Below are 57,671 nucleotides of genomic sequence, written 5' to 3'. Positions count from 1 at the left end.
TGCAAAACATCATCATCACTCGCATATTGATCTTTTTTCTTTATCAAAAGCCAAGCATTTTTCTGTTTGATTTTAAGTTTCACCAATGCGAATTCGCCTTTGAGTTTTTTTCCATTTAAAATAAAACCAAGATGTCCTTCTTGTAAATCGGATTTTAATTTATTCTCGATATCTTCTACATCATCTGTAGCAGCTAAGGCATAGGTTCCATTATCCCAAACGATAACATTCCCTGCACCATAATTTCCTTCGGGAATAGTACCTTCAAAATCTTTGTAATCGTAAGGATGATCTTCTACCATGATCGCCAGTCTTTTATCAGCCGGATTCATCGATGGCCCTTTGGGTATGGCCCAACTTTTTAATACTCCGTCCAATTCCAATCGAAAATCATAATGTAAATGGGATGCGGCATGTTTTTGCACTACGAAAATCAATTCGGTTGATGATTTTTTAATTTCACCTTCGGGCTCGGCGGTGGAATTAAAATTACGCTTTTGATTGTATTTATTCAAAGACATAGTAAATTAGGATTAGCGTTGAAATTAATATAAAAGTTACGATTTTAAATTTGTTTCCAGCCTATAAATCTGATTTAATAGCTTTTAAGTCCGCTTCGTAACACAACTACATAAGAAAATCCTCAAATTAAATTTAACGGTCATCAAGCTATACATTGATACTGTTAGAGACAGATGAAGCCTTGTTATGCATCCAATTTAATAGTTAATTAAAGGCTAAATATCCTCCTAACAATTAAAAACAGGCTAAAATTTCAATAGATTTACAATCTCGAATTGATTCCTATTTATACCCATGTCAAAAGAAAAGTTACGAAAAGATAAAACCTGCCTCAACTGTAATCATGAAGTGGAACAACGTTATTGCCCTAACTGTGGACAAGAGAATACTAAAACCAGTAAATCCTTTCATCACCTGTTTATTCATTTCTTTGAAGACTTAACTCATTATGATAATGCATTCTGGAGGACTATTTTTTATTTGTTTTTCAAACCCGCTGCTTTAACAAAAGCCTATGTATCAGGAAAGCGATTGTTTTTTTTGCCACCTATACGACTCTATATTTTTATCAGTTTTATAACTTTCTTATTGATATCAATATTCCCCAATAAAACTGTTAAAATAAAGGATATCCCTAAAGTAAAAATAGGGAACGAGGTTATTGTCCCTACAATAGATTCATTACATATTGAAGAGAAAAGCGTAGACGGCTTAACAAAAGTGGGGATATTATCCCAAAAAAATAACGACACAATAAAAAAAATCTTACAGCAAACAGAAGAAATTGATAAAAAAGAGGTTGCCGATTTTGGATATAAATCCATTAACGAATTAGACTCAATACAAAAAAATGGTACCGAAAAAGTAAAAGTTAGTTCAACCGAATATTGGTTCCTTAAAAAGTGGCTTTCCGTAAAAGAAGAGAATACAAATGAAGAAATTATTGAAAAGTTCAGTGAATCTTTTACCAATAATCTATCAAAGGTATTATTTATGTATATGCCGGTTTTTGCCTTTATTTTATGGCTTTTTCATGATAAAAAAAGATGGCTCTATTTTGATAATGGTATTTTTACCCTACACTATTTTTCTTTCTTGCTTTTACTGATTTTAACTCTATTTTTTATAGACAAACTTTTCCCTGTATTTGGTAGCAACCCGGTTTTGGGTTGGATACATTTTGGTATAAAATCAATTGGTATTTTTTGGATGATTTATTATTTTTTCCCGGCACACCGCCGCTTTTATGGCGAAAATTTTATGCTCTCTTTTTTTAAAAGCAGTGCAATAATTATTATTAATCTAGTAATTATCACTATGTTGATAATTCTATTTGCATTATATACTTACATAAATATTCATTAAAGAATAACTAGAATATATAGTAATCTCATATTAATAAAGGGTTTATTTTAACTCTTATCTCCTGTATTCTCGTCTAAATTGCTGTGATCATCACCGCCTATACTATAATGATTATTTTCTTCATCTTCATTCCCTGAATTTTCCTCTTCGTCATCTAATTCTGATCCGGGAACGTCTAAATCACCTCCGGAGACATCTTCGTTAAAATCTTTTTGATTCAATTCTCTGACGTTATTTATTTCAACTGGTGCCTTATTTTTAGAAATATCTTCCGGATCAATTTCCATTTCTTTATGGAACTGGCTATACATATCTTCGTTTGGAGGATACAAAAGGGAATCCGGCAATTTATCTTTATCTTTCTTATCCGGTTTTTGTTTATCCGGATTCGATTTGTCGTCTTTATTTTTCATTTTTAAACTTTATTTAATTGATTTTAAGAATACTAAGTTAATCATTTTTAAACAAAACACATCTGGTATCTTCTGAAAAAATCATACGATTCTTGCCATTAGCCATTTATCATTCATCCAATCCTGATTCACAATCTTTGTCCACCCTATTCTATAAACGGCTATTCATTCTAAATCCTAAAAAAAGATGCTTTGTCCAATATATTTTTAAAAATAATAGCATCATTTTTTATGTTCTTCCAACATAAATGATTAATTTTAAGCAACTTAATCGGCACTTCAATTATGTATAAACCGTATTGCCAATCTTTAAAAAATAAAAAACATGAGCGTACTAACTGACAATGTAATTCCAGGAAATCACGGTAAAATTTTTGGAACAAATGCTATGGAAGATTCCGATTTAATGGAAATTAAAGCCAGCTTATTGGAATTAGACGGAATAAAAGATGTGTTGCTGAATACCGAAATATTTCCCCGAGAATTCACAGTACACACATCCAAAATGGTATCCATAAGTGATATTGAAAACAAAGTAAAATCAGTGGGCTTTCACGCTATTCCAAAAGATTTATTTGAGCTTTAATATTTTGGAATAAATTTTCCCCAATTCTTTGCCTTTTGCAATTTCTACTAAAATAAAAAACAACTCAGATTCAATTAATCTCAAATTATTTAAAAAAGACGAAAAATGGAAACTAAAAAAACAATTTATCAATTACACGAAGAACACAAAACGTGGTTAAACAAACTTTTGTTTTATAAAGATGAACTTAAAATTATGGATAATCGAATTTTGGAAGTGGCAAAAAAAAACACTTCTAAAGAAGTACGCTCCTTAGCTGATCATTTTAATAATCAGCTGATTATTCAAAAGGAACAGATTGACATCTTAAATCATGATATTAAAAGTCACGAATTGTATCTTGAAGCAGCAGCGCTTGATAATCCTAATGGTATTGATAATGAAAAATTTTCAGACCATAAAAGGCACCGAGAAAGTATCGCTATTTTTGAGAAACTATTTAAAGATTTGAGAGAAGATTTGATTGATTTTCTATCGAAATGGATGTGAATTGGATGATTTGCAAAAATTAGAAGCGTATTTTTTGAAAAAAAATGTAAAAAACTATTCCTTCGGCTACCGTCTGGACACAAATTTTTTATACATTAGAATAGAACACAGATTTGACAGATTAGACGGATTGTCACAGATTTTTTGATTATAACATGAAAAATCCAACATGATTATGACACTTCGGGACACTACTTTTTTAATTAGAAAAGAACAAATTTAAATCTGTGTTAATTTGTTCGATCCGTGTTATCTGTGTTCTATTTTTAGATGTGTCCAGACGGTAGATTCCTTCGGAGTTTTTTTATTGTCGAATAAATTTTAAATTTTATTTGGAAACCATATCCTTTGCAAGCATCAACTTCAAAATGCTTGCCATACTATTGGCTATAGTAAACCAGACAGCCAATTAAAAATTTAAACAAAAATTATTATTCTAAATTTGGTTTTTATATATCTATATTGTAATATTGCAATATAAATATATAACAATGGGAATTACTAAATCAGAACATTTCACAGACGAGCAAAACGAATTAGCAACATTGGCAAAAGCCATTGGCCATCCTGCCCGAATTGCCATAATAGAACACCTTATAAAAGTGAACAGTTGCGTATGCGGTGATATCGTAAACGAACTGCCTCTGGCGCAACCTACCGTTTCGCAACACTTGAAGGAACTAAAAAACGCCGGACTTATAAAAGGCAATTTTGAAGGAAATGCCATTTGTTATTGCCTCAACGAAGAAGGTTTTAATAAAATAAAAGGCTTTTTTCAGCACATAAACACCTATTTAGAAAACAAGAAAAATCAATGTTGTTAATTTTTAAATTATAAAAAAATGAAATCGCCATGACTCAAAAAAAACAATATAATGTAGGAATGGCGATACCATATTCCGTTGAAAAAACAAATATTATCTTCATATGAAACTATCAGAAATTAAAAAACAGTTGAGCACGCTAGAAAACGTTGCTTTTGTATTGCCAAACGGAACTTATGTTCCAGAACATTTTCACGTAACTGAAGTAGGTTTAATCACCAAAAACTTTATTGACTGCGGCGGAAAAGTACGAAAAGAAACCGTTGTTAACTTCCAATTATGGGATGCCAATGACTTCGAACACCGTTTAAAACCACAAAAACTTTTGGACATCATCGCTCTTTCAGAAAAAGTATTGGGTATTGAAGATTATGAAGTTGAAGTAGAATTCCAAGCAGAAACTATTGGTAAATATGATATTGGTTTCAACGGGGAAGAGTTTACCTTACTAAACAAACAAACAGCTTGTTTGGCTCAAGATCAATGTGGCATTCCAGCAGAAAAACAAAAAGTAAAATTATCCGAAATTTCAACGCAATCAAACTGCTGTACTCCTGGAGGAAGCTGTTGCTAATTTTTTAAAACCGTCAAATGACTTTAACCAAAACAATCGTATTTCCAGAAATCGAAAAAGTAATCCGTGCTTTTGATTTTGAAAGCATTTCAGCAGAGCGCAAAATTATTTTGCAACCGCTTATTGATTTTATCCAAGACAAAGTTACCAACCAACAAGAAGTAAGGCTGAACTTGATTTGTACACACAATTCCAGAAGAAGCCATTTGTCCCAAGTATGGGCACAAACGGCAGCGGCACATTATACTATAAAAAATGTATTTTGTTATTCTGGTGGTACGGAAGCAACGGCTTTATTTCCTATGGCTGCTAAAACATTAGAACAATCAGGTTTTAAAATTAAAACCATTGCAGAAGGGAATAATCCAATTTATACCATAAAATATTCGGAAAACGAACATCCTATTATTGGTTTTTCTAAAACCTATGATGACGATTTTAATCCACAAAGTGAATTTGCAGCGATTATGACTTGTTCACAAGCAGACGGAGGTTGCCCGTTTATTGCAGGTGCCGAAAAACGTATTCCGATTACTTTTGAAGATCCAAAAGCATTTGATAATACGCCACAACAAGCAGAAAAATATCAGGAACGCAGTTTACAAATTGCAACCGAAATGTTTTATGTATTCTCCCAAATCAAATAATAATTATGTCTGCAAATAATTGTGCTCCAGTAGTAGAACGAAAAAAATTAGGTTTCCTCGATAGCTACCTCACTCTTTGGATATTTCTTTCCATGGCCGTTGGTGTAGCCATTGGAAACTTTATCCCTTCCAGTGGAAATTTCATCAACTCCTTTTCAAGCGGAACCACTAATATTCCGCTAGCCATTGGACTTATCCTGATGATGTATCCGCCATTGGCAAAAGTAAAATACGAACAAATGGGGGAAGTGTTCCAAAATACAAAAGTATTGGGTGTTTCCCTATTCCTGAATTGGATTATAGGACCAATTTTAATGTTTTCATTGGCATTGCTTTTCTTAAAAGGTTACCCAGAATATATGATTGGCGTAATCCTAATTGGACTGGCTCGTTGTATCGCTATGGTAGTTGTTTGGAATGATCTGGCCGATGGAAATAGAGAATATGCCGCGGGACTTATTGCCTTAAACAGTATTTTTCAGGTATTACTTTACAGTGTATATGCCTATATTTTCATTACCATTCTCCCTCCCTATTTTGGTTATAATGGATTTGAAGTCAACATTAGCATTGGACAAATTGCAGAAAGTGTTGGAATATACTTAGGAATTCCTTTTGCATTGGGCATTATCAGTCGGTATGCACTAATAAATCTGAAAGGAGAAGAATGGTTTCAAACCAAATACATACCTTTTATTTCTCCAATAACACTAATTGCGTTACTATTTACCATAGTAGTTATGTTCAGCTTAAAAGGAGAATTAATTGTTCAAATTCCAATGGATGTAATTCGTATTGCGATTCCGTTAGTGATCTATTTTACTGTGATGTTTGTCATTAGTTTTTTCATTGGGAAATATTTTGGTGCCGATTATTCAAAATCTACCGCTATAGCTTTTACAGCAACCGGAAATAATTTTGAGTTGGCTATTGCAGTCGCAATCGGAGTTTTTGGAATCAATAGTGGACAAGCTTTTGCAGGCGTCATAGGCCCATTGGTTGAAGTTCCAGCATTAGTTTCATTGGTAAATGTGGCTTTTTGGTTCAGAAAAAGATACTATCAATCTAAGTAATTTCAAAAAGAAAAATTTTAAAATATAAGTACACCATTTTAAATTAATACAAAGCTCCCAGACACCGTTTGGAAGCTTTTTTTTGTTCGGTGCCATTTGATTAAAAAATACGATTGTGCAATAAATTACAGCTTGAATTAAGGAAATACAAAATATTTATTTCAGAAAAAGAGACCTTTAATTATAAATATCATATTTAAAATACCTTTTTTTAAATAATTACCAATTAATTCTAAAAATACAAAATTAAATATCTAAATTAAGTATTAATACTTATATTTGCTTAATAATACTTAATTAATGAGATTATGATTAAAGTAATAGTAGTCGGAAACGGCATGGTAGGTTACAAATTTTGTGAAAAATTCATTGCAAAATCAGGACAGGAAGAATATCAAATCACCGTATTTGGAGAGGAACCAAGACGCGCCTATGATAGAGTTCATTTGAGTGAATACTTTGCAGGTAAAAGCGCTGACGACTTATCATTATCAACCTCAAATTGGTATAAAGAAAATAATATTACTCTAAATACTTCTGAGTTAATTACTGATATTAATAGAGAACAAAAAACGATACATACCCATTTAGAAAAAACGCATACTTACGACTACTTAGTTCTAGCAACAGGTTCGTCTGCTTTTGTGCCACCTATAGAAGGAGTTGATAAAGAAGGTGTTTTTGTATACAGAACTATTGAGGATCTGGATGCGATTATGGCTTATGCTAAAAAAATAAAGCAAAACGGCGCTACTGAAGCTGCTGTTTTAGGTGGAGGATTACTAGGACTTGAAGCTGCTAAAGCGGTACGGGATTTAGGCTTGAATCCTCATGTAGTGGAATTTGCCCCTCGATTGATGCCAAGACAGCTTGACAAAGGAGCGAGTGATATGTTGCAATCAAAAATTGAGGAACTTAATATTAGCATTCACCTTAACAAATCAACACAATATATTGCAGGAGAAGATGCTATAACAGGAATGATGTTCGAAGAGAATGAACTCCTAAAAGTAGATATGCTGGTGATTTCTGCGGGAATAAAACCTCGTGACGAATTAGGAAGGGTTTCAGGACTTGAAGTAGGTGTTAGAGGCGGAATTGTAGTAAATAATAAAATGCAATCTTCAGATCCTAATATCTTTGCTATAGGTGAAGTGGCATTGTACAATCACATGATATATGGTCTTGTAGCGCCAGGATATGAAATGGCCGATGTTGCGGCTGAACAAATCCTGCAACGAGATAAAACGATGAGGGAAACCATCGATATGTCTACACAATTAAAATTAATTGGTGTTGAAGTTGCGAGTTTTGGTGATCCTTTTATAGAAAATGAGGATGTGACCGCGATTGTTTACGAAAACAAATTAAGTGGAATTTATAAAAGAATCAATGTCACCAAAGATTCCAAAACCCTGTTGGGTGGAATTCTAGTAGGTGATTCAAGTGATTATAATGCCTTGTTCCAAATTTACAGCAATGCCATGCCATTGCCTAAAAATCCGGAAGATTTGATTTTGGGTTCAAGAGGCGGAGGAAGCTCCACTATGGGAAGCGCCATGGATTTACCGGACTCTGCTGTAATTTGTTCTTGTGAAAATGTAACCAAAGGAGCTATTTGTTGTTCAATTATCGACGAAACATCTTCTAATCTTTCAGACGTCATTAAATTGACCAAAGCCACTACAGGTTGTGGTGGATGCAAGCCAATGGTTGCAGATTTAGTGAAAGAAACTCAAAAATCATTAGGAAAAGAAGTCAAAGATGTGGTTTGTGAGCATTTTGCTTATAGCAGACAAGAACTATATGATATCGTAAAAATCAACAAATTTACCAATCACAATGAAGTATTGGGAACTGTTGGAAAAGGAGATGGATGTGAAATCTGTAAACCTGTTTTATCTTCTATATTCTCCAGTATATATAATGATACTGCAAACAAACATATTCCTGAACAAGATTCAAACGACAGATTCTTAGCTAACATTCAACGTAATGGAACGTATTCTGTTGTACCTAGAGTTACAGGAGGGGAAATTTCAGCTGATAAACTAATCATACTCGGCGAAGTAGCAAAAAAATATAATCTATATACCAAAATTACCGGAGGACAACGTATTGACTTATTTGGTGCCGAATTAAATGACTTACCTGCAATTTGGAAAATATTAATAGACAATGGGTTTGAAAGTGGTCATGCTTATGGTAAATCACTTCGTACAGTAAAAAGCTGTGTAGGTAATACTTGGTGTCGTTACGGAATGGACGACAGTACCACTTTTGCTATTGAGCTGGAAAACAGATACAAAGGATTGCGCTCACCTCATAAAATAAAAGGAGGGGTTTCAGGTTGTATTAGAGAATGTGCAGAAGCCAGAGGAAAAGATTTTGGAATTATTGCTGTAGATGGAGGTTGGAATTTATACATCTGTGGTAATGGAGGAGTAAATCCAAAACACGCTGTTCTATTTGCAGAACAAGTTGACAAAGAAACTTGTTTCAAATATTTAGACCGTTTCTTGATGTATTATATCCGTACAGCTGGACCATTAGTACGTACTTCTACTTGGTTAGAAAAACTGGAAGGTGGATTAGATTACTTAAAACAAGTGGTAATCGAAGACCGCTTAGGAATTGCAGGAGCTTTAGATAAAGAAATGCAAGGTTTAGTAGATACTTACGCATGTGAATGGACTCAAGTTATTGAAAATCCTGAATTGCAAAAACGTTTTACCCATTTTACCAATTCTGAAGAAAGAGATGATACTATTGAATTTGTACCTATAAGAGATCAAAAAATGCCAAGACCTTGGTAATCCTCACCCCAGCCCTCTCCAAAGGAGAGGAAGCAAAATAAAAAAATAGAATTCATAATTCTTAATAATAAATTACCATAAAAATTAACTCTTTCCACTCTCGACTCCCTCTCCTTTGGAGAGGACTGGGGTGAGGAAAAATTAAAATACTATTCAAATGGAAGATATTCTAAATCAATACAAAACCGTAAACCTAAACGAAGTAAAAGTATGGTTCAAAGCAGGAAAAACATCCGATTTTCCTAGTGATGGTGGTGGTTGTATCAAATACAAAAACAAGCAGATCGCTATTATAAAATTTGACCGAAGAAACGAATGGTACGCCTGTCAAAATTTATGCCCTCATAAAATGGAAATGGTGCTTTCAAGAGGGATGATTGGCTCTGCGGGTGATATTCCTAAAATTGCTTGCCCATTACACAAAAATACATTTTCTCTAATAGATGGTTCTAATCTCAATGGTGAAAATCCAAAAATAGCCATCTATCCGGTAAAAATTGTAGATGATGAGGTATTCGTTGGCTTTTTGGAATAATTATGTATCTTTGATTTTAAACATTTCAAATGACGACAACTCCATTCCAGAACGCCAGTACTTGGATTGATGCAGAAAATGCTCAAGACCCAAACCACGAAACATACCAATCCAAAACGGATCCAAAAGAATTATTATATTCTAATAGAATGTATGAAAGGCTGATGGATTTTCATCCAAATGCATCCGAAGCCGTTCAGATTGCCTCCAAAGCACAACACATTTGCCGTTGGAAAATAGCCCGGGAATCCTACCCTATGGATCGCGTGGGTTATTTAAAATGGCGCGAAGATTTGAAAAAATTTCATGCCAAAACAACGGCTGTTATTTTAGAAAAAGCAGGTTACAATGAGGAATTTATTGCCAGAGTTTCTTTTCTAATCGAAAAAAAACTACTTAAAAAAGACGAAGAAACACAACTCTTGGAAGATGTAATATGCTTAGTGTTTCTTGAGTATTATTTAGACCCTTTTGTTCACAAACACGATAGGGAAAAAATGAAAAATATCATTCTGAAAACTTGGAATAAAATGTCTGAAAAAGGACATCAAGAGGCACTAAAAATAAACTTTAGCCCTGAAAATCTTGAATTGATAAAAGAGGCCCTTGGATTGTAATTCGATTTCTTTATGAAAAGCCCTAAAGAATCCATCGATACCATTTCATTCAAAAATTTACGGCGATTGTATCTTTTCGCCTTATTAACTATTGCCATTACGGTACTGTTGAGCCAATTGCTGATACAATACAATCTCAACAGTCAGTTGAGTGATTCGCGAATCATCAACATTTCAGGAAAACAAAGAATGTTGAGTCAGAAATTGACAAAAGAAGTTTTGATTTTGAATTTCGTAACGGATACTGCCAAAAGCAAACAAGAAATCATTCGAATCAATGAAACCATTTCGCTTTGGAAGTTTAACCATTATGCTTTGGAAAACGGTAATGACAGCCTTGGTTTCCCAAAAGAAAAAAGCGTAGCCCTTTCCAAATTATTTAAGGCAATCAAACCTAATTTTGACAGCATCGTAAACGCCACAACTCTTTTTTTAGAAAACAAAAAAGCTTATAAAAACGAACCCGAAAATCAAAAACTAGTACAAACCATTCTTGAAAATGAAGGCATCTTCCTTTCCAAAATGAACCAAATTGTGGGCGAGTACGACAAAGAAGCACTCGAGAAAGTAACACTGCAAAGCAAAACGGAATATGCAATTTTACTATTTACCCTATTGGTTTTGTTATTGGAATTCCTGTTTATTTTCAAACCCACAAACCAAAAAGTAGAAAAACTTATTTCTAAACTTTTATCCTCCGAAAAAACGGCATTAAAACTCGCTTACAACACTGAAATAATTAGTGAGATAAAAGAAAATTCAGTCAAAGAATTGAAATCACTCAATTACGCCATGGAGAATACCCTGCTCTATTGCCGTGTTGCCCCTGATGGTTCCCTAATACATATTGGTGAGAAATTCTCAAAACTGCTTCAGTACAACCCATTCATTTCAGATAAAACCTTTTCTCAGGTTTTGACTCCAATAGAAAAAGAGCAACTCGTAATCGACCGGATTATTTCCGAGAAACAACGCAGTGGCTGGCAAGGTGAACTCAATATCACCAATAGAAATGGAGAATCTATTTGGTTGGACTTATCAATGGTTCCCGTAACCATAAAAAAAGAGGAGTCCGAATTATTGATTATCTGTTTTGATATTACCGAACGTAAAAAAGCGGAACAGGAAGTCGAGCGATTGAATACCGAAAATGTAACCGATAAAATAAACCAACAGAAAATTATTTCGAGTAAAATTGTCGAAAATCAGGAAAACGAACAAAACAGGATTGCCAGAGAAATTCATGATGGAATCGGGCAAATGCTTACCGGATTAAAATTTAGTTTGGAAAGCATCAATCTGGATGATAAAGAAAAAGCAGCTCAAAAAATAGAGTACTTAAAAAAATTATCACTTGATATCATAAAAGGGGTTCGTACCGCTACCTTCAACTTAATGCCCCCGGAATTGAGCGATCATGGTATTGTTTCCTCCATTGCAAAATTGGCTCAGGAATTATCAAAATTGACAGGAAAGAATATTCTTTTTTACAATAAAACCAATTTTGACAAACGACTCGATTCTTTGATTGAAATCAACATCTATCGACTGACTCAGGAAGCCATTAACAACGCTTTAAAATATGCCGATTCCACACATATTATTGTACAATTATCTCATAGTAATTCTATTTTGAGCATTACAATTGACGATAACGGAAAAGGATTTGATATTAATGGGGCTGAAAAGAAGAGAAACAGCGAGTCCGGAATGGGGTTGGTTTTTATGAAAGAAAGAATCCAATATATTAATGGTCGGGTTTTCATTAACTCTATTCCAGGAGAAGGGACTCGTATTACTTTTAATATTCCCATTTAAAGAGGAATGACAAAAAGTAATTCTCAGATCCCAAATAAATTTCAATCCCGAAGCTTCGGGACAGAAAACTTAAAATTTCAAACCTTAGCAAGCTCAAATGAATTATTTATTTACGGTACGTGTACGTGAGGTTTCAAAAATTGAAAAATTGGAATTAATTTGAAATTTGTCTTTTGTTTTTGCCTTTTGTTTAAATTACGTATCTTAGCCATTATTTTAAGTTAATATACGTAATAATTAAGATTTAAAAATTAAGTAAGTTATGAGTAATACTATTCGAGTTGTTCTTGCGGATGATCATGTATTTGTAAGAGATGGTATCAAATCATTATTAGAAAACGAAGTAAACATAGAAGTTGTAGGCGAAGCTACGGATGGTTTAGAAGCACTTAAAATACTGGGAATCAGCAAACCTGACTTACTGATTTTAGACATTCGTATGCCCAATTTAACCGGTATTGAAGTGGTTGAAAAATTGAGAAGCCAAAACAATACAGTAAAAATTGTTATGCTTTCCATGCATGAATCGGAAGAATACGTATTAAAATCAATTAAAGCAGGAGCCGATGGTTATTTACTAAAAGGTTCCAGTAAAGAAGAATTTCTTAAAGCACTTCATACCGTTGCTAATGGTGGAAAATATTTTAGTGGCGACATCTCTTCTATATTAATAGGCCAACTTAGTAATCCGGCTGCATCTATGGAAACTAAGCAAATATTGGACGAAGAAATGCTGATAACCAAAAGAGAAAAAGAAATCCTTAAACTTTTATTATCCGGAAAAGGCAATAAAGAAATTGCGGAAGCTTTAGACATCAGCAAACGTACTGCAGAGGTTCACCGTTTTAATTTGATGAAAAAATTAAAAGTAAAAAACCTGATGGAACTTTCTAATAAAGCAACTGAATATTCTTTATTGTAATCTTTCTTTTTGCAGAAAAATCTTTCCAATTCCTTAAAGACTACGTATATTTAGATAAATTAAGTATAAATACTTAATTATTTACATAAACTGCGAAAACGCAGGTTTTTACCAAGTTCTTGTACTTACATTTGTAAAAAAAATATAAGTATTATGAAAAATTCAAATTCTTTATCCCAATCCCATAAAATTTTGGTTTTAAATACACTTGCATTTACTGTATGTTTTGCTTGTTGGACTTTAAATGGTGTTTTAGTAACATTCCTAATAGACAATGGAATTTTTAAATGGAGTGTTGTCCAAGTGGGCTGGCTTCTTGGAATTCCAATTCTAACGGGTTCCATTATGCGTTTACCAATCGGTATTTTAACTGATAAATTTGGTGGAAAATATGTATTCTCAATATTACTGCTCCTCTGCTCTATTCCTTTGTTTCTGCTTCCTTTAGCTGATAGTTTTTTCATGTTTGCCCTTCTAAGCTTTTTGTTTGGTATGGTAGGAACCAGTTTTGCCGTTGGTATTGGTTATACTTCTATTTGGTATCCAAAAGAATGGCAAGGTAGAGCATTGGGGATTTTCGGAATGGGAAATGCTGGAGCTGCGATAACTACATTTCTTGCGCCTTCTCTATTGAATCATTTTTCAATTGAAGACCCTCAAAATGGTTGGAAATTATTACCGATCATATATGGAGCTGCTCTGGTAGTTATTGGCGTTGTCTTCTTGGTTTTTGCAAAAAACAAAAAAATAGAAAACCAAACAAAAACAGTTTCTCAAATGCTTCAATCCTTAAAAAGCGTACGAGTTTGGAGATTTGGCGCCTACTATTTCTTAGTTTTTGGATGCTTCGTAGCCTATTCACAATGGTTGTTACCAAACTTTATGAACGTATATCAAACCAGTCTTGTCATGGGAGGGTTATTTGCTACCATGTTCAGCTTACCTTCTGGAGTGATTCGTGCTTTTGGTGGTTATTTATCCGATAAATTCGGAGCTCGAAAAGTGATGTATTGGGTATTAGGATCTTCAGTAGTACTAAGCTCTTTATTGATGATTCCAAAAATGGACATTACCACAACAGGTCCTGGTGTAATGGCTACAAAAAAAGGAACTATTACAGCCGTTTCTGATACCAATGTAAAAATCGGAGATAAAGATTTCCCTATCGCTAAAAAGGTGGAAAAACCTATGGAAAACTCTATTTTTCCAACTCGTAATTCTTGGCAACAAGTTGTTGTGACCCAAAATCAAGAGGTAAAGAAAAAAGAATTGGTTGCTAAAGGAATTACTCAAATCCATTTTGATGCGAATATGTGGGTGTACTTAGTTTTAGTAATCCTAATTGGTATTTCTTGGGGAATCGGGAAAGCAGCCGTTTACAAACACATTCCTGAATATTTCCCGACAGAAGTGGGTGTAGTAGGTGGAATGGTAGGTATGATAGGTGGTCTTGGTGGTTTCTTTGGACCAATTATCTTCAGTTATTTATTGACTGCAACCGGAATTTGGTCAAGCTCTTGGATATTTATCCTGCTGTTTTCAGCAATCTGTTTGGTTTGGATGCACATTACAGTAACCAAAATCATGAACGAAAAACAACCTACGCTATCCAGAGAAATGGAACGTAAATAATAAAAAATTATACTTTTTTGAATGGGTTTTATTTGGGTTAAAAAAATTGTTAATAAACACACAAGTAAACTTCATTTAAAAAAGAGCAGCAAAACTTTCAATTCCTCTAGAAAGTTTTTACTTCATGCACAGACGTAACGCTTTCTATTACGGTTTTACGTCTTGTGTAGAAGCTAAAAAATAACCGCAGATTCGCAGATTTTAAAGCTGTGAGTTTGCGGTTTTGTTTTTAATTATTTGAGAAATAATGAAATTTAATTTAGTGTATATTTGAGTTTGATAATAAATACTTGTGATTTATAAGTTGCGTGTATAAATGAGTTACCTGCCATTCTAGAACTACTAACAACGACAGAAAATGAACAGAATTTTGATTCTTTTAATAATTGCACTATTAATCTCTCTTGTAAAAACAACAAGACACAAAATTATGCGATAACTTCAAAAATACCATTATCTGCAAAACCAACTGAGGAGATAGCCACTGAACCAACTATCGAAGATAAACTCAAAAGACACTTCGAACTTTACAGAATTAAACCTTCGATTATAATTAATAGAAGACAATAAAACAGAAATTCAACTCTCAAATCACAAAATAAAATGGTTCAACACCGACAATGAAACCAAAATCAGAATTGATAATGACCTTTTTACGTTAAAGGACAAATTAACTTTAAACAAAGTTAGAGACGACAAAGACAGCGTAGATTTTGCAAACAATTGGGACGAAATTAAACTCTACAAACATAATGATAGAGAATATATAGGAATACGAATGTCTTTCGACCCTTGCACAGGAATAGGTTGTAGTGTCAACTATTACCTGATTTATGACGTAAAAACAAAAATGAAAAACTTCTTCGGCACTTTTCGTACCGAAAACAAATTAGAGCTTTTTGATTTCAATAATAACGACAAAATTGACTATGTATTTAAAACATATATTGATGATGTAGCGGAAGAAATTGTGAACTTGTATGAACTATATTCAATGGGAATTAACGGAAAATTCAATTTTCAAGTTGACAACCAAAACAAACCTTATTTTATTAAGAGAACTTTTAACTCAGAAACTGATAAAGAAATTAAAGAAAAGTTTGAACAATATTGGATAACGAAAATAAAATAACCCCAGCTCCGCAAAGCAAAGTTTCCTACTTTACGGAAGTGAAAAACGGTCTAAAATCGAAAAATAAAACGTCAAAGTCCGATAATTTTCTGGGTTGAACAGGAAACATTAACTATTGAACAATCGCCTGATGTAGAGACGCACTGCAGTGCGTCTCTGCCGCGTCTCTAAGACGGTACGCAAATATATTTTATAGACACATAATAAAAAATCCCTGCAAATGGTTTCATTACAGGGATTTATTCAATAACACAAGCTAAACCAAAAACTAACTAACTTTTATTCACCATTCCCATATCTTCAATAGAGAATTTATCGGTTAATAAGTGTAATAATTTATCTCTTAACGCTATGATTAGCGTTTACATTCTTACCAATCTAATATCAATTTCCCTGTCCACATAACTCCATTCTTCTGTTTTTCGAAGTGCATTTAAAAGTTCTTCAAAAGCAGCTGCATCAGCTGGAGCGTATTCAAACCAGGTCAAAAAATCAAAAGGTTCACCAATATCCCGAGAATGGAATAGCTTCCGAGCAATTGCTGGCAAATATTTCATTCCTGTTTGGGTATGCTGGGATTTATTTTCCATTATTTTTCTACGTTCATCTTGCGCTAAATTCCACCATGCTTCCGATTTCCGGATGGGAATAAATGCAGCTAAAGTAGCTTCTGAGCGGCCTAAATCTTCTTGAATAGCAACCAAGTTGTCTTTATCCTCTTTCTCCGTATACCGAAGGTTACTCACAATTCCTTTTAGGGTCCAAAGTCCTTTATTAGACGGAACTAAAAAACTTGAAATCTTTTTTATGTGAGAAACCGGCTCTATTGGTTCTCCCTTCAAAGTAACCATTGAAATTACTTTCCATTCCCCAACATTATCGCCTACGAAATCAAAAATTGTATTATTCATATTGATTTATTTTTATAATTATTTAGGGTTTATATAAAAAAACCCCATAATGCCAAACCATTACAGGGAATCTCAACTAAACTAAACCAAAATTATTTTTCATAGACCATACCCATATCTTCAATGGAGAACTTATCCGTTAACAGATGTAATAATTTATCTCTTAGCTCAATATATTCAGGCATTTTTACGATTTCTATTTTGTTTCGAGGTCTTGGTAAATGGACTTCTACAATCTCCCTAATGGTTGAAGCGGGACCATTATTTAATACCACAATTCTATCTGACAAAAACAATGCTTCTTCAATATCATGTGTAATCATAACAATAGTTTTATCTCTATGGTTTAAGTTCCATAATTTCAAAACTTCTAATTGCATCGTACCTTTTGTAAGTGCATCCAATGCTCCAAAAGGTTCATCCAATAATAAGACTCCCGGATTGATAGCAAATGCTCTCGCGATTGCCACTCTTTGCTTCATTCCGCCTGACAATTGTCCTGGTAATTTATCTTTATGTTCAAATAAATTAACCATTTTAAGGTTTTTCTCTACAATTTCATGCTTTTCTTTTTTGGAACAATCCATTACGGCATCTACTGCCTGAAAAATATTTTGTTCTACTGTCATCCAAGGTAATAAGGAATAATTTTGAAAAACAATACCTCTATCCGGTCCTGGGCCTTTTATTTTTTTATTATCTAATTCTACTGATCCTCCTGTTGGAGTTAACATCCCTCCTATTGCATTCATAATGGTCGATTTACCACAACCTGAATGACCGATAATTGAGATAATCTCGCCTTTTTTGATGGATAGATTAATATCTCTTACTGCAATGTATTTTCCTTTTGGAGTTGGAAACGAAATTTCCAAATCTTTTATTTCTAAATAACTCATAGTCGTAAATTTTTAATTTGTTAAGTTTAATAAGCCACTTTGTTTTCGATGAAAGTAAATATTCTGTCAAAAAGCAATCCTACTATACCAATAATGATAATGGCTGATATTACTTTTTCAAGACTTAATGCATTCCAGCTGTCCCAAACAAAGAACCCAATCCCTGCTCCGCCAGACAACATTTCACCGGCAACAATTACCAACCAAGCGACACTGATACTCAAACGTAATCCTGTAATGATGTGGGGCAAACTGTACGGAATTAAAATTTTAGTCAGGTATCTCATTTTGGAAAATCCAAATGCCTTAGCCACATTTTTATGATCTTGCGGAATCGATGCTACTCCAAAAGAAGTGTTTATTAACGTGGACCATAATGACGTTATAAAAACAATAAATATGGTTGCCATTCCTGTATCTTTAAATACAACCAAACCTATTGGAAACCAAGCCAGAGGCGAAACCGGTTTAAGCAATTGAACGATCGGATAAAAAATTTGTTTACAAATAGTACTGGCTCCCATTAAAATTCCAATTGGAATAGCAATTAAAGAACCTAACAAAAATCCTAACAATACCGTTTTTATAGAACTGAATAATTGCAATCCAATTCCTTTATCATTTGGTCCATAATCATAGAACGGATCGCTTAACATTTCTTTCAAAACCGTTAGCGTAGCCGTTGGACCAGGAAGTGCATCTGCAGTATAATAACTCAATAAACTCCAAAATCCGCCAAAAACCAACAAACCTACACCTGCCAAAAGCAATGATTTCGATTTTACAAGTAAAGTATTTAATGCTAATTTGAGTTTATAATTTTCTTTTACGACACTTTTTTTTGTCTCTGTTGAAACATTGATTTCTGAATCTAGTGTATCAATGGTTAGTGTGTTTTTATCAGACATGGTAATAAAATTTAGTTTAATTAAGGTATTTCTAATGTCTCATCCCTCCCGAAGTCTCGGGACTCTCTGTAAAGAGAAGGGGTAGAGACAATGTAATTTATTTTGGATTTATCTTTTTACAACTTTTAAGTAAGCTTCAGGGTTTGATGGGTCAAAAACAGTTTTATCCATAGTAAGAGCAAACGGTTTCATATCATCATTTGGAACTTTCACTTTCATGCTCTTAGCTACTTCTTCGTACAAATCTTGCAAGATTAATTTATCAGCAATTGCAGCATAATTTGGAGCTTCTTTCAAATATCCGAATCTTACATACTGTGCCATCGCCCAAATCGCATATGATTTACGAGGATAATTAACCATTCCGCCTTTGTGAAATAACATATAATCTTTAGAATAAACTTGTGTTCCCTGGTTACAACCTAAATTGTAATCTCCCATCAATCTAGCTTCAATTACATCAGCTGGTGCATTCACATAAGGTGTTCTACCAATAATAGCAGCCGCTTTTTTACGATTAGATGGATTGTCTAACCAGATACAAGCTTCCATTACGGCTTTCATTACTTTTACTAAATCTGCTTTACGTTTTGCACTGAAATCTTTGTTCACAACCAAAGCTTTTTCAGGATGATCTTTCCAAATGTCTTGAGAAGCTACCTGTGTAAATCCAATTCCTTGTTTTACGGCAACACCTCCCCAAGGCTCTCCTACGCAATAACCATCCATGTTTCCAACCTTCATGTTAGCTACCATTTGTGGAGGAGGAATAGTAATAATTTTCACTGATTTTTGATTCAAACCAGCGATAGACATCCAGTTACGCAACCACAAATCATGTGTTCCACCAGGAAAAGTCATGGCAAATGTCACTTCTTTTTCGGCTTTTAATTTGGCAGCAACTACTGGAGTTACTTTATTCATTTGTTTAAAACCCACTTTTCCACAAAAATCATTAGAAAGTGTAATGGCCTGACCGTTTACATTAAGCATCATGGCAATTTTCATTTCAGATCCAGCTTTACCACCAACTCCTGTGTATACGGAGAACGGCATAGAATACAAACAATGTGCTCCGTCTAATTCACCTGTTAAAATTTTGTCACGAACATTCGCCCAAGAAGATTCTTTGGTTACAATAACTTCAACTCCGTATTTTTTAAATAACCCTAGTTCTTTTGCCATAACAATTGGAGAACAATCCGTAAGTGGAATGAAACCTAATCGTACTGGATCACTCTGAGCGCTTATTGTTGTAAAAGCCGAACTCAGTACTATTAACAAAGTCAAAACAGCTGTTTTAAAACCCCTTGTTATTTGTTTATTTGAATTTTTCATTTTTTTTCTGTTTAAGAATTGAACACTTTAATTTATTTTTTAGCTAAAAAATTAGGTTTAATATTTACCATCAGATAAGCAAATTGTGGGCTAAGATCTGGTGTCGCAACATTTTTAACAGCTGCTGAAGCCATAGAATTGGTTGCTTTCATAAAAGAATATCCAGCTTCTAAATTGATCATTTTAGTTAAATTGTATCTTACTAATAAGTCAACCTCGGTACCTAAATAAGAATCTAATTCTCCTCCGGCTCCGTTTGACAAAGTGTTAGCAGATTCAAAACCATGAATGTCTAAAAAGAAAGTAAGGTTATCTTTCGCATTGTATTTCATTTTAAAGAAATAGTTCAATAATCCTTGTTTTCCAAAACCATTCGCTGCATAGAAATAATCCATACTTCCCCAGAATTTGTGTGGTGTTCCGTATAATGGATCAAAAAGATTGCTTTCTGAAGTCGCTGTTACTGCTTTTGTACCGTCATTTCCTGATAAATAATCAATTCCAGGACCTACAAATAATTTTCTTCCCACTTGCAAAGTTGATGTTACGGAAGCCAAATTAGCGCTTATAGATCTACCATCTTTGTCCTTACCCCCTTGATGGTACAAGCTTCCTGTAAGATTGAATTTTCTGGTAACATTAGTGTTGAAGTAAAATCCTGTAGTATTGCGACTCCAAACTCCTTGTCCATTTACTTTGGTAGTTACTGCAGGCGTTCCTGAAGTTACATTAGTGTATCTGTTAAAATCATCTTTAAAGAATAAAAACGAGATATCACCAAAGGAAAGTTTCTTTCCTATATAAGCATACTGAAATGATTTGTACATGGTGCCAATTCCGTTTGTACCGGCACCATAAACAGTAGGAACTCCGTTATAAACTGTTCCTGTGTTAAGTTCCTTGTTTTGGTTAAATGCAGCTCCAACATCAGCAATCCATCCTTTGTTTGCAAATTTGAAAACAATCGCATCATGCCTTCTTCCTTGTTGCAACCAATCTAAACCTCCTAACACTTTTTGGTCATCATAAGAGATTTCTTGACGTCCCACTTTTAAAGATAAATTTTGAATTTTGCTTATCGTGTCATTTAACATAATCTCTCCCCAAGCTTCATGCAATAGGATACCATTATTTGCTTCTGTTGTTGTTCTGTTTATGGTAGAAGCATCCTGTCCCCAAACGCGCACATCTTGTAACGCCATAAACACTTTGAATCTATACCCTGTGAACCCTATATTTAATCGTGCTCTTTGAGAATTGAACAATCCTGCTTTATCCCCTTCTTTTTGCAACGTTCCTTGACCTGCTCTAAGTTCAGTTCTTTCTCTAATTTGTCCCGTTGCGGTTAATTGAGCTTTTGCTTCATTGTGGCTTACAAATGTTAGGGCGATGCCTAAAAAAATAGATTTTGAAAGATTTGCACTTGAAATGCTTACTTTTCTTAAACCTTGAATACTTAGTAATGTGGTTTTAATCTTTTGCATAATCATATGTTTTAATTAGTATGAAGCAAATTTACGTAAGTACTTATACTTACGTACAATGTAAAATACAGACTAAAACAACTTTTTAATACTCAAAACACCGTAATTAAGACAGTTTTATTCCTGCTTTTTTACAGATAATAAAAACAAAACCAACTATAGCACGGCTTAAGCACTATCAAACACGTAGTGAAATAAATACGTACAGGTAAAATTTGTCTTGTGCAAGTCATGTTAATCAGCTTTTAAAAACATAAAAAGCGATTATTTATTCGAATAAAAAGAGTTGGGAGAATATATGTTCTCCAAAAGGAGACTACATATTGGAAGAAAAAAGGAGGAAGAGAAAATGGGAATTTATTGTTGCAACTATTTATGTTCTTTAATTTCTGATTTTAATTTATCGGTATTAATTAATCCGATTTTCTTACCAACAGTTTTAATAAGCAATTCTTTTTTTAAACTAGAAATTACCCGTATCACTTGCTCATCGGTGGTTCCGGCAAAATCTGCAATTTCTTTTCTGGACAAATCAAGCTCAATTACGCCATTCACTTGTCCAAATTTTCTATGAATATATAATAAGGTATCAATTACCCTTTCTCTCACATTCATTTGCGCAATTTTGCGAATATTATTCTCACTTTTATTCAACTCTTCCGCATAAAACAACATTAAATCAAAGGTAAATTCGGGAACATTATGAAGTATTTCCAGCATATCTTCATTACTGAAATTACATAATACCGTATCTTCCAGCGCATAAGCACCAATAAGATAGCGCTTACTGGTACCAAAACCTCTAAACCCGATTGTATCTCCATCCTTAGTTAATCGTACGATTTGTTCTCTTCCGTTAATACCTGTTTTTACCGTCTTTACCTTTCCTTTGTAAATAAAATACAAACCCTGAATTGGTGCGCCTTCAATTATAAATTGCTGTGATTTTTTACAAATAAAACTGCGCTTTCTATCAATATAACTTTTCATTTGTTCTAAATGAATATGCTTTTTAATAAAACAATTTTCATTTATGCAGCTGGTACAAGTGGCTAATTCTTCTTTCATGGATAAAATTTTAAATTGTTCACAAAATGATTTGGCGTTCAAAATTTATTTTAACCAAAATTATAAAATAAAATTCATTTAATACGTATTAATACGTAAAAATACTTATTTTTACACTTTCGTAAGATAGAAACAGATCAATATATTAAGCTTTCATTATTAATAAAGAAATTCAATAATGCAAAATTCAGAAATCAAAACTACGTGTTCCTATTGTGGAGTAGGATGCGGAATTATAGTAACCAATGATTCTAAAAATGGAGTAACCGTTACGGGCGATAAAGACCATCCGGTGAGTAAAGGGATGCTTTGCTCGAAAGGTATGAACCTGCATTATGTAGTCAATGATACCTCCGACAGAATCTTGTATCCAGAAATGCGATGGAGTAAATCGCATCCTATGGAACGTGTAAGTTGGGATACCGCTTTGGATCGTGCTGCAGCAGTATTTACATCCATAATAAAAAAACATGGTCCTGATAGTGTTGGGTTCTACATTTCCGGACAATGCCTCACTGAAGAATACTACCTAGTAAACAAACTGGTAAAAGGATTCCTGAAAACTAATAATATTGACACTAACTCTCGCTTATGCATGAGTTCGGCAGTGGCAGGTTACAAAAAAACATTTGGAGAGGATTCCGTTCCAATTGCATACGATGATATTGAATTAGCAGATACTTTTTTGATAACCGGAGCCAATCCTTCTTGGTGCCATCCTATTCTTTTTCGTCGAATAGAACAACACAAAGAAAAAAATCCAAAAGTAAAAATCATTGTAATCGATCCTCGAAAAACAGATTCGGCTTTAGCTGCGGATTTGCATTTACAAATCATTCCGGGTACTGATATTATTTTATATCATGCTTTAGCCAAAAGATTAATCGAAAAAGGATATGCCGACAATGATTTCATTAAAAACCACACTGAAAATTTCAAATTATATAAAGACCTTGTACTGTCTAGCTCATTAGAAAAAGCATCCAAACTTTGTGGTATTCCTTTAAATGACATCAAATTGGCCGCTGATATCATTGGTAAAGCCAAAGGATTTCTTTCGCTTTGGGCAATGGGATTAAATCAAAGTGCTATTGGCGTAGATAAAAACACAGCCTTACTCAACCTTTCTTTGCTAACCGGACAAGTAGGAAAACCAGGTTCAGGACCTTTTTCATTGACTGGACAGCCTAATGCTATGGGTGGCCGTGAAGTAGGCGGAATGGCAAATTTACTGGCAGTACATAAAGAACTAAATAATCCGGTACATCGTAAAGAGGTAGCTGATTTTTGGGGAGTTGAAGACCTATCTGAAAAACCGGGATTGACGGCTACTGAAATGTTTGATGCCTTGGAATCTGGAAAAATGAAGGCGATTTGGGTTATTTGTACCAATCCAATGGTAAGTTTACCAGACTCTCGAAGAGTGGAAAAAGCGCTGGCTAATGCCAAGTTTGTCATCGTCCAAGATATTTCCCATAATGCCGATACTTCAAAATTTGCCGATTTATTATTGCCGGCAGCAGGATGGTTAGAGAAAGAAGGAACCATGACCAATTCCGAAAGACGAATTTCTTATTTGCCGAAAGGTATCAATGCACCGGGAGAAGCACTTTCGGATGTGGAAATTCTGACTCGTTTTGCTAAAAAAATGAATTTCAACGGATTCAATTTCAACAATACAGAAGATATTTATAAGGAACATTGTCTAATGACAAAAAATACCAATATTGACATTTCCTTTTTAAATTATAATCGTCTTAAAAACGAAGGAACTTTTCAATGGCCCGTTCCTGATTACGGACATCCCGGAACACCGCGTTTATTTACCGATAAAAAATTCTATACGCCTTCACAAAAAGCTATTTTTAATATTCCAACAGCTATTGAAAATACTTCGGAACAACCTAATGATACCTTTCCGTACATTCTTACCACGGGTCGAATAAGAGACCAATGGCATACGATGACCAGAACGGGTAAAGTGTCCCGATTGATGACACATATCCCGAGTCCAGTGCTTGAAATAAATCCTATTGACGCCTACAAAGCCTCGATAAATAATGGAGATATTGTTGTGGTGACCAGCAAAAACGGAACCGTTCGTATAAAAGCAAAAGTTTCCGACACCATTCGAGAAGGTGTTGTTTTCTTGCCAATGCACTGGGGAAAACAATTGGAAAATGATTTGAATCGAACCAATAATTTAACCAACACACTTGTAGATCCTGTATCGAAAGAGCCCGATTTTAAATTCACAACTGTAGCGGTTGCCAAATACGTGAAACCTTTCGAAAAAATCGCTGTTGTGGGCGCTGGAGCGGCTGCTTTCCGATTCATTCAAAACTACAGGGAAATCAATACCACTGACGAAATTATTGTTTTTTCAAATGAGGAAAATCCTTTTTACAACAGGGTTTTATTACCTGAATACGTAACTGCGGAGCTTTCGTGGGAACAGCTTTTAAAAATAAAAGACGAGGCATTAAGCAAGCTAAATATCACGATGAAATCGGGTGTTTCAATTGACAACATCAACACCAAAGAAAATATAATTCTTGATAGCGATGGTACAATACATACTTTTGATTCTTTGATATTAGCTACAGGAAGCAGGCCTTTTATTCCTGAAAATGCGCAACTGCATTTACCGGGACGATTTACCATTAGAAAAAAAGAAGATGCAGACCGATTAAAAAACTATTTGGACGATACTAATTTAGTTCCCGAAGAACAACATGTAGTTATCGTAGGTGGTGGATTATTAGGATTGGAATTGGCTGCTGCTTTAAAACATAAAAAAGTAAAAATCACGATAGTTCAAAGGGCTTCCCGATTAATGGAACGTCAATTAGACCGAATTTCGAGTAAATTATTGGCCGAAGAAGTACAACTTCGTGATATTCAAATTTATTTTGATAATGAGGTAAGTACGGTTTTTGATACCGATAATGCCAATGAAATTGAAATTGCCCTGAAAAGTGGTCGAATTATTACTGCCAATGCCATCGTTTATACCATTGGTACGATTCCAAATATAGAATTAGCCAAAGAATCAGGAATCTCCTGCGGACGTGGCGTAAAAGTAAACCAGTATTTACAATCATCAAATCCAAATATATTCGCCATAGGAGAAATAGCCGAATTCAACAACCAATTATTCGGAATTACTTCAGCTGCCGAAGAACAAGCTGATGTTTTGGCTAATTTTATGGCTGGTGATATCAGTAGTTTTTATAAAGGCTCGGTTTTGATGAATATCCTGAAACTCGAAGACATCAATTTATGTAGTATTGGCGAAATAGAAATCCCAGACAATGACGATTCTTATGAAGAAATTGTGTTTGCTGATTTAGGAAAAAGATATTATAAGAAATGTATCGTCAAAAACGACTTATTGATTGGCGCTATTTTGATGGGCGATAAAAGTGAGTTTGCCGAATTCAAAACCATGATTGAGAGCAAAATCGAATTGTCTGATAAAAGAAATACTTTATTAAGAGGCAGTTCGAATGCAAAACCAGTTTTAGGAAAACTTGTTTGTTCCTGCAGCCAAGTGGGACAAGGTAATATTGAAGAAGCCATCAAAGGTGGTGTGACTAACTTTACCGAATTATGCAAAACCACAGGTGCTGGATTAGGTTGTGGAAGTTGCAAAACCGAAGTGAAAGAAATCTTATCAAAATGTAAATAATAGTTGGCAGTATTCTGTAATCAGTTAGCAGTCAGCAACTGAATACTGAACACTGAGAACTGAACACTAAAAAAATATGGAATTGACAAGACTAATAGTAAAAGGAGGCGTGATTTCACCAGGTGAATTACGAGAAATTGTAAATATGGCTTTAGAACAAGGATTGGATGCAATCTCCTTTGGTTCTCGACAAGACATTATATTTCCTAAAGGTTTTACCCCTATAGAAAAGGAAAAAACAGGTAAGAATTATTTTGTTTATCCCAATGAAAAAAGTGGAAACAACATTGTTTCTTCCTATGTATCTACAGATATTTTTAGAAATACTCCTTGGCTGACGGGAAATAAATTTTTATATATTTTAGAGCAATTTAAAGAACAACCCAAGCTAAAAGTAAATATTACAGATCCAAAACAACAGTTAGTTCCTTTGTTTACAGGACACATCAACTTTATTGCTTCAGATCATGAAGATTATTGGTTTTTATACATTCGTTTGCCAAAATGGGATAAAATGGAAATGTATCCCGTACTGATTTACAGTTGGAATACCGCCGAAGTATATTATGCCATTGAAAAAATACTCGAAGAAGAACCTGATTCTGTCGAAATGATTTTTCAATTGATCAGCGATGCTTTGGACACAAACAATCGAACAATTGATAAACCCTTAAACATTCCTTTTTACCCTTTTCCTTACTATGAAGGAATGAATAAATTAGGCATCGATCAATATTGGCTAGGTTTGTATTGGAGAAATAATCTATACGATTTAGACTTTTTAAAAGAAATGTGCGATTTATGTTTTGATTGCAAAATAGGCAAAATATGCATCACGCCATGGAAGTCCTTTATCGTAAAAGGAATTCCAAAGGAACGAAAATTAGATTGGGAAAAATTCTTGGGTAAAAAAGGAATTAACGTTCGTCACTCCTTATTGGAACTTAACTGGCATTTACCTGTTGCCATGGAATGGGCTTTAAATCTCAAAACTTTCCTGGTTCGAACATTGGACCAATTTGATATCAGTACCTACGGACTTACCTTTGGTATATCAGAATACAATCGTGAGGGACATTATTTCACTTCGATTGTAGTCGAAAAAAATGAATTGCCAAAAGATTTAGAATCCATCAAAATTAGGGATACGTATAATGTTTTGTATGCTAAAAATTTTGATCCAAATACCAAAGAATATATTGTTCACACGCAAGATGTCGACAAATTGGAATTACCAACCATTTTGATTGAATTGAGTAGAAAATATTTTGAAGAATTAGGGAATTTAGTTCTTGAAGTAAGCACAACAGCAACCAAAAAAGAGAAAAAAGAACAAGATATCCATCAATGCCCAGAATGTTTGACCTTATATAATTCAGAATACGGAGATATTGTTCAAGGAATTCAAAAAGGAGTTTTGTTTAAAGATTTGCCCGATGACTACTGTTGTTCTTTATGTGGATCTCCAAAAATAAATTTTATAGCATTGACAGGAGAAAAAATGGACACTTTGTGATAATAGAAAAAAAAACGACACGAATTATTCTCACTTGATTTTGACACGAATTTTATTCAATGCAAATCTAAAGGTTAAGGATTCGTCAGTTCGAGTTGAGTAATAATTTGCGATAGAAAATTTTTACGAAGTATCGAGAACCCTTACTTTTTTAAAGGCTTCTCGATACAATTTTAAACATTAAAGCTATCGCATTAATGTATAAAATCACTCGAAGTGACGCTTGGAACTGCTTTACCTTAATAACATTTAACATCCTGAGTAGCAAAAAAAACTCTCATTTGCACCAAAAAAACCATTACAATATGAATACTACTTTCAAAACGGTAAGTTCTTCTTACATTACAATTTCCGAATTAATGCTGCCTTCACACACTAATTTTAGTGGCAAAATACATGGAGGTTATATTTTATCATTACTCGATCAAATTGCGTTTGCCTGTGCTTCAAAATTTTCTGGGAATTATTGCGTAACTGCTTCTGTGGATACCGTTAACTTTTTAAAACCTATTGAAGTGGGCGAACTGGTAACGATGAAAGCCAGCGTAAATTACGTGGGAACAAGCTCTATGATTGTTGGTATTCGTGTGGAATCAGAAAATATTCAAACAGGAACCGTTAATCATTGTAATTCGTCCTATTTTACGATGGTTTCCAAAGACAAAGAAGGAAAAAATGCAGCCGTTCCCGGATTAATACTTACCAATCTAAAAGAAGTGAGTCGTTTCCAAAACGGTGTAAAACAAATTGCTTTGAAAAAAGAAAGAGAATATCAAAAGAGCATTGCCACTTTTGGATCTATAGAAAGTATTTTGAGTTTAAATCAGTATAATGTGAAGGTGGAGTTGCAGTAATAATTAAGATTACTTAAAATTAAAATAGCAATATCCTACGGCTTTAGGCAGGTGGGTATTTTAGAATTCAGTCTGCCTAAATTTAGTACAAAAGTTTAATAGAATTACTCCTTTTCAATTTATTCCTTCTGCCCCCATTTTGGTAAACCCTAGACTTGCTATAAATAGGATTTACAGATTAATCAACCATTTAACTAATTCTCGAGTTTGTGGGCTTAATGCTGGCTGGGTAATATCCAAATACTCTGATTCCCTTTTAATTAACCATTTCCCATAAGTTGATTGCATAACTTATTTTAACAACAACTATAATTTTTATCTATTGTAAAAATAATTTAGATAAGAAAAAATAGGTAAATTAGCATTGAAAGTTGTATAAAACAAAAAAACAATCGCATTATGGAAAATAATAAAAATGGGAGCACATCAGATAATGTTAACGTTGAAAGCAAGTGCCCGTTTTCAGGAGGAGCTCAAAAGCAAAGCGCTGGCGCTGGAACGAGAAACAATGACTGGTGGCCTAATCAGTTGAAATTGAATATCCTCCGCCAACATTCTTCACTGTCCAATCCGATGGGCGAAGAGTTCAACTATGCAGAGGAGTTCAAAAGTCTCGATCTGGATGCAGTGAAGAAAGACATCTTCGATCTGATGACTACTTCTCAAGACTGGTGGCCAGCAGATTACGGTCACTATGGGCCGTTATTCATTCGTATGGCGTGGCATAGCGCAGGTACGTATCGTATCGCGGACGGTCGTGGTGGTGCGGGTTTCGGTACCCAGCGATTTGCACCACTCAACAGTTGGCCTGACAATGCGAATCTAGACAAGGCTCGTTTGCTGCTATGGCCAATCAAACAGAAATATGGCAAGAAAATTTCATGGGCTGACCTGATGATTCTTGCCGGAAACTGTGCCCTTGAGTCGATGGGCTTCAAGACCTTCGGTTTCGGTGGTGGACGTGCCGATGTTTGGGAACCTGCGGAAGACATCTATTGGGGTTCTGAGGGAAAGTGGTTGGATGACAAACGCTATACGGGTGACCGCGAACTGGAAAATCCTCTTGCTGCCGTTCAGATGGGGCTTATCTACGTGAATCCTGAGGGTCCTAACGGAAATCCTGATCCACTCGCAGCAGCCCGTGACATTCGTGAGACTTTTGGCCGCATGGCTATGAATGATGAAGAAACTGTTGCGCTTATTGCCGGTGGGCACACCTTTGGGAAAACCCATGGTGCTGCTGATCCAAACAAATACGTGGGCCGAGAACCAGCTGCAGCGAGCATTGAGGAGCAAAGTCTCGGCTGGAAAAATACATTTGGTAGCGGTCATGGAGAAAATACTATTACCAGCGGGCTAGAGGGTGCTTGGAGTACTACGCCTACAAAGTGGAGCAACAACTATTTCGAGAACCTGTTCGGCTTCGAATGGGAGCTAGACAAGAGCCCGGCTGGTGCGCATCAGTGGAAACCAAAGGGCGGCGCAGGTACCGGTACAGTGCCAGATGCGCATAATCCGTCAAAGAGTCACGCACCAACAATGCTTACGACTGACCTTTCCTTAAGATTGGACCCTATTTACGAACCCATTTCAAGACGTTTCTTCGAGAATCCGGATGCGTTAGCAGATGCGTTCGCTCGTGCATGGTTCAAGTTGACGCACCGCGATATGGGTCCAATAGCGCGTTATCTTGGCCCAGAAGTGCCTAAGGAACAACTAATCTGGCAAGACCCGATCCCAGCCGTTACGCATCAACTAATTGACGATAATGATATTGCTGCGCTGAAGGCTAAAATACTTGATTCAGGATTATCTGTGTCCCAACTGGTAGCGACAGCCTGGGCTTCAGCATCAACGTTCCGTGGCTCCGATAAGCGTGGTGGCGCAAACGGTGCTCGTATTAGATTGGCACCTCAAAAGGATTGGGAAGTCAACAATCCTAGTCAACTGGCAAAAGTGCTAGAAACGCTTGGTGGCATCCAAGCAGCCTTCAACAGTGCTCAATCTGGCGGAAAGCAAGTATCACTAGCTGACTTGATCGTTTTGGCGGGATGTGCAGGAATTGAGAAAGCAGCTGCAACTGCGGGTCAAGATGTGAAAGTTCCTTTTACACCGGGAAGAGCCGATGCTTCACAAGAACAAACTGATGTTGAATCATTTGCTGTCCTGGAGCCTGAAGCAGACGGTTTCCGTAACTACATGAAGGCCCGATACACTATATCGGCAGAAGAAATGCTGGTTGACAAAGCGCAACTAATGACACTCACTGCACCTGAGATGACTGCACTCGTTGGAGGTATGCGTGTCCTTAACGCGAACTTCGATCAGTCTCAAAACGGTGTTTTCACGAAGCGTCCAGAGGTACTTACCAACGATTTCTTCCTGAACTTATTGGATTTGGGTACGACTTGGAAGGCCGCTTCGGAGTCTCAAGATGTATTTGAGGGTCGTGACCGTACAACAGGCGAATTGAAGTGGACAGCTACCCGTGTCGATCTCATCTTCGGTTCGAACTCAGAACTTAGAGCAATCGCTGAAGTCTATGGATGTGCCGATTCTCAAGAGAAGTTTGTAAAGGACTTTGTGAAAGTTTGGAACAAGGTAATGAATCTGGATCGTTTCGACCTGGTCTAATTACAGCCCTGTATTATATAGTATTAAAAGGTGGTCTGGTAGCGGATCACCTTTTTTATTTCCTAAATTGAACTGCTTTTTCCATTTTATCACAGCTGGTCGAAGCGACATCCCATTTTGCTTCGGTTTTTTATTATTAACCTGAGTTCGATTATTAAAGTATTGATTTTCATCACCGTTTATAATCCTGCAAGGTTTCCAAAACCTTGTAGGTATCATTTTTTAGATTTACAACCTACAAGGTCAAAAAAAAGACCTTGCAGGAAAACCATTTAACCACAAATTAATGATATACAATTTATTAGTGGTAAAATAATAATCGAATTCAGGTTATCCAAAATAATTGATAATTCGCTCTCTGTCCTCATTCTCCTTATCGTTTTTATGGTATATTTCAATAAAAACAATCCTATTATCGTCCTTGAAATAAGCATAAACTAAACGCAATCCGGAATTAACTCCTTTACCTTTTAAAGATTTACAAGCTATTTTTTTTACTTTAATCACACAACTTTCAATTCCTAAATTATCAATTCTAAAACTGAAAGGAGGTCTCGCATCAGGTAAAATTTCCAAAACTTTTTTTACAACTTCTATATCGTCATTTAAAGTCTTATACTTTTTCAACAGCGTTTTTAAATCTTTCTTAAATGGCTCTGCTTCTTCAAATAAAATCATAATTCGATATCTTCTTCATAATTTCTTACTGAAAAAGGAGGTTCCCTATAAAAAGCTAATTCATAATTAATATCTTCTCCATCTTTTGAAGCCATCCAAGGAATGTCTTTATGTGAATAATTACTGACCGCAGAAGCTGACCAATCACTCATCTGTTCGATTACTCTATCAATTATTTCTTTCTCACTAGCTTTTAATGCTGTTAAATCAGCTTTCTCTAATGGCAAATAGCGTGTTTGAGGAAAACCGTGATATACTGATTTTATACGTTGTATTTGATTAAAATCAATCATTTGATTAATAATGGTATCCAAGTTTTGTGGTACTGGCCCAAAAGGTAATTTGCTGTAATTTGCTCCGGTAAGATGTTCCTCATATAATTCATAATAATTAAAATCAGAAAAATACAATAGCTTGTATAAAACAGTTTCTCCAACGTTTGGTTTACCGGCACATCTTTCCAAGATATACAATAGCACATTTTTAAACTTACTTATTTGTAAAGAAGGAACTGATACTCTGTCAGTGACCGTTTTTGGCTTTTCAGCTTCTTCTGAAATAATAACTCCATCTGTTGTAAAGCCTTCAGACATAAAGTCGTCCAACGAAAAACCAAGCACTTGAGCAAACTTTTGCAACTCTATAATATTTATGCTTCTTTTTCCTAACTCTATTTGTGTTAAAGAAGGTCTGGATATTCCAACATTTTTTGCCAAGTCTTCCTGAGAAAGTTGTTTTTTCTTTCTTAACTCAATAATACGCTGACCAATTTGAATTTGTGAAATTTGAAAAAACATAATTTTTGAGAGGTTCGTTTGTGGCTACAAAAATACAAAATGTTTTAATAGCAAACATTTTTTTGTTTTAATTTAAAACAATAATTAAATACTAAACTGAAATAAAATTTTAGAAACTAGCGCAAGTGCAATGTCATTAAGGTTAAGAAAAAATGAATTGCATTTACTAGGATTGTCGAGCTACTTGTGTGATCTCTCCTTCGTCGAGATGACAAACTTTCTTGATAAAAAATATAAACCATGCGCGTTTTGTCATTGCTTCGCCAGTTCGCTATCGTTCGTGTCCGACAAAGGAGGAATCTCAAACCAAATGCGATATCGCTATTTTTTTAAAAATTTAGTTTCAAGGCACAAGCAGAAAGTTCCTGTAAACTGGGCGGTTATCTTTAGGAGCAGAATGATTGGCATTTTCAAGAACAAATCCTCCTGCTGTCCGCTGTATCTCTTCGCTACGCTACGAGGATGCCGCTACCATCAGGGCTAGGAATCACGAACTTTTTTCATAATAACATTTCCACAATCTGGTCCTTGCGAGGAACTACCTGTTCGCCGGGGCGAAAGCAATCACACATAAATAGGCCTCTCAAAAGTAAGAACTAACTACAAAATACTCTTTATGAAAAAAGCTTATAATTGGTTCATGAACCGCGCTACAATCGCTACGTTTTGTATTATAATTAAAGTAGGTACCCGTTGAAAACGAGCACCAGAGATAGTGGACAAACGAGCGCCAGTAGAGTTACCAAACGGCGGTTATCGGCTGTTCTTCTGTCCGTATGAAATTTTCCGATCATTTATTTTATTGGTGTATAATGATTTTCGTCTAATAAATTTACTATTCCACAATCACACCGAACATAGTTTGTATTACTGATATTCTCATAATGAACAAATGATTTACACGAAGTACAAAATATGATTTGTTCAATTTCAATCCACTTTTTAAAAATAGCATCTATCTCTTCAGTCGTAAACTGAGTAGCTTCATTCTTCCAATGCACACAATAGTTTCTGAATATTGTCCCAGTTTCAAACTCGTCAAGTAATCCAAAAAGTTTGTGTTGAGTGTTTGGAAGTTTGATTTTATCTCTAAATCTTTTTGCAAGCGGATTGTAGTAATCTGAAAGTGTGTAAATATTTTCTACTCTATAAGGAATTGGAGTTTCTATATTCTGACAAAGAATTCCAAATATCCATTCTAAATACTTACCTAAAGTTTGTCCCGCTGTTATTGGGTTATCGTCATCAATGTATGATTGAATTTCCTCCAAATAATTTTTTGATGGTTTAAATTTAGGTCCTGTTGAATAATCCCAAGATGTAAATTTATATCGTTGCCATTCAGGAAAATTTCTTTGCACAGTGTCAAAGAAAATTTGGTCATGGGTAAACATTAGAACTTGGAAGTCGCTGAACTTTGAGGCAATTAATTTTGCAACTCTTGGTCTTTTAAAACTGTCAAAACTATTTACAACATCGTCTAAAATAAAAAACTTGAAATCTTTGTTGAATCGTTTTACTGCTGCAAGAAAAAACGCAAGCCCAAAACTGTTTACTTGGCTTTCACTTAGAAATTTAAAAGCAGGAGTAATTTTTTCCGAAGCAAATTCAATCTCTAATTCAACTGCTTTATCTTTTCCCGTAATAAGTTTTAATGCAGGATTTTTAATGTCAGGATTTGAGTTTTCTAAAACATTGAAGTAATCTACTACATCAGCGGAAATACTTGTGAAAGTGTTTTGAATTTCTGTCTGAATGTAAGCAGTAAGACAATTAAAGAAGGTCTGAAGATTGTCTGTGATACTTTTTAGATAAGCCACTTTCTCCTTGTTGATTGAATGACTTTTGAAATTATCAATGATATTTGAAATGTTGGTGTAATCTTGTGCTAAAGTTTTTGTTGTTTCATCTTTTGACAATGCTGCTATTTTATCAGCAACAAGTTTTTTACTTGCCAATTCATTGGAAATGATTATGTCAATTTTTGCAATTGCACTTTCATTGCTGATTGATAGCGTTGTTAAATCTTTAAGTTGTTTTTTCAGAGTAATGATTAAAGTTGGAAGAGATGAATTGACTGTTGTCAAATCATCAAAGAAAGTTTGATATGCTACCAACACAACTGAACTACTCTCGGCTTCAATAGCTGCTATCTTTCTTGAAATTCCTTCAAACTGTTTTTCCAGCAAAGATTTTTTTGTATCAAACTCAGTTTTCTTCTTGTTAAGTGCAGACAAAGAATTGTGTTTCGCTGAAATGTGCTGCAACAAATCACCATTAAAAGTTTCATCGCAGACTGGGCACTTTGATTTGTCTTCCAACTTGGAAATTACTTCAATGCTTTGTTCGTAAAGAGAAGAAAGTATAAGTTGCTTTATGCTTTCCTCATTCTGCTTCAAGTCAGTAAATAATAGTTCAAGTGCTATACAATTTGCCTTTACAGTTGTGATTGGATAAAACTGGTTTTGCCTTATTTGAAACGCTTTCCACTCTGTAAGTTCTTTAGTTACTGGATTTTTCTGAACGATTTTTTGTAAAGCAGTCTTTACTGTTTCTGCTTCTTTGAAAGTTGTGATTGCTGTTATTTTATGTTTTGCAGCAATTGTATTGATGAATTTGACAACAATTGCTTCGTCAACTGTTGTCAATCCAGTTATTGCATTTATCGTATTGCTACTTGTTGCAAAAGCTGCTTCCAGATTTTGTAAATTAATTATCTGCTTGTTAAGAGTTGCTTGCAATGTGTCTTGCAGCGATGAAAATTTTTCAAGTCCAAAATATTTTGCGATGTATTCGTACCTAGCTGCTTTCCGCTTGTTACAAATAAAATCATTCAGATCCGTGTAACGTAGGTAATTTGGATAAGTGCTTAATGCTTTAAACTCATTGTATTCTCCTGTTGTGGTTGGTGTAGTTATTTTCTTCGGGTTAAATATAGCAGTGGCATTATTTATCAAAGGATGTTGAAAGTCAACTGAAATATAACTGTTAATTCCTCCCGATGCTTTGTGTGGCAAATCAGTTAGCAAAACTCCTTCTCGGCTTAGATTTTCAATATGAAATTTGTGAAGCCATTCCCAGGCATCAACCATCGAACTTTTGCCTGTTCCGTTTCTGCCATAAATTAAAGCAGAAGTTGTCTTGCTACCTTTTACCAATTCAATAGAAACAGGCAACCGAAGTCCTCTGAAATTTTCAACAGTTATTTTCTTAATCTTCAGCATCGGCTATAAATGTTTTTCTTACTTCTTCTTCTTTCTTTTGCAAACCTATTGCAACAGCGTTCTCGAACTTTGAAGCACTAAAACCTGTATCAGAAATAAATCCCTCAAGTTTCGTTACAAAGTCCTTTAATTCTGGTTTTTCAGTTTTTAGTCCAGTAATCCATTCTTTAAGTTCTACCATATTCAAAATTTATTAATGTCGATTTCTTGTATTTTGAGTGTCGAACATAGAATAGCCGATAATGTTCGGCCGCTTGGCGATGTGGCGGATTAAAGAAGCCTAGACTTTCGGTTAATGACTAATTTTTCAAGTACAAAACCATCTTTAAATTAAGCCTAAACCCGCCATATTGCCAAACGGCGGTTATCTGCTGCCCCTTTTTTGCTTTGGTCTGTGTGTTGGTGTCAGTGGTGTATTGGCTTGGCAGGTTGTTTTATGCCTTGCCTCTGTTTAGTCTCCTTGCCGACAATTTTTTCCAAATGTTATGGGCTAAATCAATTTCCTTCTGTGTTAAGCCGTAATGTTGCTTTAAAATTATTTGATTAGTGATTTTGAGTACCTCTTCGATGTCAGTTTTATCCCGAATTAATTTATCTATTTGCGACAATAGCTCTGCGTTGTCCTTGTGGTATGGAAGCAAAATTTTCTCTGCTTCGTTTGGCATCAATTCTAAAACTCCGCCACCGTGGCTTCGTCCTGAAACTTCAGCAAATGCAAGCGAAAGCGAATTATAGTAGCTTGCTGTTAATGCTTTAATATCTGTGTTAGGATTTACAAAAACACGGTGCATTGTGTCAGTCGTATATGCTTCTGCTTCATTAATTATTAACCTTGGATAAAGGTTATTTCGTCTAATAAATAAAGCGTCAGAAATTTTCAAAGACGGAACAACAAACCAATCATTTCTTATTCCTGTTTTGTACCCTTTATGAATATCTAAACTTTCTCCGTGAGCAATATATTTTACAGCTCCGTTGTTTTGGTTTAATTTTTTTTTGTCAGGAAAGGCAAGTAAATGTGCTTTCGCATTAGAAAACTTGTTTTTCTCCCAATCTTCTTTTGTAAAAATAACACTGTTTACTTGCACACTTCTTCCAACCATTGGTTTAGCATAATCGTAAAGGTCGTATTCTTCAACTGTTGTAAGCGGGACAGTGAAAAAACTGTTTGCTCCTGTTGTAATGCCAACTTCAACTTTTGCGTATTTTCCAAGGGTGGGAATATTTTTTTTCTTTGCTATGTTTTCCAAAAAATCAATTTCTTCTTGCTCCAAAAAATAGAAAGTCCATTTGTTGGATTTAAAATCAATTTTCTTTTGTGGACTTTTTAATCTTGCCGTGTCAAGTGTTTTTAGTTCACTTGCATCTCTTAATTCAATATGTTCAATGTTATGTTCTTTAGTTCCGTTCTTTTCGCAAAGCAACAAGACAACCTCTTGCTGAATGTCAGGAAATACCAATTTTTCAAATGAAATGATATTTATTTTATTATAAAATTGTGCAATAAATTTTCGTAATTGTAACGCAAACGATACTTGCAAAATTTCTGCTGGTAAAACAAAACCAATTTTCCCCCCTTTATCTTTCAGCAAGAGTGAAGAGCCAACAACAAAAGAAACCCAAGCATTTGTGAGTTTAGAATACGTCAGACCTGCTTTTATAAAAATATCTCCTGCTTCGGCTTGTTGATTTCTGTCGAAAAACTGAAAGCGGATGTATGGCGGATTGCCGACAACTAAATCAAACCGTTTCTCTGTGTTATTGCAGTAAGTATGAAAATCATCGTTGATTAATTGCTTATTTTTGAGTTCAATTTTATCGGCTTTTTGGGCTTCTACTTCGTCAAACTCAATGGCTGTAATTGAGTTATACTTTGATTTTAAGCTCTTTAATTGCTCAAGAAATACACCATCCCCACAACTTGGTTCAAGTATATCAAAATCAGTACTACCATTAATTCCCCAACGCAAAATAAATTCTGCAATAGGTTCAGGTGTATAAAATCCACCCCTTAATTTTTCTGCTGTTGCATTCTCAATTAGCTTCATACAATTCTTTGATTAAAGGGATTAATAAATCGTCATTGCCTAAATCGTATAATTTGGCTAACAGCTTTTCCAAATTTGCTTTTTCTCTTATGAATTGTCCTTGTAGTGGCGTCAATGTTCTTTTATTTCCTATGTTTTTGTCTATTTGATCGTGTATGTTGATTAATTCTTTTTGTGTTTCAACAATTTTATCGTGTAGGGCTTTCTCTTTTGCGTTAGCAAAATCAATCTTACGGATAGGTAAATTATTAAGTACTTTAGTTCCTCTTGCAAAATAACTTCCTCTAAATATTTCGCCCGTTAAGATTACAAACCACTCAACGTATTTTGAGTTTAGTATTGCTTGAATATAATAAGTTGAATAATCGAATTTGTCGGGCATTGTGATGGCACAATAACCTGCCGTACCGCCTGATGTGAAAAGCGTTCCATAATTGTCAATTGCATACTTGTCGCCACTCGATAAAACACCAAGTATTATCTTTTCCTTTTTGTCCAAAATATTTAATCCTTGTTGTCTGCCAAACCTATGCCATTCGTTTGCTGTTGCAGGCTCTGGTTTTATATCTCTTTTTGGATTGTTCAGAATTGCTTTGTGTTTTTGTAGATAGTCAAAGGCTAATGGATACTTTTTCTGAATCTCATTAAGCATAATTATTTCAACACCTTTTTTAGAATTTTGATAAGGATAAATAACCCTTGCATTTGGTTTAAAAGTTCTGTAGGTATTAAGGTTATCTTCCTTCGATGATGTTTGAAAGTAAGGTTTAGTGATTGCCTTTTCAATCTTGTAATCAATTTTCTTTTTTGAAAAATAATAATACTTCGCATCTTCTTTCGTTGGAATGAAGATGTAAATATCATTGGCACTTGTTTGAATGCCATTGAAAATATTATTACTTCCAACTAAGTTAATAAGTGTAGAGCTTTGAGCAACAATTTTCTTGTAAGCGTTTATTAATTCAGGTGGAACTAAAACCCACACATCATTATCTAATTCAATGGTGTTTTTTGAAGCATATTTTACGGCTTCTGGTTCTCTAACTTTCCAACTTTTCAAGCTTTTAACTTCTGCGTATTGAAAAGTTTTTTGTGGCGTTTTGTTTAAGATGAGCAAACAAGTATAAGTTGTTTTGTCTGAAAAAACTTGATTTGCACCAAACGAAACTATAGAATGTAAATAGCCTTTTGTTGAGAGTTCTTCTCTTAATTTTTTACCTGCACCAACTTTTGTAAACTTGCTTGGAACTATATACCCTAGAACTCCATCAGTATTTAATAAGTTTATTCCTTGTTCAAGGAACAAAAAGTATTTATCAAACTGTTTGTAAGCAGAATTGTAATTTGCCTTGTAAAGAGGCAATTCAAGTGGTGTAATATTTTTCATATCCTCCGACTTCATATAAGGCGGATTACCAATAATTACATCAAATTTTAGTTTTGAAAAATCGAAAGGATTGATAATAACTTGGTCTTTCTTGTTACTGACCTGTGTTGGGTTCAGCAAACTGTTACCAAAGAAAATGTTATTTGACAAGTCAGGCAAAACAGGTTTGCTGGAGTTGGTTGATGATGTATTTTCGTCTTCCAAAAGCTTGAGTAATAAACCAAACTTTGCAGCCTCAACCGCATTATAATCTTTATCGACTCCGTAAACGCAGTTCAATAAAAGTTCCCTTTTTATTTTAAAAGGAAGCTTGTAAGTATTGATGTTGGTTTGAATTAGTTCAGTCTTGTCTGCTTTTAAATAGTAGTCAATCAAAATATCATTGAGTAGCTGAAAAAGTTCCAATAAAAAGGCACCTGAACCGCACGCAATATCTGCGAATTTCAGTTTCAAAATTTCTTTAGCAGTTTTACCTTGGCATTTCGTCAATACTGTTTTTCGCAAAATATCGTTGATGATAAATGTTGGCGTTGTTACAATATCCCTGTCGATATTTTCAGGCTTCTTTACTAATTCAATTGTGTTGTTATCGATTGTCAATTTTTCTGAAAGAAAAATTTCATAAATGCTGCCTAAAATATCAGAAGAAAATACACTAAAAGAGTAGGGACTTTCAGGATAGTAAAGTTGTTTTATTATTGTCCAAAAAGCAGAACTTATGTTTTCTACAATTTTATCTTTCAGCAATTGGTCAAACAAACCTGAATTATAACGTTTGTCAGCTTGTTCAAATTTTTTAATTAATGCTTTGAAATCATTTGCGTTTGCAAACGCAAAAAGAGTTTGATAATCTTCTAAATTTCTGTCTTCACAAACACGCAAAAACAAAATCCTGTTCAAATAGCTTTGAACAATATCATTTAATTCTTGCTCTTTTATTTTAGGGTCGTGTTTGTAAATTTCACTTCCTAATAATTTTCTCCATTCATTGAATTGTTGCAGAAATAAATTGTCGATTGAATACTGATTTAGTTTCGTTTCAATCGCTTGCCATTCCGTATCAAACGCACCTGAATAAACTCCGTCTTTGCCCAAGAGTTTTTTAATTTCTTCAAACTTGCTTTCGTATTCGGTGTAGTGATATTTTTTTATTAATGCCTTGTTGTAATTATCGCTTTCATCTACTTTAACAGATGTGTCGTAAATAACTAAATACTCAAAGTTAGAAAGAACCGAAATTTTAAGCTTTGCGGTAAATCCATAACGTCTTACTTGTTTGGCTGTATCATTGTTTAATTCAATTGCTATGCAAGGTTTTTTAGCTTCTAAAAAGAATTTTCTTTCAGAAAACAGTCGAAATGTATAATCGGGCTTTTTTGAATGTTCAGAAGCATTTGCTTTTAATGCTTCTTCTAATATTACTTCTCTTTCGTTAGTTGATTTTCCTGCATTGTTTTTTATATCCCAACCGAGCAATTCAAAAAACGGGTCTAAGAAATCACTGCGAAGCAGTGTTTCGTTATACTTGTTTGTCAAGTAATATTTTCTGTCAGAGGTATATTTTTCTATGAGTTGTTTAATCGTCATTTTTTCTTGTTGGCTTTTAAATATTCAACTTTATCTTCCGCTACTTTCAAGGTGTCAATATCGGCTTCTTCCTCCATTATTTTATAAGCGAATTGGTCGCTAAGTAATTCTTTAATTAATATTTTTTCATCTATTTTGAAGAATATAGCAATGTGTTTTATTTGTTCTTTTGTTGGTTGTCGTTCGTTGCGTTCAATTTTACCAAGCAAAGAAGTGTCAATGCCAATATGGCTTGCCACTTCTCTCAAAGAAAGATGTAAATCTTCTCTTAATGTTCTTAATCGTTCGCCTATTGTTGCGATGTTTTTTTTATTTGTCGGCATTTAGGACGTATTTTGTCCAAAGGTAAGGAAATGAAAATCAAAGGACAAGTTTTGTCCACGAAAAGTTGCTAACAAGATGGGGTTTGTAAATGTGCTACAATAGCGGTGGGCTTTTTGAGTTTTTTGTAATGTCAGTCTATAGTTGTACGGTCGCTCGGAGGGGTTGCAGATAACTAGTATATAGGTCTGACGTTATCAGACTTAGCATCCCTAAATTGGTTAGATAGTACTGATAATTCTCAGACATTACTTATTTCAAATGTAGTATTTAATTACCGAAAAAACTGATAAATCAGCTTTGATAATTAACTCATTTACAAAAATAATTCCTTCTTAAGAATAAATTTTACGGAAAACCTCATTCACATTCTTTTTTGCGCAAAATCCCTAGCCCCGGTAGCAGTGAAAACCAGATGCAGGTGGAGAACCACTTTTTCTGGTGTTGGCAGAGCGAATCCCGACACTTCGGGAGAAGCTCCTGCCAGCGACTAGAAAAAGGGTTTGAGACCAAATGGGTTGTAACGAATAACGGACCCGAGTGAAACGAACAGACGAAGTAAATAGCTCCTAAAAAAAAGCGGGGTTTTAACCCCCAATAGCAATCATGCTGCGGTTATCTTGATTCAAAGCGGGATTGTTCACGTCCTCGATAGTAGTCATTCCTGCTCTAACTTTCTTTTTGTTTTTAATGGCAAAAGCAATCAAATCTTCTATTGCTTCGCCATTTCTGAAAGGTGTCAGTAAATCTGTTTCGGAGTTGGAGAACAGACAGTTTTTTATTTTTCCGTTTGCTGTAAGGCGAATTCTATTGCAACCGTCACAAAAAGGATTGGTTATCGAACTGATAATCCCAAAGCTTCCCAAATAGTTTTTTATTTTGAATTCCCTTGCGGTGAAGTTTTTTTCATCTTCTAATTTCTCTAAATGGGATTCCGGGAAATGATGTTGCACCTGATCCAGAATTTCATTTTGAGAAACCATTTTGCTTCTGTCCCACTCATTTCCCGCAAAAGGCATGAATTCTATAAACCGAATCGAAATCGGCAAAAACTCGGTGAGTTTAATAAAATCAATGATTTCATCGTCATTGAATCCTTTAATCAAAACCACATTTACTTTGATTTTGAAATCATTATTCAGTAATAAATGCAGATTATCAATTACGCTCTGAAACTGGTTTCTAAGCGTAATCGAATGAAATTTTGAGGCAACCAAAGTATCTAAACTCAAGTTGATTTTTTTGACGTTAAATTGCTTTAAAACGTCTATATGTTTGTTAATCAGAATTCCGTTTGTAGTAATGGAAATCTCGGTTTGAAGTGAAGCCAGTTTGGCTATTATTTCAGGAAAATCTTTTCTTAACAACGGTTCGCCGCCGGTAAGCCTTATTTTATCAACACCATTATTGACGAATGTTTGGGCGATGGCGTGAATTTCGTCAGCCGTCATCAAGCTCGCTTTTGGACTTAATACAATTCCATCGGCTGGCATGCAATAGGTACAACGCAAATTGCACTTCTCAATTAAGGAAATACGCAAATAGTTGTGTTTACGTCCAAAATCATCCGTTAAAACAGCATTATTTGGTGTCATGATTTTTGCCTTTTAAAATATGAAAAACATGCAGCACATGAGGAAATATGGCATCCATGGATTCCTTTGCGCCATTGGTTGAACCCGGCAAAGCCAATACCAACGAATTCCCTAAAGTTCCTGCAACTGTTCTGGAGAGCATAGAATACGGCATGCGCTGTTGCCCATAACTCCGTATTGCTTCCTCAATTCCCGGGATTCTGCTTTCTAATAACGGTTCCAATGCTTGCGGCGTAACATCTCTTGGCGAAAGCCCGGTTCCTCCGGTAAAAATGATCAATTGATTTTCTTTTGCGAAAGCTTTAGTACGCTCTTGAATCACATCCATTTCATCAGGAATAATTTCGTAATGCGTAGTTTCGACTCCGCAAATTTCCAGTTTTTCGACAATTATTTTTCCGGATCGATCTTGCTTGTCTCCTGCAAAAATGGAATCGGAACAAACAAAAACCGCCGCTTTAATGGCTGATGGGAATCTATTTTTGAAAGACGATTTTCCACCTTCTTTACTGATTAATTTAATCGTGGAAATCGCTATATTTTTGTCAATTGGTTTGAGCATGTCATACATCGTAAGCGCCACAATCGAAGCGCCGTGCATTGCCTCAACCTCAACTCCAGTTTTGTAAACCGTTTTTACCTTGAAAATAATAGCAATGCTTAATTCGTTGATTTCATATTCCACCGATGTAAATTCAATTGGAATAGGATGGCAATCAGGAATGGATAAATGGGTATTTTTCACTGCAAATAGACCTGCCGTTTTTGCCATTTCCAGTACGTTTCCTTTTGGAACCAGATTATTTACAACGGCATCAATTGTGGCCTGAAGACTCACAATTACTGTTGCCTTTGCTGTTGCTGTTCGGAGCGTACTTATTTTATGTGTGATATCAACCATTTATAACGTGTTTTTCTTCCAGGTAAAAGTACTGTTTTCAAATATTTCTTTACCAAAAATAGGCACATCTGTTTTAATCCAATTCACAATCGCTTCCGTGGCTTCATACACTTGCTTTCTTCTGGTTGCCGAAACAAAGACAAACAAACAGATTTCTCCTGCTTTAACGACACCCAAACTGTGATAAATGTGCATGCAAATCAAATCGAATTGCGCGAAAGCTTTCTCTCTTATCAACGCCATAGCTTCGTCTGCCATTTCTTCGTAAGCGGTGTAATCAATTGCAGCTACGGTTTTACCATCAATTTCATCGGCTCTGACTTGACCCAAAAAAATATTGTGCGCACCAATAGTCTTTTTTGATTGGTGTTTCGCAATCGACTGCCCTATAAATTCCGAAGAAATGGGTCCCTGAATGAAAACAGTTTTCTTACTCATGATAGTTATTTTTATGAATGTCCGCTAAGCGGACTATAGTTTTTTTTTAGCCACGAATTCCACAAATTTGTCACGAATTTTCATATTGAAATAAAAAATCAAACACTAATTCGTGTCAAATTTGTGGAATTCGTGGCGAAATTTTTCTTTAGTATTATTTAACGGATAGTCATATTATTTTATATTTTAGGAAACAGAAACAGTTCCTTTTTGCATTGCTTTCTCCAATGCTTTCGCGCCACCGGCAATACTTTTGGCATTCTTAAAACTATTCTTTATAAGGATTTCAACTGCCTTTTTACTTCTAATTCCTGACTGACAAAAAACAAATAACGCCGCATTAGCATCCAATTGATGCAATGCCGCTTCTAAACGGTCTAACGGAATTTGAAGCCCATTTTTGATTGCTATTTTTGGATATTCATCTGAATTTCGAACATCCAGAAAAACGACTGCTGAATTATTTATTTGTTCCAATGCTAGAGCAGCAAGGATTTCAATAGCTCCGCTTTCAACTGAGGTATATTTATTTTCGAAAGCTACTGTATTGATAGTATTTGTGTCTGTTTTTGAAAACTCAAACTTCTGTTGTTCGTTATTCAACATATTATAAACCAATAATTTTCCAGACAACAACTCCCCTATTCCCAAAACCATTTTTAATACTTCATTAGCCTGAAACATACCGATGATTCCAACCGATATTCCCATAACCCCCACATCATTACAGTTCCTAACGTCATTGGCTTCCTCAGGAAATAAACAGCGGTACGTAGGTCCATTTTCATAATTAAAAATAGAAACCTGCCCTTCAAATTTATAAATGGAACCGTAAACAAACGGTTTGTTGGTTACGCAACAAGCATCATTAATCAAATATTTAGTATTCAGATTATCCGTGGCATCAACCATAATATCATACTGTTCGAATAACGAAATTGCATTTTTAGCGTCCAATTTTTCAGTGATTGCATTTATTTTTATAGAAGGATTTAATGCCAAAGCCATTGCTGCCGCCTCAAGAACTTTACTTTTCCCCACCGAACTGCTTTTGTAAATCACTTGGCGTTGCAAATTGGTCACTTCGATTCTATCATCGTCAATAATACCAATTTCCCCTATTCCGGCTGCAGCCAAATAAGGTAAAACAGCCGCACCCAATCCGCCGGCACCAATGATCAAGACTTTGGCTTGTTGCAGTTTTTGTTGCCCATTAATACCTACTTCAGGAAGTATAATTTGTCGGTTGTATCGTGCTGTTTCCATAATTCAGTAGAAAATTTATAATTTATCCTCCAGCAAATGGTGGTAATAAAGCAACAATATCATTGCTTTTCAGAATATAATTTGCTGTATCCTGTACTATCTTTTGATTAATTGCAACACTAAAAGAAAGTTGACTCAATTGGTACTTTTGTTCTAATGATGCTAATAATTGATGTAAAGGTAAATCAGAAAAAGAAATTTCTTCTCCTTGACTTTTAGTTTTTTCAGCTATGGCGCCAAAATATTTTACTGCGATCATGCCGTTAAATTTAAGTTTTGAAAAATGAACTCATCTTCTGAAAATTCCTCTTGAAAATAAGTCGTTAATTTTGAAGCATTTCTCACCACTTCGCCAATGACAATAATTGCAGGAGAGGAGAGTTGTTGCTCTTCGACTAATTTAGCGATAGAACTTATGGTTCCCACCACTTTTTTCTGCGTGTCTTTTGTTCCATTTTGAATGATCGCGATAGGCAAATCATCAGTTCTGTTGTTTTGATAAATCGAAATAATTTCGTCCAATTTATTCATTCCCATCAAAATAACCACCGTTGCTGATGATTGAGAAGCCAAAGCCACGTCTTTAGATAATTTATGATCCGAAGTAGTTCCGGTAATTACCCAGAAACTTTCAGCTACTCTTCTTTGTGTCAGACTTATTCCATTAGACGCCGGCACACCTAAAGCAGATGAAATTCCAGGAACAATAGCGGTTTCTAAATCAAATTTTTGAGCATATTCGATCTCTTCGCTTCCTCTTCCAAAAACAAATGGATCCCCGCCTTTCAATCGAACGACATGACCAAAACGCTTTGCCATTGATACAATCAATTCATTAATTTGATCTTGACTGTAAGCATGACAACCAAAACGCTTTCCAACAAAAATGATTTCTGCATGCGTCGCGTACTGCAACAACTCTTCATTTACAAGCGCATCATACAAAACAACATCAGCACTTTCCAATGCTTTGATTGCTTTTAAAGTAATCAACTCTACATCTCCGGGACCTGCCCCTACGATTGTCAATTTTGGTGTATTTGAATTTTTCATTTTAACTAGGATAAATTGATATTCAATTCGTTTAACTCGGCAACAGAATTTATATTTTTAAACTGATAACGTTTCTCATCAGTAATTCGAATCAATTTATGTGCCACTTTTGACAGCAAACGCATCATTTTCAAATCATTATCATCAATTGCCTTTTTTAAAACAGGCAGTATAGTTGTAGAATAAATTCCTATCAAAGGATGAATCCGGTCTGTGTCTTCAAAAACAGAAACATCAAAATTTGAGTTATGTTTTTCTATCAATTCCAATAGTATTTCGGTAGAAATTAATGGAATGTCGCAACTCAATATCAAATTCATTTCAGTTTCTGAATGAACCAGCGCCGTATATATTCCGCCCAAAGGTCCTTTATCAACTACTATATCTTTTATTTTCTTGTATGCTAAATAATCGTAATTGTTTGTATTGGTAATCAATTGAATGTTACTCGATATTGGCAAAACCGCTTCAATGATATGCTCGATAAAAGGTTTGTTTTGATATAACACCAAGCCTTTTTCCGATTGCATTCGGCTACTTTTTCCTCCACAAAGAATCGATACTTGCATAAAAAATAATTTAATTATTTTAAGATTTAAAGATTATTTGTAACCATCAAAATCTTCTAATTTTTAATATTCTTTTCAATCTTTCAATCTTTCAATCTTTCAATCTTTCAATCTTTCAATCTTTTAATCTTTTAATCTTTTAATCTTTTAATCTTTTAATAAAAAATCAAATTCACACTCACCATCAAGATTTTTGACATCTGAATATATTAATTAAGTGGTACAACCATTACTTCCTGATCTTTTTCAATATTTACCACATCATAAGGCAAATAAATTAAGGCATTTGCTACCGCAAAAGTGTTCAACATGGCTGAACTTTGACTTTCTAATATGGTAACTTTTTTATCATCATACAACCCTTTCAAAAATAAGGTTTTTCCTGATGTATTTTCAAATTGAGTGTTGATTTTTCTTTTAATTTTTGGTAAATGAATTACTTCAAAACCCATATTTATTTTTAGTGCCGGATAAACATAAATATAAAAACTAGTCAAAGTAGAAGCTGGATTTCCAGGTAAGGCAAAAACAATCGTTTTGTCTTTTTTCCCAAAAAATAATGGTTTCCCAGGTTTTTGATTAATTTTATAAAACAACTCCTCCACTCCATTTGATAAAAGCGCTTCTTTTACAAAATCATAATCCCCAACTGAAATTCCGCCGGAAACAAGTACAACATCAAAAGTAGAAAGACAGCTTTTTAAAACTCTTTTTGTGGCTTTTAAATTATCTTTTACCCTAAATATTTCTGTTTTCTTAATCCCAATACCCTGTAAAGCTGATTCGAGCATAATCGAGTTACTTTCGTAAATCTTTCCTTCTGGTAATTTTTTTCCAACTTTTACCAATTCGTTCCCGGTAACAACAATCGCTACTTTCGGCTTGGCATAAACTGTTATTTCCGTTATTCCCAAACAAGCTAAAAAACCGATAGCTGCAGGAGTAATCACCGTATTATTTTCAAGTACAAGTTCGTTTTCTTTTATTTGCTCGCCTTTGTTTCTCACATTAGCAAAACGGGCGGGCATTTTAGTAATTTCAACCGTTTTATTTTTAACCGTAGTATGTTCCTGCATGACAACCGTATCCAAATTATCAGGGACATATGCTCCCGTGAATATTCGAATCGCTTGATCTTGCTTTATTTTTTTATTCGAAAAATCACCAGCCTGTGAAGTGCTTACCATGTTAAACTGTTGTAATTCACTATGCGTAAAAGCATACCCATCCATTGCTGATTGGCGGAAAGGCGGCATATCCATTGGAGAATAAATCGCTTCCGCCAAAATAAAACCAAGTGATTTGGTCACTTTAATTTTTCTAATAGGCATCTTGCAACTATTTTCTGCAATAATCGATAAGGCTTGGTCCACTTGTATCATACAATTTTGAATAAAACTAAGTAAAAATACTTATTGCAAATATACGTAAATATGTCAAGTTGAACCAACAATTAACTATAATTGCATGCAAAATGAATATAGAAAGATTTAAGCCGTTTTATTTATTAAAAAACGAACAAAGCAATGCCAAATCTGTAAAATCCGTAAAAGAGAAATCCCAAAATCTAGATAGATTTTGGGATTTCTTATACTAATTCTATGTTTAAATGTTATTCAATAGGCAAAATAAGTGTTGAAGTAACAGCCTCCAAAACCTCAAAAGCAGTTTCAGCCATCTTGTTTCCTTTAGTGTCTAAAAGCGGATTTACTTCCACAACTTCGAGACAAACCACCTTTTTACTTTCGATAATCCGGTTAATAATCGCAATTACTTCGTATTGATCAAATCCTTTAGGAACCGGCGTTCCCGTCCCATAAGAAATCATATCACAATCCATGGAATCCACATCAAAAGAAATATAAATCGCATCACAATGTGATAGTTTAGTCAAAGCTTCAGCTACACAGGTTTGAAGTCCTCTATAACGCACTTCGTGAACTTTATAATTCCGGATATGCAACTTTTCAATCTGCTTGTCTTCGGCTTCTTCAGTATCGCGAACGCCAAAATAAATAATATCTTCGGCCAGCACTTTAGCACCTTCACAGCCTATATTTTTCATATCCTCCCAATGCTGTTGCGTTTCGGGAGGCACTTCATTATTCTGACAACTTAAATTATCATCAGCAATAGCCGCCGACAATGGCATGCCGTGAATATTTCCCGAAGGAGACGTATAAGGCGAATGCAAATCAGCATGGGCATCAATCCAAATCACTCCTAATGTCTGTTCCGGATAAGCTGCTTTTATACCGCTTATGGTTCCTAATGCTGAGGAATGATCTCCTGATAAAACAATCGGAAAATAATTCCGTTCCAGATTTTTCTTTACAGCATGACAAACTCTGGTACACTGCTCGACAACGTGTTCTATTCTTTTGGCAGAAGTGCTTCGGTTTTTATCATAAATGGATTCGTTATGCGTTTTCACATCTTCAAACTCAAATTGATTAAAATAGTCGCTGTCTCTATTAATAGCCGCTATTTCGATAGCATCAATCCCTAAATCTGACCCTCTGGTTCCGGCACCAATATCAGAGCGATTTTTGATTAATTTTATTGCTTTTTCCATGACAATTAAATTATCTGAAATCATTTAGCGCTCTTTCGATAATAGCAAGACACTCGTGAATTTGAGTTTGGGTAATCACTAATGGTGGAGCCAAACGTATTTTATTGCCATGTGTAGGTTTCGCCAATAAACCGTATTCGCTGAATTTCATACAAATATCCCACGCCAAATCGGAATTTTCATCACAATCGATAACAATCGCATTCAGCAATCCTTTACCACGAACCAATGTAATTAGAGAATTTCTGGACGCAATTTCGTTAAGTCCAGTTCTTAAAACAACTCCTAAATGAGCCGCATTTTCTGCTAAATTTTCATCACGAACCACTTCAAGTGCTGCAATGGCAACTGCCCCTGCAACTGGATTTCCCCCAAAAGTAGAACCGTGCTGACCTGGTTTGATGACATTCATAATCGCATCATTGGCCAAAACTGCCGAAACCGGATAAACGCCACCCGAAATAGCTTTTCCTAAAATTAAAATGTCTGGCTGAACATTTTCATGATGTACGGCTAATAATTTTCCGGTACGTGCAATTCCTGTTTGTACTTCATCAGCAATGAATAAGGCATTGTATTGTTCGCAAAGTGATTTGGCTTTCGCCAAATAGCCATCGGCTGGAACATAAACTCCGGCTTCTCCCTGAATAGGTTCTACTAAGAAACCAGCGATGTTTTTAGATGATTTTAAAGCGTTTTCCAATGCTTCAATATCATCATAAGGTATTTTGATGAATCCTGCTGTGAAAGGACCAAAACTTTTACGTGCATTTTCATCATTCGAAAACGAAATAATCGTAGTCGTTCTTCCGTGAAAATTATTTTCACAAACAATGATTTGCGCTTGGTTTTCTGGAATTCCTTTTACTTCATACGCCCATTTTCTACACAGTTTCAAAGCTGTTTCTACTGCTTCGGCACCGGTATTCATTGGTAAAACTTTATCGAAACCAAAATATTTGGTTACAAATTCTTCATAAGGTCCTAATTGATCGTTATAAAAAGCACGGGAAGTCAACGTCAATGTTTGTGCTTGTTTTACCATAGCATCTACAATTTTTGGATGACAATGCCCTTGATTTACTGCCGAATAAGCCGACAAGAAATCAAAATATTTTTTTCCGTTTACGTCCCAAACATACACGCCTTCCCCTTTTTCTAAAACTACCGGTAAAGGATGATAATTATGAGCGCCATACTTATTTTCTTTTTCTATAAATGCTTCAGATTTTGAAGAAAGTGCTTGATGTGATTGTTCCATAACTTATTATTTTTTAAAACTTTGAAACAAAAATAACGAATATTTTTTATTTTACAACAAAAAATGATATTTTTGACTTAATTTTTTATTTAAAAAATAAATAATCACTTTTATTTATACTAAATTAAGTCATTTTACAATACAAAACACTTTGTTTTTTCTTTCAACCAGATGGGAAATAATAATTACTTTTATAGCTATTAAAAACACCTTTTTAATTTAAAATAAATTTCATGGATGTATTAGATGAATTCGATATCAATATTATTAAAGAATTAGAAAAAGATGGTCGTATGGCATTTTCAGCTATTGCTACTACTCTAAAAATATCCAACACCATGGTTCACCAGCGGGTAAATCGATTGACGGAACAAGGTATTCTGGTAGGAATAAAACCCATTATAAACGAAAAAAAAATTGGGTACGACTGGGCTTCTTTTACGGGCATTACCTTAAACAAAGATCAGGATTCAAACAGAATTATTGAGGAATTAAAAAACATTCCTGAAATCACGGAATGCTATTATGTTACCGGTTCTTTTACGCTTTATATCAAAATAGTAGCCCAGAACCACGAGCACATGAGAAAAATTCTTTATGAAAAAATTGATAATATTCCAGGTATTTCAAAAACGGATTCTATCATAGAATTGGGTTGTGCCTTTAAACGAAACATTACTTTATAATTCAAATAATTAACTAACTCCTATTAATGTTGTAAAAAAGTCAAAAAGAGCTTATTTTTACAGAAAAATCACAATTTATTTAGATATTTGTGTAAAAAATAAAACTTTATGAAAAATATAGCCTTATTTATTTTAGGAATCGTATTGTTTTCAAATGGCACTTTTGCACAGCTGAAACCAGTAAAATATAGTGATGGGACTCAGGTTTTGAATGGTTTTCAAATCCAACCTATTAAAAAAAGTCTACAAAAACCAGGAATCCTTATACTTCCCGCTTGGAAAGGTATTGATAACCATTCTAAAAATACCGCAGAAAATTTAGCAAAGCTCGGGTATTACGTTTTTGTAGCTGATATTTATGGTGCAGGAAATTACCCGAAAGACAATGCGGAAGCCGGCCAAAAAGCAGGATTTTACAAAACAAACTTCGCAGCATATCAAAAACGAATTGCCTTGGCATTAGAACAATTAATTAAATCTGGAGCAAATAAGGATAATATTGTGGTGATTGGTTTTTGTTTTGGTGGAACTGGAGCACTTGAAGCAGCCCGCGGAAACCTAAATATAAAAGGAGTAGTTTCCTTCCATGGGGGTTTAGGCAAAGAAGTTTCCAGAACAGCCCAGCCTATTACTGCTAAAGTTTTAGCGTGTCACGGTGCAGATGATCCTTTTGTACCAAAAGAAGAAGTAACTGCTTTCCAACAGGAAATGAGAGATTCAAAAGCCGATTGGCAAATGGTTTATTATGCTAATGCGGTACACTCTTTCACAGATCCCGAATCTGGAAATGATAATTCTAAAGGAGCCGCCTACAATGAAAAAGCCGCTAAACGCTCTTTCGAACATTTAAAAATTTTCTTAAATGAAGTCTTGAAAAAATAATTCAGATTCGATTATAATTTAAAAAACGTTTTTATGGGGAAAACCGTTTTAAGAAAAGACAAGACCTGTCTAAATTGCAGATATGTTGTAGAAAACAGATTCTGTCCTAATTGTGGGCAGGAAAATACCGATATCCGAAAAACATTTCATCATTTATTCATTCATTTTTTTGAAGACTTAACGCATTATGAAAATGCTTTTTGGAAAACCATAAAAAATCTTTTATTTAAACCTGCGACTTTAACAAAGGAATACCTTTCCGGAAAGCGATTGTCCTATTTGGCTCCCGTTCGGCTTTATATTTTTATCAGTTTTGTAACATTTTTTCTTATAACCGTTTTCCCAAATGAAGAATCCAGTCTGGTAAACATTAATGAAAAGGAACCAATAACAAACCCTATAAATGATAGTTTAAAAAACCAGAATAAAACTTCCGACAACATTTTGAATGCCGAAGTTTCAACAAAAGAAAAAGATTCTATTAAAAACAATATTGCGAAGACTGGCAAAAAAGAGGAGTTTTTAAATTTTGGCTACAAATCCGTTCAGGAATTAGATTCGATACAACAGCATGCGCCAGAATCTGAAAAGTTGTCTGATTTCAGTTATTTGATCAATAGAAAATTTCAAGAGGTAAAAGACAAAAACAAAGAGGAACTATTTGAAAAATTCACAGAATCGTTCATCAATAATTTCTCAAAAGTGTTGTTCATTTACATGCCGCTTTTCGCCTTTTTCTTATGGGTTTTTCATAACAAAAAACGTTGGTATTACTTTGATCATGGCATCTTTACACTGCATTATTTTTCGTTCTTATTGTTAGTATTTTTAATACTGTTTCTATTCACTAAAATACTTCCTTTATTTGGAGATTCGAATGGTATTGATTTCATTATCGGAGTCTTAAATTTCGTAGGAATCTCCTGGATGCTATATTACTTTTTCCCCGCTCATCATCGATTTTATGGTGAAACACGAACTGTTTCCTTTATAAAAAGCATCCTCCTGTTTTTCATCAATTTCATTATGCTTATTATAATTCTTACTTTATTTGCCATTTATACCTTTATTAATTTACATTAAAAAACATGAAAAAAATAACCTTATTAAGTTCCTTATTCATTTTAAACATAAGCTGCACTACCCAAAAGATGAGTGTTGCTGATGTTGAACCTACAAAATACATGAATACTATCACGGCCAGTGATTTAAAAACACATCTTTACATCGTTGCTGCTGATTCAATGGAAGGGCGCGAAACAGGATCTGCAGGCCAGAAAAAAGCAGGTGTTTATCTTATCAATCAATACAAGAAAAACAACATTCCGTTTCCTAAAGGAGCTTCGGATTATTATCAAAAAATCCCCGCAGCTTTCTTGAATGCCTTACGCAACGAAAACTTATCTGATTCCGAGAATGTCTGGGCCTACATCGAAGGTTCCGAAAAGCCAAACGAAATCCTGGTTATTTCGGCGCATTACGACCACGTAGGTATAAAAGATGGTGAAGTGTACAACGGTGCCGACGATGACGGTTCCGGAACAGTTGCTTTATTAGAAATTGCACAAGCTTTCGAAATTGCAAAAAGAGAGGGCCATGGACCAAAACGTTCTATTATGTTTTTTCACGCAACTGGTGAAGAGCATGGCTTACACGGTTCCCGATTCTACTCGGAAAACCCTTTGTTCCCTTTGGCTAACACCATTACTGACATCAACATTGATATGATTGGCCGTCGTGACGAAGCTCATGCGAATACCAACAATTATCTGTATTTAATTGGCTCGGATCGTTTATCAACTGATTTAGATAACATTTGTAAGATAGCAAACGCTAAGTATACCAAAATGGATTTAGATTATAAATACAACGACCCTAAAGACCCAAATCATTTTTATGAGCGTTCTGATCATTATAATTTTGCCAAACATGGTATTCCGGCAGTATTCCTTTTCAATGGCGTTCACGCTGATTACCATCAAAAAACGGATGAAGTCGAGAAAATAGAATTTGATGCTTTGACAAAAAGAACCCAACTTGCTTTTGTAATCGCTTGGGAATTGGCAAACAGAGAAAATCGCCCTGTAGTCGATAAAAAATAGTTTTAGCATTAGGGCACATCCCGCCGAAAAAAGCGGGTCGGGCTATACGTTGCAATCTTTTTTTGTCTCGTTAAAAAAACGAAACAAAAAAAGGATTTCCACTGCTATCCCTTGTGCAAACCCGATACAACAAGAGCTTTGAAGGAATCCAAAGCTCTTCTTTTGTTTATGTATTCCAAAAAAAGTCCCGAATTTCTTCAAGACAATTATATATCAAGACAATAACCGCTACTTTTTCTTCGAAGTTGCTATCGGCCGATTGTTTCTGGACCACTCGCTCCAAGATCCAACATACAATTTTGGGATTTCAAGACCTGCATAAGCAATTGCCAAAAGAGTATGACAGGCTGTTACACCGGAACCACAATGCACAATAACATTTCCAGCTTCTCTATCCTCAAATTCTTTTAAATACTTACCCTTAAGTTCCTCAGGCGATAAGAAAAGCCCATTAGAATCTAAATTAGTGGTAAAAGGAATGTTTATGGCTCCCGGAATATGACCGGCAACTAAATCGATAGGTTCTTTTTCTCCATTGTAGCGTTCCTCATCACGAACATCTACAACAAGAAAATCAGCATCTTGTGACACTTTATCAATTTCGTAAATATCAGCTAACGGCAACAACCATTTTTCAATTTTATACGGTTCCTTTTTCAAGGGGATTTCTGTTTTTGAGCTTGTTGGAAATCCAGCTTTAATAGCCGCTTGCAATCCGCCATCTAGCACTTGAACTTTGTTATGTCCAACAGATTTTAACATCCACCAGAAACGTGCTGCTGCATTGGAGCCATTTTTGTCATCGTAAACTACTACATGACTCGTTGGAGTTATACCAAGATTTGTTAAAGTTTCAGAAAATTGTTCAAGGGTTGGTAAAGGATGTCTGCCTCCTATGGATACATCAGCGTTTATATTGGCTAACTGCGTATTTAAATCAACATACAAAGCGCCTTCTAAATGTTCGGCACCATAATTTTCTTTAGCACCACTACCGTTACTGGCATCAATAAGAATTAATTCACTTGTCTGATTCAGTGCTATTAGTTCATCAGGCTCTATAATTGGTGAAATGTCTTGAGGCATATTTCTTAATTTTATAATTAGTGTCCCTTTTATTTTTTACCCATAAACAACTGAATTTATATCAGATACAAATTACCAACAGCTTTTAAGTACTGCTAATTTATGCTATTATTTACAATCCTCAAAATAGCAATTAAACCCAAAAACACTCAAGAGATAATTGTTCTCACGAGAATTTACTCCACAAAAAAAGCCCACTTATGTGGACTTTAAAGTTATCTTTTCTTTAATTTTACTAGCTGTTGCATACTTTATGTTTCAACTTTAGAATCATTATTTAAGCGGTTTCATCAAACTCAATTTTATCTGCGCTATCTATTTTGTATAATGGTTTCTCCATTGGCAATGTAAAATAAAAAGAAGAACCTTCGCCTTCTATACTTTCTACCCATATTTCACCACCATTTTTTTCTAAAAACCCTTTTACTAACAATAATCCAATCCCGGCACCCTTATTTTCTATTCTAGCTTTTGAAAGAATATTCATTTGTGGCGTAAAAAGTTTGTCTTGAATTTCTTTTGACATACCAACACCGGAATCTTTTATCTGAACTATTATTTTATCATCTTTAGTTTTTGCTGAAACCATAATTTCCCCTCCAGGTCGTGAATGTTTAATAGCATTCGAAACTATATTCTGAATAACGGAAAGTAACATTTTTCCATCAGCAAAGACTTTAGTATTCTCATCAATTTCATGATGAAGATTTATTGTATTTAAAGAAGCTGTATCATTTAAAGTGTCGAAAACTTTTTGGACATACTGGACCAGTTCAATTTTTCTTGGAGAAAATACTTCTGCTGCGTATTTTATTCTTGCCCATTCCACTAGGTAGTCTAACATATTCAATTCATCAATTGATGCTTTGTAAAGGAGCTCAAGCATTTCTTTAACTGTATTTGGCTCCATCCTTTCAAAATTTGATTTCAAATATCCTGCAGTAGCTATAATACTGGATAATGGGCTTCTCAAATCATGCGAAAGTATAGCAAGAACGCTTTCCTTATGAGTGTTCAGATCTTCCAGTTCTTTTACATAATTTTTTATCGCATCTTCTGATTTTTTTCTTTCCGTTAAGTCGCGTAGAATTTTAACATATCCTAACAGCTCTCCATCAATTCCTGTAAGTGGAAAAACTAAACCATAGGCATAAAATTCACTTTTGTCTTTGCAAATATGCCATCTATTATCCGTTGCTCTTCCCTCTTTTAACGCAGTTTCAATTTCATTTTTAGGAATACCATTTTTTATATCTTCTGCTGTAAAAATTATATCAAAATGTTTTCCAATAATTTCATCCGGTTCATAACCAAAAATTTTTGTTGCCCCTGAACTCCAGCTGTTGATTACAAATTCATTATCAATAGTAAAAATGGAGTAATCTTGCAAACTGTCTATGATCTGGCTATAAAACTCAGCAGTTGGAATGTAATTACTTTTAAGAATTTTAGAATTAATTTGCTCGTTTTCCATTTGGAGAGTTAAATGATATTTAAAAATTTTGAATGTAAAAATAGTATTTGAAAATCAGGCGTGAATGTGTTCAAAGATATACAAAAGGATATATGAATAATGAAAAATGAAAAATAATCCCCCAAACGTAAATATCTTACTACGAAACAGTCAATTCCTAAAATTAATTTTCAATTTATATTTCTCACTAATTGCCTTGTGCCCACTTAAAAACCCTTCGCACAAGTATTCGCTATTTAATTTCTCAAAAACATTTCTTCGATTATAAAAACCTAAACGACTTCTTCAATCACGCTAATTTATACTATACGCTTTCTCTTTTACAATATTCAAGCCAATAACTAAACCACTATGGACTGAAAGTCCATAGATTTGGTTGTCAGACTTAAAGTCTGCACGCTTGCTAGTCTTCAATTATGAAGTTATCATTATTATTTTCATTCGGATTTCTATGATGTTCCAAATATTGATTT

At 34.6% G+C, this 57,671-nt stretch carries 49 protein-coding genes (1 of these 49 running past the window's edge); 22 read left to right on the top strand and 27 right to left on the bottom strand.

Features of this window, described 5'->3' with window-relative positions; translation table 11 throughout:
• Positions 1 to 521: the 5' portion of a DNA polymerase ligase N-terminal domain-containing protein gene (locus ACNO7W_RS07410; protein ID WP_417937613.1), read on the bottom strand. Its footprint begins 52 nt before the window's first position; the window shows 521 of its 573 coding nt (coding positions 1-521); it begins with the start codon at positions 519 to 521; the stop codon falls past the left edge of the window.
• Between the two features lie 295 nt (positions 522 to 816).
• On the opposite strand from ACNO7W_RS07410, the gene ACNO7W_RS07405 reads away from it, so the two are divergent.
• Complete coding sequence (locus tag ACNO7W_RS07405; RefSeq protein ID WP_417937612.1) at positions 817 to 1,887, top strand: DUF3667 domain-containing protein; 1,071 nt, start codon at positions 817 to 819, stop codon at positions 1,885 to 1,887.
• Positions 1,888 to 1,934: 47 nt separating this feature from the next.
• Here the strand turns inward: ACNO7W_RS07405 and ACNO7W_RS07400 are convergent, their stop codons facing one another.
• On the bottom strand, positions 1,935 to 2,300 hold the full coding sequence (locus ACNO7W_RS07400) for a hypothetical protein (protein WP_143388117.1): 366 nt from the start codon (positions 2,298 to 2,300) through the stop codon (positions 1,935 to 1,937).
• 325 nt (positions 2,301 to 2,625) lie between these two features.
• Here ACNO7W_RS07400 and ACNO7W_RS07395 point away from each other — a divergent pair, with 325 nt between their 5' ends.
• The 13 genes from ACNO7W_RS07395 to ACNO7W_RS07335 all read left to right on the top strand — a co-directional run bounded on the left by ACNO7W_RS07395 (position 2,626) and on the right by ACNO7W_RS07335 (position 15,965).
• A complete protein-coding gene (locus tag ACNO7W_RS07395) occupies positions 2,626 to 2,886 on the top strand; it encodes a heavy-metal-associated domain-containing protein (RefSeq protein WP_143388118.1) in 261 nt (86 codons plus the stop codon).
• A 105-nt stretch (positions 2,887 to 2,991) separates the two neighbouring features.
• Positions 2,992 to 3,375, top strand: coding sequence for a hypothetical protein (locus tag ACNO7W_RS07390; protein WP_143388119.1), 384 nt, complete (start codon positions 2,992 to 2,994; stop codon positions 3,373 to 3,375).
• 491 nt (positions 3,376 to 3,866) lie between these two features.
• Positions 3,867 to 4,199 carry an ArsR/SmtB family transcription factor gene (locus ACNO7W_RS07385; protein WP_143388120.1) on the top strand — a complete coding sequence of 111 codons (333 nt, stop codon included), beginning with the start codon at positions 3,867 to 3,869 and terminating at the stop codon, positions 4,197 to 4,199.
• Between the two features lie 103 nt (positions 4,200 to 4,302).
• Entirely contained in the window at positions 4,303 to 4,773 is a 471-nt protein-coding gene (locus ACNO7W_RS07380) for a DUF6428 family protein (protein ID WP_143388121.1), read from the top strand.
• 17 nt (positions 4,774 to 4,790) lie between these two features.
• Positions 4,791 to 5,420 carry a low molecular weight phosphatase family protein gene (locus ACNO7W_RS07375; RefSeq protein ID WP_417937611.1) on the top strand — a complete coding sequence of 210 codons (630 nt, stop codon included), beginning with the start codon at positions 4,791 to 4,793 and terminating at the stop codon, positions 5,418 to 5,420.
• Between the two features lie 5 nt (positions 5,421 to 5,425).
• Positions 5,426 to 6,493: an ACR3 family arsenite efflux transporter gene (arsB, locus tag ACNO7W_RS07370; protein WP_417937610.1), complete on the top strand. Its 1,068-nt coding sequence runs from the start codon at positions 5,426 to 5,428 to the stop codon at positions 6,491 to 6,493.
• A gap of 308 nt (positions 6,494 to 6,801) precedes the next feature.
• Positions 6,802 to 9,309 carry a nitrite reductase large subunit NirB gene (gene nirB / locus ACNO7W_RS07365; protein WP_417937609.1) on the top strand — a complete coding sequence of 836 codons (2,508 nt, stop codon included), beginning with the start codon at positions 6,802 to 6,804 and terminating at the stop codon, positions 9,307 to 9,309.
• 157 nt (positions 9,310 to 9,466) lie between these two features.
• Positions 9,467 to 9,844: a nitrite reductase small subunit NirD gene (gene nirD / locus ACNO7W_RS07360; protein WP_143388124.1), complete on the top strand. Its 378-nt coding sequence runs from the start codon at positions 9,467 to 9,469 to the stop codon at positions 9,842 to 9,844.
• Positions 9,845 to 9,873: 29 nt separating this feature from the next.
• The gene (locus ACNO7W_RS07355; RefSeq protein ID WP_417937608.1) at positions 9,874 to 10,461 is read left to right on the top strand and encodes a DUF4202 domain-containing protein; all 588 of its coding nucleotides are present in this window, start codon (positions 9,874 to 9,876) and stop codon (positions 10,459 to 10,461) included.
• 12 nt (positions 10,462 to 10,473) lie between these two features.
• Positions 10,474 to 12,279, top strand: a complete 1,806-nt coding sequence (locus tag ACNO7W_RS07350) for an ATP-binding protein (RefSeq protein ID WP_417937607.1) — start codon at positions 10,474 to 10,476, stop codon at positions 12,277 to 12,279.
• A gap of 262 nt (positions 12,280 to 12,541) precedes the next feature.
• A complete protein-coding gene (locus ACNO7W_RS07345) occupies positions 12,542 to 13,201 on the top strand; it encodes a response regulator transcription factor (protein WP_143388127.1) in 660 nt (219 codons plus the stop codon).
• Positions 13,202 to 13,354: 153 nt separating this feature from the next.
• Entirely contained in the window at positions 13,355 to 14,833 is a 1,479-nt protein-coding gene (locus tag ACNO7W_RS07340) for an MFS transporter (protein ID WP_417937606.1), read from the top strand.
• A gap of 850 nt (positions 14,834 to 15,683) precedes the next feature.
• On the top strand, positions 15,684 to 15,965 hold the full coding sequence (locus tag ACNO7W_RS07335; protein WP_417937605.1) for a hypothetical protein: 282 nt from the start codon (positions 15,684 to 15,686) through the stop codon (positions 15,963 to 15,965).
• Between the two features lie 362 nt (positions 15,966 to 16,327).
• On the opposite strand, the gene ACNO7W_RS07330 is transcribed toward ACNO7W_RS07335, so the two are convergent.
• The 6 genes from ACNO7W_RS07330 to ACNO7W_RS07305 all read right to left on the bottom strand — a co-directional run bounded on the left by ACNO7W_RS07330 (position 16,328) and on the right by ACNO7W_RS07305 (position 22,573).
• Complete coding sequence (locus ACNO7W_RS07330; protein WP_417937604.1) at positions 16,328 to 16,876, bottom strand: chlorite dismutase family protein; 549 nt, start codon at positions 16,874 to 16,876, stop codon at positions 16,328 to 16,330.
• A gap of 92 nt (positions 16,877 to 16,968) precedes the next feature.
• Positions 16,969 to 17,775: an ABC transporter ATP-binding protein gene (locus ACNO7W_RS07325; protein ID WP_417937603.1), complete on the bottom strand. Its 807-nt coding sequence runs from the start codon at positions 17,773 to 17,775 to the stop codon at positions 16,969 to 16,971.
• 26 nt (positions 17,776 to 17,801) lie between these two features.
• The gene (ntrB, locus tag ACNO7W_RS07320) at positions 17,802 to 18,683 is read right to left on the bottom strand and encodes a nitrate ABC transporter permease (RefSeq protein ID WP_417937602.1); all 882 of its coding nucleotides are present in this window, start codon (positions 18,681 to 18,683) and stop codon (positions 17,802 to 17,804) included.
• A gap of 108 nt (positions 18,684 to 18,791) precedes the next feature.
• The gene (locus ACNO7W_RS07315) at positions 18,792 to 20,021 is read right to left on the bottom strand and encodes a CmpA/NrtA family ABC transporter substrate-binding protein (protein WP_417937601.1); all 1,230 of its coding nucleotides are present in this window, start codon (positions 20,019 to 20,021) and stop codon (positions 18,792 to 18,794) included.
• 32 nt (positions 20,022 to 20,053) lie between these two features.
• A complete protein-coding gene (locus ACNO7W_RS07310; protein WP_417937600.1) occupies positions 20,054 to 21,505 on the bottom strand; it encodes an alginate export family protein in 1,452 nt (483 codons plus the stop codon).
• A gap of 369 nt (positions 21,506 to 21,874) precedes the next feature.
• Positions 21,875 to 22,573 carry a Crp/Fnr family transcriptional regulator gene (locus ACNO7W_RS07305; RefSeq protein ID WP_143388135.1) on the bottom strand — a complete coding sequence of 233 codons (699 nt, stop codon included), beginning with the start codon at positions 22,571 to 22,573 and terminating at the stop codon, positions 21,875 to 21,877.
• A 178-nt stretch (positions 22,574 to 22,751) separates the two neighbouring features.
• Here ACNO7W_RS07305 and ACNO7W_RS07300 point away from each other — a divergent pair, with 178 nt between their 5' ends.
• From ACNO7W_RS07300 to katG, 4 genes are all read left to right on the top strand, one after another.
• A complete protein-coding gene (locus ACNO7W_RS07300) occupies positions 22,752 to 26,264 on the top strand; it encodes a molybdopterin-dependent oxidoreductase (RefSeq protein WP_417937599.1) in 3,513 nt (1,170 codons plus the stop codon).
• Positions 26,265 to 26,340: 76 nt separating this feature from the next.
• A complete protein-coding gene (locus ACNO7W_RS07295) occupies positions 26,341 to 27,780 on the top strand; it encodes a rubredoxin (protein WP_417937598.1) in 1,440 nt (479 codons plus the stop codon).
• Positions 27,781 to 28,085: 305 nt separating this feature from the next.
• A complete protein-coding gene (locus ACNO7W_RS07290; RefSeq protein WP_417937597.1) occupies positions 28,086 to 28,634 on the top strand; it encodes an acyl-CoA thioesterase in 549 nt (182 codons plus the stop codon).
• Positions 28,635 to 29,033: 399 nt separating this feature from the next.
• Positions 29,034 to 31,268: a catalase/peroxidase HPI gene (gene katG, locus ACNO7W_RS07285; RefSeq protein ID WP_417937596.1), complete on the top strand. Its 2,235-nt coding sequence runs from the start codon at positions 29,034 to 29,036 to the stop codon at positions 31,266 to 31,268.
• Positions 31,269 to 31,598: 330 nt separating this feature from the next.
• Here katG and ACNO7W_RS07280 read toward each other — a convergent pair whose 3' ends face one another.
• From ACNO7W_RS07280 to rocD, 17 genes are all read right to left on the bottom strand, one after another.
• On the bottom strand, positions 31,599 to 31,946 hold the full coding sequence (locus ACNO7W_RS07280; protein WP_417937595.1) for a hypothetical protein: 348 nt from the start codon (positions 31,944 to 31,946) through the stop codon (positions 31,599 to 31,601).
• A complete protein-coding gene (locus ACNO7W_RS07275) occupies positions 31,943 to 32,743 on the bottom strand; it encodes a type II toxin-antitoxin system antitoxin SocA domain-containing protein (RefSeq protein ID WP_417937594.1) in 801 nt (266 codons plus the stop codon). Before ACNO7W_RS07275 ends, ACNO7W_RS07280 begins: the two co-directional genes overlap by 4 nt.
• 794 nt (positions 32,744 to 33,537) lie before the next feature.
• A complete protein-coding gene (locus ACNO7W_RS07270) occupies positions 33,538 to 35,967 on the bottom strand; it encodes a hypothetical protein (protein WP_417937593.1) in 2,430 nt (809 codons plus the stop codon).
• A complete protein-coding gene (locus ACNO7W_RS07265) occupies positions 35,954 to 36,148 on the bottom strand; it encodes a hypothetical protein (RefSeq protein ID WP_417937592.1) in 195 nt (64 codons plus the stop codon). The genes ACNO7W_RS07270 and ACNO7W_RS07265 overlap by 14 nt, the downstream gene beginning before the upstream one ends.
• Positions 36,149 to 36,401: 253 nt before the next feature.
• Positions 36,402 to 38,015, bottom strand: a complete 1,614-nt coding sequence (locus ACNO7W_RS07260; protein ID WP_417937591.1) for an Eco57I restriction-modification methylase domain-containing protein — start codon at positions 38,013 to 38,015, stop codon at positions 36,402 to 36,404.
• Positions 38,002 to 40,989 (bottom strand): Eco57I restriction-modification methylase domain-containing protein, encoded by a 2,988-nt coding sequence (locus ACNO7W_RS07255; protein ID WP_417937590.1) that lies wholly within the window; start codon positions 40,987 to 40,989, stop codon positions 38,002 to 38,004. The genes ACNO7W_RS07260 and ACNO7W_RS07255 overlap by 14 nt, the downstream gene beginning before the upstream one ends.
• Complete coding sequence (locus ACNO7W_RS07250; protein WP_417937589.1) at positions 40,986 to 41,312, bottom strand: helix-turn-helix domain-containing protein; 327 nt, start codon at positions 41,310 to 41,312, stop codon at positions 40,986 to 40,988. Before ACNO7W_RS07250 ends, ACNO7W_RS07255 begins: the two co-directional genes overlap by 4 nt.
• Positions 41,313 to 41,897: 585 nt before the next feature.
• A complete protein-coding gene (gene moaA / locus ACNO7W_RS07245) occupies positions 41,898 to 42,905 on the bottom strand; it encodes a GTP 3',8-cyclase MoaA (RefSeq protein ID WP_417937588.1) in 1,008 nt (335 codons plus the stop codon).
• Complete coding sequence (gene moaCB, locus ACNO7W_RS07240) at positions 42,892 to 43,806, bottom strand: bifunctional molybdenum cofactor biosynthesis protein MoaC/MoaB (protein WP_417937587.1); 915 nt, start codon at positions 43,804 to 43,806, stop codon at positions 42,892 to 42,894. The genes moaA and moaCB overlap by 14 nt, the downstream gene beginning before the upstream one ends.
• Complete coding sequence (locus tag ACNO7W_RS07235) at positions 43,807 to 44,244, bottom strand: molybdenum cofactor biosynthesis protein MoaE (RefSeq protein WP_417937586.1); 438 nt, start codon at positions 44,242 to 44,244, stop codon at positions 43,807 to 43,809.
• A gap of 186 nt (positions 44,245 to 44,430) precedes the next feature.
• Positions 44,431 to 45,510: a molybdopterin-synthase adenylyltransferase MoeB gene (moeB, locus tag ACNO7W_RS07230; RefSeq protein ID WP_417937585.1), complete on the bottom strand. Its 1,080-nt coding sequence runs from the start codon at positions 45,508 to 45,510 to the stop codon at positions 44,431 to 44,433.
• Positions 45,511 to 45,532: 22 nt separating this feature from the next.
• Positions 45,533 to 45,769 (bottom strand): MoaD/ThiS family protein, encoded by a 237-nt coding sequence (locus ACNO7W_RS07225; protein ID WP_035671292.1) that lies wholly within the window; start codon positions 45,767 to 45,769, stop codon positions 45,533 to 45,535.
• Positions 45,766 to 46,563, bottom strand: a complete 798-nt coding sequence (cobA, locus tag ACNO7W_RS07220; RefSeq protein WP_417937584.1) for a uroporphyrinogen-III C-methyltransferase — start codon at positions 46,561 to 46,563, stop codon at positions 45,766 to 45,768. The genes ACNO7W_RS07225 and cobA overlap by 4 nt, the downstream gene beginning before the upstream one ends.
• Positions 46,564 to 46,568: 5 nt before the next feature.
• A complete protein-coding gene (locus ACNO7W_RS07215; RefSeq protein WP_417937582.1) occupies positions 46,569 to 47,132 on the bottom strand; it encodes a molybdenum cofactor guanylyltransferase in 564 nt (187 codons plus the stop codon).
• Positions 47,133 to 47,341: 209 nt separating this feature from the next.
• Positions 47,342 to 48,514 (bottom strand): gephyrin-like molybdotransferase Glp, encoded by a 1,173-nt coding sequence (glp, locus tag ACNO7W_RS07210; protein WP_417937581.1) that lies wholly within the window; start codon positions 48,512 to 48,514, stop codon positions 47,342 to 47,344.
• A 230-nt stretch (positions 48,515 to 48,744) separates the two neighbouring features.
• The gene (locus tag ACNO7W_RS07205) at positions 48,745 to 49,731 is read right to left on the bottom strand and encodes an arginase (RefSeq protein WP_417937580.1); all 987 of its coding nucleotides are present in this window, start codon (positions 49,729 to 49,731) and stop codon (positions 48,745 to 48,747) included.
• The gene (gene rocD, locus ACNO7W_RS07200) at positions 49,718 to 50,968 is read right to left on the bottom strand and encodes an ornithine--oxo-acid transaminase (RefSeq protein ID WP_417937579.1); all 1,251 of its coding nucleotides are present in this window, start codon (positions 50,966 to 50,968) and stop codon (positions 49,718 to 49,720) included. The genes ACNO7W_RS07205 and rocD overlap by 14 nt, the downstream gene beginning before the upstream one ends.
• A gap of 233 nt (positions 50,969 to 51,201) precedes the next feature.
• Between rocD and ACNO7W_RS07195 the strand changes: the two genes are divergently transcribed.
• The 4 genes from ACNO7W_RS07195 to ACNO7W_RS07180 all read left to right on the top strand — a co-directional run bounded on the left by ACNO7W_RS07195 (position 51,202) and on the right by ACNO7W_RS07180 (position 54,638).
• Positions 51,202 to 51,654: an Lrp/AsnC family transcriptional regulator gene (locus ACNO7W_RS07195; protein ID WP_143388090.1), complete on the top strand. Its 453-nt coding sequence runs from the start codon at positions 51,202 to 51,204 to the stop codon at positions 51,652 to 51,654.
• Positions 51,655 to 51,762: 108 nt separating this feature from the next.
• Positions 51,763 to 52,536, top strand: a complete 774-nt coding sequence (locus tag ACNO7W_RS07190; RefSeq protein WP_144065024.1) for a dienelactone hydrolase family protein — start codon at positions 51,763 to 51,765, stop codon at positions 52,534 to 52,536.
• A gap of 33 nt (positions 52,537 to 52,569) precedes the next feature.
• Positions 52,570 to 53,619: a DUF3667 domain-containing protein gene (locus ACNO7W_RS07185; RefSeq protein ID WP_417937578.1), complete on the top strand. Its 1,050-nt coding sequence runs from the start codon at positions 52,570 to 52,572 to the stop codon at positions 53,617 to 53,619.
• Positions 53,620 to 53,624: 5 nt separating this feature from the next.
• Positions 53,625 to 54,638 carry a M28 family peptidase gene (locus ACNO7W_RS07180; protein ID WP_417937577.1) on the top strand — a complete coding sequence of 338 codons (1,014 nt, stop codon included), beginning with the start codon at positions 53,625 to 53,627 and terminating at the stop codon, positions 54,636 to 54,638.
• A gap of 228 nt (positions 54,639 to 54,866) precedes the next feature.
• Here the strand turns inward: ACNO7W_RS07180 and ACNO7W_RS07175 are convergent, their stop codons facing one another.
• Positions 54,867 to 55,724 (bottom strand): sulfurtransferase, encoded by an 858-nt coding sequence (locus tag ACNO7W_RS07175; RefSeq protein WP_417937576.1) that lies wholly within the window; start codon positions 55,722 to 55,724, stop codon positions 54,867 to 54,869.
• A gap of 277 nt (positions 55,725 to 56,001) precedes the next feature.
• Positions 56,002 to 57,198 carry a PAS domain-containing sensor histidine kinase gene (locus ACNO7W_RS07170; RefSeq protein ID WP_143388085.1) on the bottom strand — a complete coding sequence of 399 codons (1,197 nt, stop codon included), beginning with the start codon at positions 57,196 to 57,198 and terminating at the stop codon, positions 56,002 to 56,004.
• Positions 57,199 to 57,671: the final 473 nt, after the last annotated feature.

The organism is Flavobacterium sp. ZB4R12 (assembly GCF_048276375.1).
Lineage (GTDB): Bacteria > Bacteroidota > Bacteroidia > Flavobacteriales > Flavobacteriaceae > Flavobacterium > Flavobacterium gawalongense.
Note: the sequence above shows the minus strand (reverse complement) of the source record. Positions and strands in the feature narration are given on the sequence as shown.

Bases quoted from the DNA above. Each gene is read 5' to 3' on its own strand.
- ACNO7W_RS07215 (WP_417937582.1), bottom strand. From the start codon at position 47,132: ATGCAAGTATCGATTCTTTGTGGAGGAAAAAGTAGCCGAATGCAATCG.
- ACNO7W_RS07290 (WP_417937597.1), top strand. From the start codon at position 28,086: ATGAATACTACTTTCAAAACGGTAAGTTCTTCTTACATTACAATTTCC.
- ACNO7W_RS07375 (WP_417937611.1), top strand. From the start codon at position 4,791: ATGACTTTAACCAAAACAATCGTATTTCCAGAAATCGAAAAAGTAATC.
- ACNO7W_RS07250 (WP_417937589.1), bottom strand. From the start codon at position 41,312: ATGCCGACAAATAAAAAAAACATCGCAACAATAGGCGAACGATTAAGA.
- ACNO7W_RS07325 (WP_417937603.1), bottom strand. From the start codon at position 17,775: ATGAGTTATTTAGAAATAAAAGATTTGGAAATTTCGTTTCCAACTCCA.
- ACNO7W_RS07335 (WP_417937605.1), top strand. From the start codon at position 15,684: ATGAAAAACTTCTTCGGCACTTTTCGTACCGAAAACAAATTAGAGCTT.
- ACNO7W_RS07195 (WP_143388090.1), top strand. From the start codon at position 51,202: ATGGATGTATTAGATGAATTCGATATCAATATTATTAAAGAATTAGAA.
- cobA (WP_417937584.1), bottom strand. From the start codon at position 46,563: ATGAAAAATTCAAATACACCAAAATTGACAATCGTAGGGGCAGGTCCC.
- ACNO7W_RS07380 (WP_143388121.1), top strand. From the start codon at position 4,303: ATGAAACTATCAGAAATTAAAAAACAGTTGAGCACGCTAGAAAACGTT.
- ACNO7W_RS07270 (WP_417937593.1), bottom strand. From the start codon at position 35,967: ATGCTGAAGATTAAGAAAATAACTGTTGAAAATTTCAGAGGACTTCGG.
- arsB (WP_417937610.1), top strand. From the start codon at position 5,426: ATGTCTGCAAATAATTGTGCTCCAGTAGTAGAACGAAAAAAATTAGGT.
- moaA (WP_417937588.1), bottom strand. From the start codon at position 42,905: ATGACACCAAATAATGCTGTTTTAACGGATGATTTTGGACGTAAACAC.
- ACNO7W_RS07355 (WP_417937608.1), top strand. From the start codon at position 9,874: ATGACGACAACTCCATTCCAGAACGCCAGTACTTGGATTGATGCAGAA.
- ACNO7W_RS07295 (WP_417937598.1), top strand. From the start codon at position 26,341: ATGGAATTGACAAGACTAATAGTAAAAGGAGGCGTGATTTCACCAGGT.
- ACNO7W_RS07405 (WP_417937612.1), top strand. From the start codon at position 817: ATGTCAAAAGAAAAGTTACGAAAAGATAAAACCTGCCTCAACTGTAAT.
- ACNO7W_RS07310 (WP_417937600.1), bottom strand. From the start codon at position 21,505: ATGCAAAAGATTAAAACCACATTACTAAGTATTCAAGGTTTAAGAAAA.
- rocD (WP_417937579.1), bottom strand. From the start codon at position 50,968: ATGGAACAATCACATCAAGCACTTTCTTCAAAATCTGAAGCATTTATA.
- glp (WP_417937581.1), bottom strand. From the start codon at position 48,514: ATGATACAAGTGGACCAAGCCTTATCGATTATTGCAGAAAATAGTTGC.
- ACNO7W_RS07350 (WP_417937607.1), top strand. From the start codon at position 10,474: ATGAAAAGCCCTAAAGAATCCATCGATACCATTTCATTCAAAAATTTA.
- ACNO7W_RS07400 (WP_143388117.1), bottom strand. From the start codon at position 2,300: ATGAAAAATAAAGACGACAAATCGAATCCGGATAAACAAAAACCGGAT.
- ACNO7W_RS07280 (WP_417937595.1), bottom strand. From the start codon at position 31,946: ATGATTTTATTTGAAGAAGCAGAGCCATTTAAGAAAGATTTAAAAACG.
- ACNO7W_RS07315 (WP_417937601.1), bottom strand. From the start codon at position 20,021: ATGAAAAATTCAAATAAACAAATAACAAGGGGTTTTAAAACAGCTGTT.
- moaCB (WP_417937587.1), bottom strand. From the start codon at position 43,806: ATGGTTGATATCACACATAAAATAAGTACGCTCCGAACAGCAACAGCA.
- ACNO7W_RS07255 (WP_417937590.1), bottom strand. From the start codon at position 40,989: ATGACGATTAAACAACTCATAGAAAAATATACCTCTGACAGAAAATAT.
- ACNO7W_RS07180 (WP_417937577.1), top strand. From the start codon at position 53,625: ATGAAAAAAATAACCTTATTAAGTTCCTTATTCATTTTAAACATAAGC.
- ACNO7W_RS07345 (WP_143388127.1), top strand. From the start codon at position 12,542: ATGAGTAATACTATTCGAGTTGTTCTTGCGGATGATCATGTATTTGTA.
- nirB (WP_417937609.1), top strand. From the start codon at position 6,802: ATGATTAAAGTAATAGTAGTCGGAAACGGCATGGTAGGTTACAAATTT.
- ACNO7W_RS07390 (WP_143388119.1), top strand. From the start codon at position 2,992: ATGGAAACTAAAAAAACAATTTATCAATTACACGAAGAACACAAAACG.
- nirD (WP_143388124.1), top strand. From the start codon at position 9,467: ATGGAAGATATTCTAAATCAATACAAAACCGTAAACCTAAACGAAGTA.
- ACNO7W_RS07190 (WP_144065024.1), top strand. From the start codon at position 51,763: ATGAAAAATATAGCCTTATTTATTTTAGGAATCGTATTGTTTTCAAAT.
- ACNO7W_RS07175 (WP_417937576.1), bottom strand. From the start codon at position 55,724: ATGCCTCAAGACATTTCACCAATTATAGAGCCTGATGAACTAATAGCA.
- katG (WP_417937596.1), top strand. From the start codon at position 29,034: ATGGAAAATAATAAAAATGGGAGCACATCAGATAATGTTAACGTTGAA.
- ACNO7W_RS07330 (WP_417937604.1), bottom strand. From the start codon at position 16,876: ATGAATAATACAATTTTTGATTTCGTAGGCGATAATGTTGGGGAATGG.
- ACNO7W_RS07265 (WP_417937592.1), bottom strand. From the start codon at position 36,148: ATGGTAGAACTTAAAGAATGGATTACTGGACTAAAAACTGAAAAACCA.
- ACNO7W_RS07340 (WP_417937606.1), top strand. From the start codon at position 13,355: ATGAAAAATTCAAATTCTTTATCCCAATCCCATAAAATTTTGGTTTTA.
- ACNO7W_RS07205 (WP_417937580.1), bottom strand. From the start codon at position 49,731: ATGATTTCAGATAATTTAATTGTCATGGAAAAAGCAATAAAATTAATC.
- ACNO7W_RS07275 (WP_417937594.1), bottom strand. From the start codon at position 32,743: ATGTTTTTTCAAATTTCACAAATTCAAATTGGTCAGCGTATTATTGAG.
- ACNO7W_RS07300 (WP_417937599.1), top strand. From the start codon at position 22,752: ATGCAAAATTCAGAAATCAAAACTACGTGTTCCTATTGTGGAGTAGGA.
- moeB (WP_417937585.1), bottom strand. From the start codon at position 45,510: ATGGAAACAGCACGATACAACCGACAAATTATACTTCCTGAAGTAGGT.
- ACNO7W_RS07225 (WP_035671292.1), bottom strand. From the start codon at position 45,769: ATGATCGCAGTAAAATATTTTGGCGCCATAGCTGAAAAAACTAAAAGT.
- ACNO7W_RS07260 (WP_417937591.1), bottom strand. From the start codon at position 38,015: ATGAAGCTAATTGAGAATGCAACAGCAGAAAAATTAAGGGGTGGATTT.
- ntrB (WP_417937602.1), bottom strand. From the start codon at position 18,683: ATGTCTGATAAAAACACACTAACCATTGATACACTAGATTCAGAAATC.
- ACNO7W_RS07235 (WP_417937586.1), bottom strand. From the start codon at position 44,244: ATGAGTAAGAAAACTGTTTTCATTCAGGGACCCATTTCTTCGGAATTT.
- ACNO7W_RS07395 (WP_143388118.1), top strand. From the start codon at position 2,626: ATGAGCGTACTAACTGACAATGTAATTCCAGGAAATCACGGTAAAATT.
- ACNO7W_RS07170 (WP_143388085.1), bottom strand. From the start codon at position 57,198: ATGGAAAACGAGCAAATTAATTCTAAAATTCTTAAAAGTAATTACATT.
- ACNO7W_RS07385 (WP_143388120.1), top strand. From the start codon at position 3,867: ATGGGAATTACTAAATCAGAACATTTCACAGACGAGCAAAACGAATTA.
- ACNO7W_RS07305 (WP_143388135.1), bottom strand. From the start codon at position 22,573: ATGAAAGAAGAATTAGCCACTTGTACCAGCTGCATAAATGAAAATTGT.
- ACNO7W_RS07185 (WP_417937578.1), top strand. From the start codon at position 52,570: ATGGGGAAAACCGTTTTAAGAAAAGACAAGACCTGTCTAAATTGCAGA.